This is a genomic window from Limnohabitans sp. TS-CS-82, assembly GCF_002943475.1.
Genome location: NZ_PTQX01000015.1, coordinates 112,785 through 170,455, shown reverse-complemented (window position 1 = coordinate 170,455; position 57,671 = coordinate 112,785). Strand labels below are relative to the sequence as shown.

Annotated in this window: 34 protein-coding genes (2 of these 34 cut by a window edge); 5 read left to right on the top strand and 29 right to left on the bottom strand. The window is 56.1% G+C overall.

The features are described from left to right. Positions 1-25,374, bottom strand: the 5' portion of a protein-coding gene (locus C5F52_RS24025) for an LEPR-XLL domain-containing protein (RefSeq protein WP_104800879.1). The gene continues 15,237 nt to the left of window position 1, outside the view; the window shows 25,374 of its 40,611 coding nt (coding positions 1-25,374); it begins with the start codon at positions 25,372-25,374; the stop codon falls past the left edge of the window. Between the two features lie 422 nt (positions 25,375-25,796). Between C5F52_RS24025 and C5F52_RS24020 the strand changes: the two genes are divergently transcribed. Together C5F52_RS24020 and lysS are read left to right on the top strand one after the other, a co-directional pair. Continuing rightward, a complete protein-coding gene (locus tag C5F52_RS24020; protein WP_104800878.1) occupies positions 25,797-26,789 on the top strand; it encodes a hypothetical protein in 993 nt (330 codons plus the stop codon). A gap of 148 nt (positions 26,790-26,937) precedes the next feature. Then, entirely contained in the window at positions 26,938-28,500 is a 1,563-nt protein-coding gene (gene lysS, locus C5F52_RS24015) for a lysine--tRNA ligase (RefSeq protein WP_104800877.1), read from the top strand. An 81-nt stretch (positions 28,501-28,581) separates the two neighbouring features. On the opposite strand, the gene C5F52_RS24010 is transcribed toward lysS, so the two are convergent. The 22 genes from C5F52_RS24010 to C5F52_RS23900 form a co-directional block, all read right to left on the bottom strand. Next, positions 28,582-29,319 (bottom strand): hypothetical protein, encoded by a 738-nt coding sequence (locus C5F52_RS24010; protein WP_104800876.1) that lies wholly within the window; start codon positions 29,317-29,319, stop codon positions 28,582-28,584. Positions 29,320-29,438: 119 nt separating this feature from the next. Continuing rightward, complete coding sequence (locus C5F52_RS24005) at positions 29,439-29,843, bottom strand: hypothetical protein (RefSeq protein ID WP_104800875.1); 405 nt, start codon at positions 29,841-29,843, stop codon at positions 29,439-29,441. A gap of 3 nt (positions 29,844-29,846) precedes the next feature. Beyond that, the gene (locus C5F52_RS24000) at positions 29,847-30,812 is read right to left on the bottom strand and encodes a Bug family tripartite tricarboxylate transporter substrate binding protein (protein ID WP_104800874.1); all 966 of its coding nucleotides are present in this window, start codon (positions 30,810-30,812) and stop codon (positions 29,847-29,849) included. Positions 30,813-30,852: 40 nt separating this feature from the next. Continuing rightward, positions 30,853-31,092, bottom strand: a complete 240-nt coding sequence (locus C5F52_RS23995) for a hypothetical protein (protein WP_104800873.1) — start codon at positions 31,090-31,092, stop codon at positions 30,853-30,855. A gap of 259 nt (positions 31,093-31,351) precedes the next feature. Next, on the bottom strand, positions 31,352-32,449 hold the full coding sequence (nagZ, locus tag C5F52_RS23985) for a beta-N-acetylhexosaminidase (RefSeq protein ID WP_104800871.1): 1,098 nt from the start codon (positions 32,447-32,449) through the stop codon (positions 31,352-31,354). A gap of 5 nt (positions 32,450-32,454) precedes the next feature. Continuing rightward, positions 32,455-32,847, bottom strand: a complete 393-nt coding sequence (acpS, locus tag C5F52_RS23980; protein WP_104800870.1) for a holo-ACP synthase — start codon at positions 32,845-32,847, stop codon at positions 32,455-32,457. A gap of 10 nt (positions 32,848-32,857) precedes the next feature. Continuing rightward, entirely contained in the window at positions 32,858-33,610 is a 753-nt protein-coding gene (locus C5F52_RS23975) for a pyridoxine 5'-phosphate synthase (protein ID WP_104800869.1), read from the bottom strand. 8 nt (positions 33,611-33,618) lie between these two features. Continuing rightward, positions 33,619-34,374 (bottom strand): DNA repair protein RecO, encoded by a 756-nt coding sequence (recO, locus tag C5F52_RS23970; protein WP_104800868.1) that lies wholly within the window; start codon positions 34,372-34,374, stop codon positions 33,619-33,621. Between the two features lie 28 nt (positions 34,375-34,402). Continuing rightward, positions 34,403-35,413, bottom strand: a complete 1,011-nt coding sequence (gene era / locus C5F52_RS23965) for a GTPase Era (RefSeq protein WP_104800867.1) — start codon at positions 35,411-35,413, stop codon at positions 34,403-34,405. Continuing rightward, a complete protein-coding gene (rnc, locus tag C5F52_RS23960) occupies positions 35,410-36,132 on the bottom strand; it encodes a ribonuclease III (protein WP_104800866.1) in 723 nt (240 codons plus the stop codon). Before rnc ends, era begins: the two co-directional genes overlap by 4 nt. After that, positions 36,129-37,124 carry a signal peptidase I gene (gene lepB, locus C5F52_RS23955; protein ID WP_104800865.1) on the bottom strand — a complete coding sequence of 332 codons (996 nt, stop codon included), beginning with the start codon at positions 37,122-37,124 and terminating at the stop codon, positions 36,129-36,131. Before lepB ends, rnc begins: the two co-directional genes overlap by 4 nt. After that, the gene (gene lepA, locus C5F52_RS23950; RefSeq protein ID WP_104800864.1) at positions 37,124-38,932 is read right to left on the bottom strand and encodes a translation elongation factor 4; all 1,809 of its coding nucleotides are present in this window, start codon (positions 38,930-38,932) and stop codon (positions 37,124-37,126) included. Before lepA ends, lepB begins: the two co-directional genes overlap by 1 nt. A gap of 456 nt (positions 38,933-39,388) precedes the next feature. Further along, positions 39,389-40,894, bottom strand: coding sequence for a DegQ family serine endoprotease (locus C5F52_RS23945; protein WP_369954070.1), 1,506 nt, complete (start codon positions 40,892-40,894; stop codon positions 39,389-39,391). A 10-nt stretch (positions 40,895-40,904) separates the two neighbouring features. Then, positions 40,905-41,345 (bottom strand): hypothetical protein, encoded by a 441-nt coding sequence (locus C5F52_RS23940; protein ID WP_104800863.1) that lies wholly within the window; start codon positions 41,343-41,345, stop codon positions 40,905-40,907. A gap of 10 nt (positions 41,346-41,355) precedes the next feature. Continuing rightward, positions 41,356-42,600, bottom strand: coding sequence for a beta-ketoacyl-ACP synthase II (gene fabF / locus C5F52_RS23935; RefSeq protein ID WP_104800862.1), 1,245 nt, complete (start codon positions 42,598-42,600; stop codon positions 41,356-41,358). 17 nt (positions 42,601-42,617) lie between these two features. Continuing rightward, the gene (gene acpP, locus C5F52_RS23930) at positions 42,618-42,857 is read right to left on the bottom strand and encodes an acyl carrier protein (RefSeq protein WP_100131465.1); all 240 of its coding nucleotides are present in this window, start codon (positions 42,855-42,857) and stop codon (positions 42,618-42,620) included. A gap of 92 nt (positions 42,858-42,949) precedes the next feature. Further along, entirely contained in the window at positions 42,950-43,693 is a 744-nt protein-coding gene (gene fabG / locus C5F52_RS23925) for a 3-oxoacyl-ACP reductase FabG (RefSeq protein WP_104800861.1), read from the bottom strand. 22 nt (positions 43,694-43,715) lie between these two features. Then, entirely contained in the window at positions 43,716-44,666 is a 951-nt protein-coding gene (gene fabD, locus C5F52_RS23920) for an ACP S-malonyltransferase (RefSeq protein WP_104800860.1), read from the bottom strand. Positions 44,667-44,707: 41 nt separating this feature from the next. Beyond that, entirely contained in the window at positions 44,708-45,709 is a 1,002-nt protein-coding gene (locus C5F52_RS23915) for a beta-ketoacyl-ACP synthase III (protein WP_104800859.1), read from the bottom strand. A gap of 12 nt (positions 45,710-45,721) precedes the next feature. Continuing rightward, positions 45,722-46,756 carry a phosphate acyltransferase PlsX gene (gene plsX, locus C5F52_RS23910; RefSeq protein ID WP_104800858.1) on the bottom strand — a complete coding sequence of 345 codons (1,035 nt, stop codon included), beginning with the start codon at positions 46,754-46,756 and terminating at the stop codon, positions 45,722-45,724. A gap of 70 nt (positions 46,757-46,826) precedes the next feature. Then, positions 46,827-47,009, bottom strand: coding sequence for a 50S ribosomal protein L32 (rpmF, locus tag C5F52_RS23905; RefSeq protein ID WP_100131470.1), 183 nt, complete (start codon positions 47,007-47,009; stop codon positions 46,827-46,829). 99 nt (positions 47,010-47,108) lie between these two features. Then, complete coding sequence (locus C5F52_RS23900) at positions 47,109-47,648, bottom strand: DUF177 domain-containing protein (protein ID WP_104800857.1); 540 nt, start codon at positions 47,646-47,648, stop codon at positions 47,109-47,111. A gap of 27 nt (positions 47,649-47,675) precedes the next feature. Between C5F52_RS23900 and C5F52_RS23895 the strand changes: the two genes are divergently transcribed. Together C5F52_RS23895 and C5F52_RS23890 are read left to right on the top strand one after the other, a co-directional pair. Then, positions 47,676-48,290, top strand: coding sequence for a Maf family nucleotide pyrophosphatase (locus tag C5F52_RS23895; RefSeq protein WP_104800856.1), 615 nt, complete (start codon positions 47,676-47,678; stop codon positions 48,288-48,290). Continuing rightward, positions 48,287-49,051, top strand: coding sequence for an SAM-dependent methyltransferase (locus C5F52_RS23890; protein ID WP_104800855.1), 765 nt, complete (start codon positions 48,287-48,289; stop codon positions 49,049-49,051). Before C5F52_RS23895 ends, C5F52_RS23890 begins: the two co-directional genes overlap by 4 nt. Before the next feature lie 13 nt (positions 49,052-49,064). On the opposite strand, the gene C5F52_RS23885 is transcribed toward C5F52_RS23890, so the two are convergent. The 4 genes from C5F52_RS23885 to C5F52_RS23870 are packed head-to-tail and all read right to left on the bottom strand — an operon-like array spanning position 49,065 to position 52,116. Continuing rightward, positions 49,065-50,033, bottom strand: coding sequence for a S49 family peptidase (locus tag C5F52_RS23885; RefSeq protein WP_104800854.1), 969 nt, complete (start codon positions 50,031-50,033; stop codon positions 49,065-49,067). Positions 50,034-50,063: 30 nt separating this feature from the next. Beyond that, on the bottom strand, positions 50,064-50,447 hold the full coding sequence (locus C5F52_RS23880) for a Rieske 2Fe-2S domain-containing protein (RefSeq protein ID WP_104800853.1): 384 nt from the start codon (positions 50,445-50,447) through the stop codon (positions 50,064-50,066). Beyond that, positions 50,440-51,099, bottom strand: a complete 660-nt coding sequence (locus C5F52_RS23875; protein WP_104800852.1) for an HAD family hydrolase — start codon at positions 51,097-51,099, stop codon at positions 50,440-50,442. Before C5F52_RS23875 ends, C5F52_RS23880 begins: the two co-directional genes overlap by 8 nt. Positions 51,100-51,102: 3 nt before the next feature. Then, positions 51,103-52,116, bottom strand: a complete 1,014-nt coding sequence (locus tag C5F52_RS23870; RefSeq protein WP_236657994.1) for an RluA family pseudouridine synthase — start codon at positions 52,114-52,116, stop codon at positions 51,103-51,105. 561 nt (positions 52,117-52,677) lie between these two features. On the opposite strand from C5F52_RS23870, the gene C5F52_RS23865 reads away from it, so the two are divergent. Further along, positions 52,678-55,719 (top strand): Rne/Rng family ribonuclease, encoded by a 3,042-nt coding sequence (locus C5F52_RS23865; protein WP_104800850.1) that lies wholly within the window; start codon positions 52,678-52,680, stop codon positions 55,717-55,719. 184 nt (positions 55,720-55,903) lie between these two features. Here the strand turns inward: C5F52_RS23865 and C5F52_RS23860 are convergent, their stop codons facing one another. Continuing rightward, on the bottom strand, positions 55,904-57,205 hold the full coding sequence (locus C5F52_RS23860; protein WP_104800849.1) for a heme biosynthesis protein HemY: 1,302 nt from the start codon (positions 57,203-57,205) through the stop codon (positions 55,904-55,906). A 1-nt stretch (position 57,206) separates the two neighbouring features. After that, positions 57,207-57,671 carry the 3' end of a uroporphyrinogen-III C-methyltransferase gene (locus C5F52_RS23855; protein WP_104800848.1) on the bottom strand. It continues 669 nt past the right edge of the window, so the window shows 465 of its 1,134 coding nt (coding positions 670-1,134); its start codon lies off the right edge, out of view; its stop codon occupies positions 57,207-57,209.

Below are 57,671 nucleotides of genomic sequence, written 5' to 3'. Positions count from 1 at the left end.
CACCAGCTTGTCAGCCACGATGTCTGCTGCTGCGTCGGTATAGGTCTCAATCACCTGACCTGTGATCGCGCGCAAGGTGATATCGCCGTACGAGGTGAGCGAGGTATAAGCAACCGATGCGCCTAAAGAGTCGTAAATGGCCGGCTTATCTGCATCACTTGTGGCGTAAACACCTGCGGAGATGGAACGCACAAACACAGAGCCTTGGGCCTGGATCAAGATGTCATTGGCATCGCTGTTCGACATGGAGCGGACATCGACCAAGTCAACGTTGGCACCTGCCAACACCGTCAGCGAGCCGTTGGCAATCTTCACGTTGTTGAGCTTGATGTTTTGAGCACCTTGCTTCACAAAGACATCGCCCACGCCGTTGGTCTGAACATTCAAGGTGTTGACCAAGGTTGCGACGGGCAAGGCATCGGTTCCCAAAGGCCCCTTGACTGCAATCGTCAACTCATCGGCTTTGATGGCGGTGATGGCATCAGCAAAAGTGATGGTGCCTTGCACATCGAACGTCAAGTCACCACGAATGACACCTGTAGCCGCACCTGTGTTCACAGCGCCAATGCGCAAATCTGAGGTGTTGGTCGCACCCGTTCCTGTGCGCGATTGCGTGCGCAGGGTGATGTCGTTGCGGTCGCTGTTGCCCAAGGCCAGCACTTTGTCTGCATTCAAATTACCTGCGTTGATGACCTTGATCGCGCCATCCAACACTTGCACGTCTGACAGCAACAAGTTACCAGCGTTGTTGACCAAAATGTCGCCCACATCGGTCAAGCTCATGACGGCTTCACTGATTTGAGTGTTCAAGACGATGCCCAAAGCCGCAGTGGCTTGAACCTTCTTGGCGGTCAGCAAACCGCTTGGCAGCAATTCTTGTGTGACGCCGTCAGTGCGCAGTGTTTGCACCTGCTCGATGCGACCCATGGCGGCAGTCAAAACAATGCTTTGGTCCAGCAAATTCGACACCAAATGCGTGGCTGAGAACGAGGCGTTGTTCAACACAATGTTGCCGCCAGCCGAGCCAGCAGTGAAGGTCAAGCCCGCACGCGTGGCAGTCACTTGTGTATCGGCATCGGCCAAGATGTCACCATCGTTCGACACGCCCTGACCAGACTTGAGACTGATGCTGCCCGAGGTAATTTTGGCAGACAGATCAAGCGCACGATCCGCACTGACCAGCACGTTTGTGCTGTCATCGGTTTGCACGACGCCACCCAAAGTGATGTCGCGCCCAGACGTGATCGAAATCACAGGGTTGGCAACGGTGCCGACTTGTGTCGACAGGATTTGACCCGAGTCATCCACGTCCAACAAACGGCCTGCGTGCAAGGAGACCGTCTTGCCACTCACCGTCGAGGTGATGGGCACAGCCTGGGCGTTTACCGTTGTTGTAGCAATACCTTTGATGCGCAACACATCTTGGGCATCGATCGACACATTGTTGGTCGCATCAAGTTTGCCACTCAGGTTGACCTTGCCACCTGACGTGATGTTGATCTCGCTGGCTGCGACAGAGCTACCCGAGCTACCAAAAGCACGCGCTGCGGCGGTGTCTGTGAACACCTCAGTTTTGAGGACCGTTTCTGTTTGTGTGATGGCGCGGGTTTCCCAGACGGTGACGTCTTTGAAATTGAGCACCATGACATCTTGATAGGTGGTCTGTTCAACGGGCAACTTCTGGAAGATGTCGCGATCTTGCGACACCATCTTGAAGCTTTGCTTGATCCGTTGGTCATAAATCGGATGCCAGTTCGAGTTCCAGTTGTAGGAGTAATCGTTGTAGGTTTCTGCAACGTACTTCTCAAGCTCCTTACGACCATCCACTTGGTAGATGTTGAACTCACTACCGCCCTTTTTGCCGGTGTTGTCTGTGTAATCAATGGAGCCCAACAGCTGGTCGAAGCCTTGCCCAGAAGATGGCAAGAAAGTTCCACCATTATTGACACTGCCGTCTACCACATTGGCCACGTTGTAGTAACCGCTGTCTCTCATGAGTACGGCGACCCTCGTTCCAGACATGTCTTGCTTGACAGCCCGCTGGTCGTCACCCGTGTACGTGTTGTAGAACAAAACGTAGTTGTACTCGCCACCATTACCTTGGTGGTCCTGCTGCCAACGGGCCAACTGGGTCCAACCACTCCAATAGCGGAAGTCAAAACCAAACATGTTGGCACGCGAACTGGTTGAAACTTGGCTGAAGGACGAGGTGTCCAACGTCAAGGCATCGACAAACGTATTAGGAGCGTTGATTCGGTCGGTGTAACGACCAAGCTGCCAAGCCTCCATCGCAGCAGCAATGGCGCTGCTGGACAAATTGCCCTGACCTTGGTTGGCATCTTGGTTGTAAGCAATGATGTTGCCAGACGATGTGTACTCCCACATCGGATCGCGCGCCAAGGTGGTGGCCACGGCTGGGTCACGACCTTGGATGTCATAGGTCTTGATGCCTGAACCTGTGTCGTAAGTCGCCAACCACTGAGCGCGACCATCCTCCAAGGCGGCGTGGGGTTCCAAGTAGCCGCCAAGATAGCCGTCAAGAGGGAAGTAGTAACGCGAAGTTTGTTGGGTGTAGTCAATCTGACCATACTCTTTGAACTGGCCCACATACTCACCCGCACTGTTGGTGGCGGGTCGAACCGTCACCCACGTGCCGTCGCTTTGCGCATCGTTGGTCGCGGTCGACAAATCAGTGGTCGTGGCTTTGGTGGTGTCGCCCGTGAGGTACTGGGTCTGACCTTGGCTCTCAACGCGCAAGATGTCGACGTTCGCGCCCTTGGGCATGCGAATGTAACGGTCTTTCCAACCGGCCACGTCGATGTAGTACACCACTTGCGCGGCATTGGCCCAGTCGGGCGTCCACGCTTGGTCAGCAGCAGCCGTGCCATTGACCGTTTTCTTGATGACCGCGTTGGCGTAGTCGAATTGGAAGATGGCCTTGTAACCCGTGAAGTTCATCACGGCTTGACGTTGGGCATCCGACAGTTGCGAGAAGTCGCGGTACGTGGTCAAGTTTTTGTAGTCGGTACCGGGTGCCGTTGCTGTTTGAGTAGGCAAAGCTTCGCTTGCCGCATTGGCCCAGTTGACGCCAGCGTTGGTGTAGTCAATACCTTCGACCAAGTATTCGACGAAACGACGGTTCACGGGCGCATTCGGGTTGTAATAACCGATTTGCGTCAGCGTCACGTCCATGGTCGTGTACTCGCTACCAACCTTGAATTCTTTGTATTCCGTAATTTCTGTGATGGGCGTTTTCACCCACGTGATTTCAGGCACCTGCACCTGACCCACGGCCACTTGCTGGTAACCCGTCACGGTTTGAATGGTCTCCGCCACCGTACGGTAGGACTGGACAGACACCGTACGCGACCCTGCCACGTTGGCTGCGGCATCCAAGGTGACGTCGCCGCCCGCAAAAACTTGCACCGTGCCTGTCGCCGTCGACAACACCGCATCGCCTTTGATGGTGATGTTGCCGCCAATCAATTGATTTTGAGTGATGGCCTGCTCGAGACGCGTGCGCGTCCAAGACATGTCAACACCAGCATTGAGTTGAACATTGCCGTCCGAAGAAATCAAACCGCCATCGATCAAGATCGACTGGCTGGCATTGAACAAGATCAAACCATTGGCTGCACCCAAATTCGTGATACCGGCTTGCACAATGCCGTTCACGGTCATGTTTGGTGCAACCAAGTGAACAAGTTTGTCCGCCTTAATAAGCGCATCGTTCGATGCTGGCGAAGCGACCGTGCTGCCTGATACAAACAACTGGGTGCGAGCACGCACATAGACGTCTGAGTCCAAACCTGTGGCGTACACATAGCTGCCTGCGAGCACGCTGATGTTGCCGCCCAGCAATTCGACATGGTCACGCACGTCAATGTTGCGATAAACACTAACATCCTGAGCTGTTGATTCAATGCGCAACAAACCAACCTTGGCACCACCAAAGTCTTGCTGGCCAACAACGCCCTTCACAACCACACTGTCGGTGGACGTGACGGTAATCGTGCCGCCAGCAGCGGTATCCAGCGTGCCGCCTGAAACGTACTGAGTGCCATCCATCACCAAGGTGTCCACCAACACAGCCACCTTGCTGATGTGAGTACCAGCCGTGATGGTCAGCTTGTCGTTGGCCGACATCAGACCATCAATCCAAACCTGACTGCGTGACGTGATGACCACATCGCCGCCGACATCAGGGGCGGACACATTGCCACGCAACCAGATGCTGCCGTCGCTGTTCAGCGTGACATTGCCATCAGGCGCGCTATCGCTAATCAAGTCATCCGTCCAAACAGAGGTGGCGCTGCCAAACTTGCCTGTTGGGTCAGACACGATGGCACTGGCGCGCGACATGTCGATGCCAACACCACGGGAATCACTGGCCGCTTGAACACTCAAACGCCCCGTTGCGCGCAGAGAGCCGCCTACAGCGGTATTGCCCAAAACCATACCAGCCGCGGCTTTGATGTCCAAGCTCGCCAACTTGCCGGTCCAACTGAAAGTAGCCGCTGTTGGGTCGAATGTGGCACCGGCCATCACCGAGCCCAAAATTTGCACGTTAGCGCCAGAGATCAAGGCAGTGGCGTTGTCAGCCATGGTGGCCAACTGACTGTCCGCGCCCATCAAGATATTGCCCTTGGCAAGCATCTTCAAATCAGCATTGGCCTCCACAACGGCCCCGCCCACTTTGCCGTAGACCGAGCCAATGCCCAGATTACCGCCGGCACTGAACAACAAATGTTGGCCCACAGCATCACTCAAGATGCGGGTGTCGTAGGCGAACAAGTTACTGCCGGCATCCACACGCAAAGAACCTTTAAGCGAGAAGTTGCCAGCCAAGGTCACATCTTGTGTAGCACGAATCGTGACTTCGTCGTCGTAAGCTGCAGCGGTTGCCAGGCTGCTCTTCAGCACGCCATTGACCACCACGTTCTTACCATTCAAGGTCATCAACGCACCCGTTTCAAGCCAACCGCTTTGACGGCCAATCGTCAAGGTGCCTTCTTGAGACGTGATGTCCAAGCGTCCCAAATTCGGGTTGCCTTTGCCGATGGTGCTGTCAATCACCACATCGTTCAGGCCCGTCAACACAATGCGGCCACCCGGGTCGAGGGTCAACAATTGGCTGGTGCCAACCGTGCGCAAGCTCACTTCGCCTGCGCGGACGGTGGCCTCAGTGCCAGCCGTGATCAAAATATCGCGTTGCGCCGTCAAACTGCCGCGGATTACCAAAGTCTGTTTGGCCTTCACCACGATGTCCGCATAACGACCGCGGGCGATCAAATCACCTTCCAATACCGCGTCACCCGCTGGGGTCAACAGCATGCCGCCGCTGAGTGTTTCCATCAAACTCGTCGAGGACAACAACACGCTTTGTGCGCCGGATGCACGCACCAAGGTGTTCAGGTTGATCGCGTCATAGGCTTTGACGTAGCCCATCAAAGTGATGGAACCACTTTCTTTCGAAGCATCACCAATCGTGACCGACGAACCGCGTGCGCTGGCTTCCAACGCAGCAACACGGGCAGACACCGTGGCACCCGTGGTGCGCACAGAAGAAGCAGAGGCGATCTGGTTGAAACCCAAGCGCTCGGCGTTGCCGCCATTGATTGCGTAGATGTCAAACAGATAACCCGCGCTGGTGAGTTGCAAGCGACCGTCAACCAAGCGAACCTTGACCACAGTATCGGCAATACCCAACGCGCTCAATGCAGCTTGCACGTCAGCCACCAAGCCCAACAAATCTGTGTTGGTTTGGGTCGCGCTGGTGGTCAGATTCACAACACCTTGCGCCAAGATGTTGTCAGTGGCCAACGCACCTGTGTGCACATGGATGCCGAAGGAAACATTGCCTGTCAAAGCGCCACTGGCCAATTCGGAAAAACCATCGGCCACAATTTCTTGTGTCCAAGCGGGCGTTGAAACCGTCAAATCGCCATCAGCGCTCAAGCGCACCGCACTGTTTTCGCGGAAGGTCGTGAGGCGAACATTGCCACCCAAGACCACGCCGTCATCCAACTCAGGATTCAGCAGGGTTGCAGGGTTGGTGCCTTGACCGCCACGCACATCAATCAGCTTGCCGGCCACCAAGCCTTTGCCCAAGGTCACTTGACCTCGCGCATCGACCGTGATGGTGGAGTCACCATCAAAATAACGTGGGATGCTGCCCAGGTAAGCGCCCGTGGCGTCGTAGTAATCGACGATTTCGCCACCAGCCACGATACGGCCATCCAACTGAGCACTGCCTGAGGCCGTGATGTCGATGCGGCCATCCGCGTTGTAGGTTGTCAATTTGCCAGTGCCAGGCAAACGCACACCCAAGCCATTGCTGTTGATGCCAGCAACGATGGTGATGTTGTCATGTGCTTGGAAAGTTCCACCCAATTCAGCCGTACTGCCATCGCGTGCGGTCGCGATGCCGCCCAAGTAGACGGCACCCGCCGATGAACGCAAGTTGATGTTGGATGTTTTGTCCACCCAATCCACACTCTCAGAGACCAAGCGTCCGTTTGAATAGACCTGCTGCACTTCGCCACCGGCAGTGACGTGGCCCATGATGCTGATGTCACCCACCGCTTGCACCGAGACAGAGCCACCCAGGCTGTTGCTGCTGGTTTTGGCCAACGCAGTCAAACCACCGGCAGTGGTCACGATCACGCCATAGCCTGCATCGTCGGCACTTGGGGCCAACGTGGTGGTCAAGCTGACAGAGCCTGCCGCGGTGAGTGCGGTATCCACCAAGATTTGCTCACCCGCTTTGACGCTGATTTGTGCATCGTCACCGGTCCACTGGATGCCGCTTTGAGCACTATTGGTTCCGCCTGCCACCACACGCCCGTGGATCTCCACATCGTGTCCACCTTGCAGCAAGATTTGGCTGCTAGCAGTGGTGGAGTACAAACTAGAAGCTGCATGCACATACAAGCTAGTGCCATCGGCATTGGCACCATTGCGCAGAATATTGCCAGCCGTATTGACGCCACCAATCAGGCTGATGTTGCCCGGCACGGTGGCTTCACCTTCCCAATACGTCCAAGTATCAGACTGGATAGAGAGGCTTGAGCCTTCACCCATTAAATTGAAGGTGCCCCGCACGATGGCTGCATTCTTGACGGACACGTCCAGCGCCATGTTGGCTTCGAAGGTGTTGACCGTACCGGTCATCAAGAAACCATAACCACGTTGGCCAACCAAGGGGTGAACTTCACGGATTTGCAGCGCTTCTGCTGTGCCGTCGTTGTTGGCGTCCATCGCATACACAATGAAACGGCGTGAGCTGTCTGCGTTGTCGGTGACCAACCAACGGTTCGTCTTCACGGCGTCTGCACTGCCCCATGACATGTCGCTATTGAGGTAGTCGCCGCCTTGGCCTTCAACGAAGGTTGCACGCAAATCAGCGACCGAGCTGCCATTGGCGGCACGGAAGTAGATGGGGTTGTTGTACTGAACAAAACCAGTTTGGCTCAGCACGCGTGCTTGTTGTTCTGCCGTCAATTGGCCGAAGCTGGTGCCGGCGGTGGGCACAGTCACATCATTCCAACGGATACCCGCGTTGCTGTAATCTTTGCCAAGACCTTCAACAAAATTCAATTTGTACTGGTTTTCGATGGTCTGGTCTGCATTGAAGTAGACCGTGCCGCTCCAGCGTGCGTAGCCAACTTTGGCCAAAACCACATTTTGTTGCTCGAATGTCAATGCATCAAATGGCACGCCGTCGACAGGCGCGCTTAGGCTGCCCCATGTCAGATTTTGGGTGCTGTAGTCGGTGGCAACCACATCTTTGAGCGAGGTCAAAATTTGCTGGCCAGGCGCTGCGCTTGCATTGACAAAGACTTCTTTGTGCAAGGCGGCATAACCCAAGGACTTGAGTACCAAGGCTTGTTGACCCGCAGTGAGTTTTTCGAAACTTGTTCCAGCTTGTGGTGCAGCCACACCGCCCCAGTCAATGCTCTCGAGTGAAAAGTCTGCAGAGCCAACAGCCGTCACCACTTGGTTCACAGGCAATGCAGTTGGGTTAATCCATGCACCGTTGCGGTAAACCGTGAAGCCCAGCGATGACGCCACCACTTGCTGTTGATCGGCTGTCAGTTGCTCAAACGTGGCGTTGGCAGAAGGCGTGGCCACACTGCCCCAAGCCACGCTGTTGTTTTGGTAATCAGTGATGACACCTTGCTGGAAGGTTTGGACAACTTGCTTGCCTGCTGCAGCATTGAAGTTGATGAAATTCTTAACGACCGGACGCTCCACCATGATGTATTTGGTGGGGTTGTTCGGGAAAGCTGGATCAGACGCACGGGCAGCCGTGCTTGTCACGCTGTCGATGTAATGGGTAACAACGAGTTTTTGCTCAGTCGTTAAGTCAAACCAAGAAGCATCCACGTCAGGACGCGCAATGGGGTTCACGGGCACATCACCGCCGCCGTCCCACAAATCGCCAGGCATCGCGTAGTAGTCAAAGACATAGCCAAGGTGCGCGGCCACCACCAGTTTTTGAGCGCCGGTCAAGCCATCAAAACTGGTCGATGCTGACGGCGCTGAAACACCCGCTGCCGCCCAATCGATTCGCGAATTGTTGTAATCGGCCGAGACACCTTGTGCCAAAGTTTGAACCACCTGCATGTGGCCAGAACCATCGTTCTTGACCAATGTCAAGCCGTTGTACTGGGTGTAACCAGTCGCAGCGACAGCCCCGCCCTCTTGCAAGGTCTGACGGAATTCGCCCGTTTGAGGGTTGTAGAAACCGCTGGCGTACGTGGCGTAACCCAGCTGAGTGGCGACCAGCGATTTTTGACTGTCTGTCAAAGTCGCAAAAGGTGTGAAGTTGGCCAACGATGACACCGTCAATGAGCCACTCATGTCCAAAGCCGTCGACTGCACCAAAGCGGTCAGATCGCTGCTCAAGGCGCCTTGTGCCAAGCCCGTCAATCCCGTGGCAATCTTGGCGGCATCGGTGATCGCGGCGGCTTGACCCGTCGCAACAACTTGGACGGCTTGACCATCGATGTTGTCAAAGTAGCTCGCACCCGCTCCGACCGTTTCACCTGCAGAAATTGTCAAGGCACCGGCCACCGTGAGGTCACCACTGAGCGTCAATTCGCCCATCGAGGTGAAGGAAGCTGAAGCACCTGTGCCTGTCACGATAGGCGTGCGACCATCCGCAGCGAACTTGGCACCCGAGGTCACGGCGCTGCCAGGGTTCAAGTGCATGAAGTCATCGGACGTCAAGGTGATGGACGATTGCGCACCAGGTGCTGCCACTGTGGCACCACTGAGCATCGTCATGCTGCCACCCGAATTCATGACGATCGACGAACCCGCGCCATCCACAAACACACCAGCCGCACTAACCACAGAGCCCGACACGTCGACAGTGACGTGGCTACCCGCTTGGGTGGTGCGAATGACGGATCCCATATCGGCGGTGAAGCTGTTGGCTTCAGCGCCATAAGACACATAGCCACCAACACCTGTGGTGCCTGTGACACGCAAATTGACCGCAGACTCACCCATCACCACACCGCTGATCACGGCCTGCTCTGACACCGTGATGTCCAGCGATGGGCCATTCAAGCCAGAGTTGGAGCCCAACTGTGAGTAATAGTTTTGGCGACGGACTTCCAGCAAACGGCTGTTGGTGTAAAGCGCAGCGCTAGATTGCACGTCACCGGCGACCACGATTTCATCGGCAGCCAACTTGACCACATCGGTGAATTTGGCATTGAAGTCAAACACGCCGACGGTGGCGTTGTTGACATCACCGATGATCATTTTTGACCCAGTGGTTTTAGCGCCAATGTCAATCTCACTGAAGCCATCTTTGAGGGCTGCCAGATCACGCATACCCACGGCCATGAAGCCTGTTGTTCCAGCGGTAGATTGGTCACGTCCATACAAGGATTGACCTGCGCCACCCAACTGATACCCCTGGTCTGAGGTGCGCGCCATCATGCTCAACACGCCAGTGCCTGATACGCGGTCTTCGCCAGAAGCGAAGTCGACATCGTCGGCCACGATCGAAATATTTTGACCCGAAGTGAATGTCGAAATCGATCCCGACTCCAAAGACAACAAAGACTCGGCATCTTGCAACAACACGGACACAAGGCCATCGCGTGTTGTCAGACCACCAGAAGTCCAACGATCCTGAATGACGCGCAGACTGTCGCGCTCAATCACGTTGATGTTTGAAGCTTGTGCGTGGGTGCCGCGCGACTCCAAGCTGATGGAGTCAACGTCTGTATTGAATGTGCCAACAAAACGATCGGCGCTGATGCTCAGCATGCCTTCTTGCGCCTTGAATTGCGCTTGACTCACGTCAACCGTGCCTGCAGCGTACAACGACAAACCGGTGGCACCCCAGTTCACATCGGTCGTAGATGTCAAACGGGTCAGGGCGGCGTTGTCGGTCATCTCGATGACGTCAAGACCGTCGTTGAAGGTAATGATGAGCTCGCCAGTAGAGACACCATAACGCAACTTGTGGTCGCCCAGCTCCAAAGGCACTTCGGAATTCAGAGGCAAGACACGCAAGGTGTCGAAGCCCGTGCCACCTTCCACTGAAATCTGTCCAGCTTTGGGGGTCAGCAAGATCAAGTCGCCACCAGGGCCTGTGTCAATCTTGGTTTTACCACCGCGCACGATGATGGTATCGCGACCTGGGCCTGAGGAAATGACGTCATTGCCAGCACCCATGTCAATGTATTCGTCCGCACGACCACCTGAGAACCGGTCATTGCCGCTGGACAACTCGTTGTCAGGAATGTCACCGTAGTAGCTGATACCGTTGACATCACCGCCAACGAAGTCATCATTGCCCAAGTTACCAACCACACGACTGCCTGCGGCACCGCCGAGAATCAAGAAGCTGTCATTGCCGGCACCGCCGTCGATGTCCAACACCGCATTCACACCTTCTGAGATGTAGAACGAGTCATTGTCACCACCGCCGCGCGCATAAATTTTCTTCACGCTGTTGCGAGAGTAGTAATTCACCACACCGAGTGAGCGCACGAGGTATTTGTCGGTCGCGGCGTCGTATTCCACCGAGGTGCCCTCGTTGGTGATGTCGTCGTACGTTTTGTCGCCGTAGCGACCTGAAACGTCACCGGTATTGAGCACCAAAGTACCGTCGTCTTGCAAATAACTGATGCGCGGAGGATCTGCCCACGACCACAAATAGCTGCCCGAAATGGACAGGCCCATCACTGTGACCCGTGCCGCCATGTAAGCACTCGATGGCGTGATATCAATCTCGCCACGGAAGCCCGCCAAGGTGAAGTCGATGTTGATCGCACCGATATGCAGCGAGAAGTCCAGCGAGCCCCAGATTGCGGCCTTGAAGCGCGTAGGGTGATTGCTCAACAACATGCTAGCACCTGCATTCAGATGCAGCGGACCCATGTAAATGTCAATTTCGATTTTTCCGTGGAACTCAAAGAAACCACGCGAGTCGATGTAACCACCGATCTCGACTTCCATCACGCCAAAGAAGTCGAGCTTGCCTTCTAACGACAAGGTGAACACATCGCCGATCACGCTCATGTGCCCCGCAAACTCAATCTTGAACAGGTACAGATCGGCCTGCCCCATGATGTTCAAGTCGAAATACGTTTGGGCCGCAATGGTGTGGCCATTCAAGGTGGTGTAAGGCAAGTTGCTGGTGTTGATCTGCAACACAGCACTGCCCTTGATCTTGATGATGGCAATGTTCAGCTCAATCTTGAAGCCGAGATACAGCGCAAAGAAGGGGCTATCGTTGGCATCTATACCGAATGCTGCGGCACCCGTGACTGCCACTTCACCAAAGGCGCCTAACTCCAGAGAGACATCCATCGCGGCTTGAATGCCGTGACTGTCAATCAGCAAGTCGATCGCGCCCTTCATGGCCAACGGGCCAATGCTAATTTCTGTACGGCCCGAAATACGCAGCATCTGCGGCGTCAGATTGACCATCACGGGATCACCAGTGACGGGATCGTAAATATTGCCCTTGGCATCGCGGCCACGGGCTTGTTGAATTTGGTTGGTGGTGTTGATTTGCAGCAGGAAGCGGCCCTTGACCTTGAAGGCATCACCGCCGTCGATCAAGACCGATTCGGCACCACCACCACCGATCTCCAAGCTTCCGTAAAGCCCTGAGCTGGAGCCGTCAACAACGAGGCCCAAGGTGCCCGTTGCAGAAAGCGTGGCGATTGGTTTCAAGGCCAATTCTGCAGACACCCCCAACTCGAGACGGAATACGCCATTCGAGAACGACGCGATCAACGCGAAATCGCCTTTCATGGTCAAGGCACCACTGAACAAGTCCAGATCGCCTTTGCCTGTCAACGCGACGTAAGGGCCAACCCAATTGGGTTTGCCAGGAGGGAAGCCTTCGATCACAAACTCACTGAAGCCCACCGTCTTCACAAACTCTGGGGGCACCTCATAGACAACGCGTGTGCCAAAAGAATTCAGAGACAAATCAAATTGGACATTCAACTTGGCCACGGGGCCGAGGTCGATGCTTTGGTCAATCTTCAAGCGAGCCGCAATACCCTTGGAGTTGATGACCAACAAGCCCGTCGCGTGCGAGCTGATGTTGAAAGCATCTGGGCCAATTTGAATGCCCACATCGGCAAAGACCACCAAGCCGTCAGACTCGCTAAAGCGGAAGTCCAGCACACCGTGGGCTTTGACCAAACCAAACAAGCTCAAATTAGCTTGGCCGTAAACCCGTAAATAAATGCCCGAGTAATCCAGCACGATGGGGTGCTGAGGATCACCAGTTTCAATGGCGTAACCATTACGAACCACGTCGTCCGACGTGTCGTACTTGGTCGTGCCGGGATCGGTCCATGTGCTCTTCGAGAAGTCGATGGTCGTCATCGAGAACGTGGCACCCGCGTTGCTGCTGTCGTAAGACACGGCGTTGGTAGCCTCATCACGGGTGAAGCCAGTCGCGATGGTCATTCGCATGCCCATGTTGATGTCTAGGCGCAAGCCCGTGGCTTCAAGCACCACCGAATCGGGCACACCCACCAAGCCCACTTTGTCGATCGTGGCTTGACCTGCGATGTAGACACCCAACTTCATGCCAGCCATGCTGATCACGGTTTCTGCGGCCACCAACAAACCGAGGTTCAGGTTGACGATGGCCATACCCACGGCGTTGGGGTTGGTTTCATTGCCATGAATGCGCCCATCCCCGTTCTTGTCGTAGAAGTAACCACGCGGCTTGCCGCCTTCGAAGCTTGGAATACCGATGAAGGCATTGCCGTTGCTGATACCGATGGCGAGGGTCGTGACCGTGGTTTGCTCGCCATTGGAGAGCGTGACCACTTCGCCGCTGCGTTTGGTGAACGCCATCGATGCGGACATTTGCAAGAAGCCAGCCAAGTTGATTTCAGCATAGCCCACTTTGGCTTGGATGATCTCGCTGTTGAAGTCCAAGAACACCATGTTGTTGCCGCCCGCAGGCAAAGCGAAACCAGCCCTATCCATGTAGCGGTTTTGGTTGCGGTCCTCGCTGAGCTTCAAAATGCCATCGCCATCTAGGTCTTCGCCTGGATCGAGACGCAAGTTCGCATTCATGTCTTCACCCATGTCCAACACGCCGTTGCCGTTGGTATCTTCGGTGAAGTCTTTGAAAGACTGGCTGTTCTTGAAGTCGATATACGGTGGGCCTAAGACTTGAAGCACCGCATCCACATAACCCATGCCCATCATGAAGGTGTTGATGTTGACTTCGATGTCTTGCATCTCAGCCTTGATCAAAGACGGATCAATACCCACCAAGGCAGCCGTTGCGATGTTCGCTTTGGCAGACACAAACTGAGGGGAAGACGCCTCCAGAGCGGGGATGCCCGCAAAGATAGAGGGCTTCATCATGGCCAAACCAAAGTCGACGTTGTCGATCGCCAAGCCCACGGCGCCTGAATTGACGTAGTCCAACATGCCGTCTTGATTCAAGTCTGGACCGTAGCGGTAAGGGCCACCCACACCAGCAAAACCACTCAGATTAGCACCGCCCAAGGTCATGGCCGTGACGTTGATGTTGAGGTTGTCAAAATCCATGCCCAAACCAGCCACTGCACCCAAGTCCTCCAGCAGCGGCTTCAAGCCATTCATCTCCACCTTGACGTTGAACACATCGCCTTTGCGGAAAGCCAAAGAACCACGTAGGAACAAGAAGTCAGCCACTGCGATATCTGCAAGGCCAATATCCAGCCCCATCAACTCATGCCCGTCAAAATTCAAGGTGATCGGGTTGTCACCTGCGCCCACCGGCAAACCCACGGTGACTTTGCCAGTGACTGGGTCTGTCTTGCGCATCTTCGAGTAAACCGGCATGGCTCTGAACAAACCACCCAAAACTTCACCACCGGTGTTCACTTCGAGTTTGATGTCTGTGCCAACAATCTTCAAAAAGTCACCAAAGCCATAGGTGCCCATCTCGTCTGCAGAAGCATAGAGGGACATGACTTGTTGAGCATCGAAAATGTCTGGCAACTGCGGCGTGAATAAGCCAATGGCCAAGTCCAAGTTTTGCAAACCAAAACCGACCAAACCAGACTGATTGGTTAAAGGCTGGCTAAAGTCAGGACTGCCTGCACCCACAAAGATATTGACGTTGCTTGCACCAAAAGACACGCCTTTGAACTTGACGTTGTGCATGACCGAGTAATCGTCTGAAATATCGAGCAGATACTTCATCACTTTGTCGGCAGGCAAGTTTGGAATCACCGCATTAGCGGCAGCGTTGACCGCCTTATCGACCAGCAGGCCCACCAACGGGTCTAGACCTGTAGCAGCATCTGCCGTGAAGTTCACGCCCAAGCTCAACTTGAAGTCACCTTGGATGTAGACAAAACCACCCAAGTTGATATTCATGTTGGGGATTTCAATATCCCCCGTCACGCCATCGGCACCGATCGACAAATTCATGTTCTGAATCGTCTTCATCGCATCCTTGAGCCATTCTGGCGTCGAAGGTGAGACCTCTGGCAGCAAGTTTTTCAGGCCTGTCAGATCAATGCGCGGAATCATCTCACCTGTCTCAGGCAAGGTGAAGCTGAAATCAAAGGTTGTACTGACGTTGAACAAATTGAACACGCCGAGGTTGGCCGTCATGCCAACCCGCAAGAAGTTTGAACTGAAGTTCAAATTCATGGCAGAGGGGTTGCTGCCAATCGGAATATCCAAGCCCGTGTGATCGCCGTTGTTGATGGAAGAGAAATCGGCGTACACGAATGGCAGGAGCGTGCGTTTCGTGGACGTTTCACCTCCCATCATTGACTCCTCTTGCATGAATGCACCATTGAACTGGAACACCACGTTTTGAGCGTTGAGGGTCAAGTAGGGGTCTGTTCCGACCAAACCAGCGTAATTCGCCGTGGCGGTCAATCCGAAGAATTGGACGTTTTTCGCTGTGATGCCACCACCAAGCGAAGGTGACATCATGACCAAGGCGAAGTCCAAGTCAGCAACAGCAAAACCAATCGCATTGGTATTGGGTGTTTCATCGGTCACCACACCGTTGTGGTTAGTGTCGGTCAGGTAGGGCCCATGGATACCTGCGAAAGCACTGACATTCAATCCCGCAATGACCATGGCATCGCCGCTTGCAGCGATTCGTGCACCTGGCAATTTGTAATCAACGGAATCGATCGTCCGTTTTTGGAAGGTAAAGCCGCCTTCTACATACAAGATATCTGCAATTTTGGCTTTGCCGTAACCCACGGAAGCTGTCAGCAACTTATTCGTGTAATTCAACAACATGGGCGACGTTGGATCGCCCGTTGGCACGGCCAAGCCCGCCACTTTGCCGCCACGCGTGAAATCAGCGACGAACAGGTCGTTGCTACTGGTGTTCAACTCCACCAGCACATCGTTCAACTCGAACTGGAATGCATCCCCAAAGCCAACCAAGCCAATTTTGTTGGCTGTTGCGCGCATGGCCGTGAACTCAGTGTCAATGACGAGGTTGCTCAGCAAAGCGTCAAGACTGAGGTCAAAGTTAGCCTTGGCCTTGTAAATACCCAATCCAAAACTGAAATCGTCGATCACAAGGCCCATCGCACCTGCGTTGACCGCATCGGCTGTTGTGATCCGGCCATCGCCGTTGGTGTCGATGCGGTAAGGCCCGCCCACGCCCACAAAGGCTTGAACGTGGCTCGCACCAATGGTCATCGAGTCAGCTTTGATATTGTCAAGAAGGATGTTGCCAACCGTCTTGGCAGCAAACTCAACTTCGCCACCCTTCTGGAAAGAGAAGGAGCCCGAGATGTAGACGAATTCAGAGATGCGCAAGGTCGCGTTGTTGATCGAAGCGAACAGCGCTGCTTGACGCATGTCAAGCAACATCGGTTCACCACCCGTTTGCAGCTGATAGCCATTTGTGCCCTCAAAGCTGGCGACAAAGTCAATGGCAGCCCTGTTGTTGGTGGCTTCGTTGACCGTGATGTCAATACCTGAAGCAGACAACTGGAAGTCGTTGGGGTCGAAGCCGTAAATGGCCACCGTATCCACATGGAGCTTCATGGCGCTGTATTCAACGCCCGCCGAGGAGGTGGCGTTCATCAGGCCAAAGCTGATGCCTTCAGCGCCAACGCCGTACAAGCTGCTGGCTTGCTGTGCAAAGGTTTTCGAGCCATCGATGCCATCAGAAGCAAAACCGACAAACACATCGATGTTGTCACCGCCGATGGTGAACCCTTTCAGGCCTCGCACCGTGGAACCCGTACTGTCGATCATGTCGCCAAAGCTGCCCTTTTGGAAGCCAATAGAGCCGCGCACATAGACGAATTTAGAAATCTTCAACAACGCCTCGTTGACGAAGACGCCCAAACGATCACCCTTGAAGTCCAAATTAATCGGGGTACCGCCCGTAGCGACAGACAGGTTTTTGTCACCAGTGAAGTCCAATTCTTTGCCCAGCACCGAAGAACTGTTGGACTCAATGGTGAGCCCAGAGAAGGACAACTGGAAGTCGTTCGGGTCAAAGCCGTACAAGGCCACCACATCGGCACTGGCCTTGAGGGAGCTGTAGCTGACACCGCTGTTATCTTGAAGGCTCAAATAGCCAAAGCTCAGGTTATCAACCCCAAAGCCATAAAGGTGGTCAGATTGCTGAGCCAATGTTTTGGTGCGGTCAATGCCCCCATCAGCGTAGCCCACAAAGGCAGTGATGTTGGAGCCGCCAATGGAGAAACCTTTGGCACCACGAACTGTGCGGCCCGTACTGTCTTTGAGGGTGTCGCCGTAATCCACATTCTCAAAACCAATGGCACCGCTGAAATACACAAAGTCAGAAATCGCCAGGGTTGCACGTTCTGCGTAGACACCCAGTTTTTGGTTGTTGAAATCAATGACGATATGACCTGCAGAGCCCAAAGCCAAACCACCATTGAAGGACTTGGCATAGTCGATCACGCCACCGTCGTCATTCGCGTTCGAGTAACTGAAACTCAGACCATCGGCAGACAGTTGGAAAATACTTTGGTCGATGCCGTACAACGATGCGTTGTCCATGCGGGCTTTGACGGCTGTGTAAGAGTTGCCACCCACACTGGTCATCAAAACGCCAAAGTCCACGCCCTGAACACCGAAGCCGTAGAGGTGATCGGCTTGTTGGGTCAACGTCTTACTGGTATCAAAACCACCGTTGGCATAGCCCACAAAGGCGGTGATGTTGGTGCCAGTGATCGCCATCATCGAGTCGGCTTCGACTGAAGTCTCGCTGCCATTGGCATTTTTGATGATCAATGGCGAGGACGGTGTGTACTTCTCGAAGCCAATACGACCATCAAACAAAGCGAAGTCGAGCAGCTTGAGCGTGACGTCGCCTTCGGCGCGCAACAACTCTCCGGCAGAGCCGTCGAGCTTGAGGGTTACATGGCTACCAGTGCCAGTGAGGACATCAAGGTTTTGCGCTTTGAAGTCGACCACTTGATCGCCATCCTGGCCCGCTTGGTTAAGGTCAACCTGAAGGTTGCGCACCGTGGGCAAGAAGTCAAGGAAGCCCACAAAACCAACCGTCGTGGCCTTGGCTGTTAGCGCGGTCCATGTACGCGATGGATCGCTCTTAGAAGACAACATGGCCAGACCGAAATCAATGTCATCGAGCTTCAAGCCAATGGCGTCAGAGGTGCCGCCTTTGACACCCACAAACACATTCAGGTGGGAACCACCAATGGTCAATGCATCTACATCAACAACTTCTGCCGTTTTGCCAGGCTTAGCTGCAAGTTTGACCGTCGTATCTTTTGATTCAACTGCTAAGTCACCTTCGACTTGAACGAAACCAAACAAGTCGATGGTCAAATGACCTGTCGCTCGGATGTACTCACCCATCGCGCCATCAATACTGAGCGCCATGGTGCTGGTGCTGCCAGTTGGAACGCTGAGTGCAGTTTTGCGTGCACTATTTAGATTGGCAGGATCGGTTAAACCGTAGTCGATAACCGTGGTCGCATCGCCATCAGCTTGGTTCACACCGACCGAAATGCCAGTTGCTTTGACGGTGACATCACTGCCTAAACCAACGAATCCAACAAATGCCGCATCGGCTTGCAACGTAGTCCACTTGCGTGCTGTCGCTGTGCTGTTTGCGGCCAACTGCTCGGTCATCAAGGCCAAACCGAAGTTCACGCCCGTCATCTCCAAGCCCAGCTTGTTGGCCGTGCCGCCGTTGACACCTGCAAACGCTGTCAAGTTGCTGCCGCCAACGCTGAGCAAGTCCACGTTCAACGACTCAGCCGTTGTTTGGTTGGCCAACTTGGCCAGCTTGACTGCTGCGGTTGAGCTCTCAATCGCCAAGTCGCCTTCGACTTGGAAGAATCCGTACACGTCCAGCACCAAGTGGCCGCTGGCTCGCTTCATCTCACCCTTGGTGCCGTCCAGCGTCAACGCCATCGTGCTGCTTGTGCCCGTTGGGATGCTCATCACCGTGTTGCGGGCGCTTGCGCTGTCTGCTGGGTCGCTCAGGCCGTAGTCCACCACCGTGGTGGCTGTGCCGCCTGCTTGGTTGATGGCCACTGCCACGCCAGTCGCTGAGACTTTGACATCACTGCCCAAGCCCACAAAGCTCACGGTGCTTGCATCAGCTTGCAGTGTTGTCCACTTGCGTGCTGTCGCTGTGCTGTTTGCGGCCAACTGCTCGGTCATCAAGGCCAAACCGAAGTTCACGCCCGTCATCTCCAAGCCCAGCTTGTTGGCCGTGCCGCCGTTGACACCTGCAAACGCTGTCAAGTTGCTGCCGCCAACGCTGAGCAAGTCCACGTTCAACGACTCAGCCGTTGTTTGGTTGGCCAACTTGGCCAGCTTGACTGCTGCGGTTGAGCTCTCAATCGCCAAGTCGCCTTCGACTTGGAAGAATCCGTACACGTCCAGCACCAAGTGGCCGCTGGCTCGCTTCATCTCACCCTTGGTGCCGTCCAGCGTCAACGCCATCGTGCTGCTTGTGCCCGTTGGGATGCTCATCACCGTGTTGCGGGCGCTTGCGCTGTCTGCTGGGTCGCTCAGGCCGTAGTCCACGACATGAGTCGCTTCGCCGTTCGCTTGATTAATTGCTACAGAAACTTGAGATGCAGAAAGCTTTACGTCGCTATCCAAACCAACAACAGAAACACTCCCTGCAGTGGCTTGTAACGTCGTCCAGCCTCGCATGACGGTACCGACAGGCTCTGAACCCGTGCGATGCTCAGACAACAAGGCCAAGCCCAGTTCAACATTAGTCAGGCTCAAACCAGTTGCAGCCGCATTCAATTGTTCTTGGGCGTTAAAACCGCCGTTCGTACCGGCAAATGCACTCAACTGCTTACCGCCGATTAACAAAGCTTCAACTTGAACAACAGTGCCGTTGTCTAGCTTGACGTTTTGTGTCTGCTCAACGATTGCAAAATCGCCAACAGCTGATACAAAACCTTGAACATTGATATTCAGATGGCCAGTCGCTTGCAACAAAGTACCGCGGCTGCCGTCCATGTTCAGCGCCAAGTTGGTGCTGATGCCCGTGGCCACCGACAACGACGTCTTGCCCGCGCTGAAGTCCACCACCGCATCGCCTGCAGCCTCGGCTCGGTTCAAGTTGAACGCCAAGTTCGTGCCGCTCAGCGTCACATCCGTCACGCCGCTCAACGACACCGAACCCGCTGTCGCTTGCAAACTCGTCCAACGACGCGACGGCGTTGTGGTCGAACCCATCAGGGCCAAACCAAACTCCACACCCGTCAAATTCAGTGCAGGTCCTGTTGACCCGCCCAACACCGCTGTCAGACCCGTCGCGCCCAAGGTCATGACGTTCACGTCCAGACCTGTTGTGGCTTCGTTGACGCCTGCTGTACTGGCTGTATCCGCTGCCAACTTCACGTTGACTGCCGTCGTGCTGTGGTGGAACGCAAAGTCTCCGCTCAAGCGCAAGAAGTCGCCTGCCACTACCGTTGCACCTGTCAGCGCTACTTCTTTGAGGCCTGCTGACAGCGTGCCAAATGTGTAGCTATCACCCGCCACCGAGATTTGACGTGCTGCCACCGCTTGGTCTGTCGAGTTCCAGCTGACCTTGGTGGTCGTCGCCGACACTTGCACCACGCTGCCCACCGACACGCTCACCGCGCCGCTGGCTTCCAAAATCGTTCCTGCGTGCGAAGACGCGTTGCTCACCACCAAGGCCAAACTTGCGTTGGTCACGCCGGCCTTGAAGTCGCCTGCCGTCATCCACGCACTGGCGCCCGTTGCCAGCACCTTGATCTCGCCGGAGACATCGTGCTCAAACGAGAAATCACCACTGATGGAGAAGGTATCTGCCAATGTCGCTTGCAAGCCCACCACTTTGACCACGGGTGTGCTCACCGCCGTCATCTCTGGCATGACGTGTGAGAAGGTATCGAAGCTCAGTGTTTTAGTGACTTGTGTGGCGCCCGTTGTGTTGACACGCACCGTTGCTGATGTCGCACTGGCCGACGCAAAGCCGCCACCACTGAGTGAGAAACCGCCAGTCGCATCGAGCCAATAGGTGCCGTTGGCGAGAACTTCTAATCCAAAGCTTGCGTTGGTCACGCTGGCTGTCACGCCACCGCCAGACAACGCTGCTGTGATGCCTGTGCCCGCCACTTCCAAGATGCCCGAGGCTCTTGTGAAACCTAATGTGCCAGAGACTTGTACGGCACCTGCAATGTTGACTTCAACCGCACCGCTGGCTTGCAACAAGGTGCCGCGGCTGCCGTCCATGTTCAGCGCCAAGTTGGTGCTGATGCCCGTGGCCACCGACAACGACGTCTTGCCCGCGCTGAAGTCCACCACCGCATCGCCTGCAGCCTCGGCTCGGTTCAAGTTGAACGCCAAGTTCGTGCCGCTCAGCGTCACATCCGTCACGCCGCTCAACGACACCGAACCCGCTGTCGCTTGCAAACTCGTCCAACGACGCGACGGCGTTGTGGTCGAACCCATCAGGGCCAAACCAAACTCCACACCCGTCAAATTCAGTGCAGGTCCTGTTGACCCGCCCAACACCGCTGTCAGACCCGTCGCGCCCAAGGTCATGACGTTCACGTCCAGACCTGTTGTGGCTTCGTTGACGCCTGCTGTACTGGCTGTATCCGCTGCCAACTTCACGTTGACTGCCGTCGTGCTGTGGTGGAACGCAAAGTCTCCGCTCAAGCGCAAGAAGTCGCCTGCCACTACCGTTGCACCTGTCAGCGCTACTTCTTTGAGGCCTGCTGACAGCGTGCCAAATGTGTAGCTATCACCCGCCACCGAGATTTGACGTGCTGCCACCGCTTGGTCTGTCGAGTTCCAGCTGACCTTGGTGGTCGTCGCCGACACTTGCACCACGCTGCCCACCGACACGCTCACCGCGCCGCTGGCTTCCAAAATCGTTCCTGCGTGCGAAGACGCGTTGCTCACCACCAAGGCCAAACTTGCGTTGGTCACGCCGGCCTTGAAGTCGCCTGCCGTCATCCACGCACTGGCGCCCGTTGCCAGCACCTTGATCTCGCCGGAGACATCGTGCTCAAACGAGAAATCACCACTGATGGAGAAGGTATCTGCCAATGTCGCTTGCAAGCCCACCACTTTGACCACGGGTGTGCTCACCGCCGTCATCTCTGGCATGACGTGTGAGAAGGTATCGAAGCTCAGTGTTTTAGTGACTTGTGTGGCGCCCGTTGTGTTGACACGCACCGTTGCTGATGTCGCACTGGCCGACGCAAAGCCGCCACCACTGAGTGAGAAACCGCCAGTCGCATCGAGCCAATAGGTGCCGTTGGCGAGAACTTCTAATCCAAAGCTTGCGTTGGTCACGCTGGCTGTCACGCCACCGCCAGACAACGCTGCTGTGATGCCTGTGCCCGCCACTTCCAAGATGCCCGAGGCTCTTGTGAAACCTAATGTGCCAGAGACTTGTACGGCACCTGCAATGTTGACTTCAACCGCACCGCTGGCTTGCAACAAGGTGCCGCGGCTGCCGTCCATGTTCAGCGCCAAGTTGGTGCTGATGCCTGTGGCCACCGACAACGAGGTCTTGCTCGCGCTGTAGTCCACCACCGCATCGCCTGCAGCCTCGGCTCGGTTCAAGTTGAACGCCAAGTTGGTGCCGCTCAACGTCACATCCGTCACGCCGCTCAAAGACACCGAACCCGCTGTCGCTTGCAAACTCGTCCAACGACGCGACGGCGTTGTGGTCGAACCCATCAGAGCCAGACCAAACCCAACATTATTCAAACTGAGGGCAACGCCATTCGCATTGGCAGCCAAGTCAGCCCCCAACACAGCAGACAAGTTAGCACCGCCCAATGTCAAGACGTTCACTTGTAAGCCAGTGCTAGCCTCATCATCCGCAGTGCCTACCGTATCTGCTGCCAACTTGACGGTGAGCGCTGAACTGCTGCGGTGGAACGCAAAGTCGCCGCTCAAGCGCAAGAAATCGCCTGCAACAACACTGGCGCCTGTGAGCGCGACTTCTTGCAAGCCCACGTCCATAGCACCAAACTGGTAGCTATTACCCGCCACACTCAAAGCCTGGTTGGCCGCTATGGCTTGACCCGTAGAGTTCCAACGCACCTTCGTACTGGCAGCGTTGACCTGCAACACAGAGCTAAGCGTCAAACTCGCGGCACCAGACGCCTCTAAAACAACACCATTGCCTGCTTTTACAAGCATGGCAACTGAGGCACTCGAAACGCCGGCTTTAAATTCACCAGCTGTCATCCATGCACTGGCACCTGTGGCGAGCAGCTTCATGTCGCCTGATGACGCGTCGCGTTCAAAAGCAAAGTTTCCGCTGATCGAGAATGTATCGGCCAATGTCACCTGGAGTCCGGTGACTCTCACCACTGGGGTGGTCGATGCGCTCAACTCAGGCATGACGTGAGAGAAGCCGGCAAAGGTCAACGTTTTGGTGGCCTGAATCGCAGTTGTCGTGTTGACGCGAACCATGGCGGACGTTGCACTCGCTGACGCAAAACCGCCACCGGTCAGAGAGAAACCGCCAGTGGCATCAAGCCAATAAGTTCCGTTAGCCAGAATCTCCAGCCCAAAGTCAGCACCCGTCACACTGGCACTGACACCACCGGCATCCAAAACCGCCGTCACTGCACTACCAACCACGTCCAGAACGCCAGTGTTACGCGAGAAACCAACCGTACCGGACACCGTCAGTGCCGAAGCAATACTGAGACTGACCGAGCCCGAAACAATGGCTTGCTCACCAAGTGAGGCGTTGTCATCAAAAACAAAGCTCTTGCCATCTGCAGAGATGGTTTGAGCGGCAGAGGACAAATCAAGCACCGAACTGGTTGAAGCCAACTTGTCAAATAACTTGAAATCTAAACTGGTGGCCGTCAAAGAAACGCCCGAGACATCAGTCAGTGCGATCCCGCCAATGGAACCCTCGACCCACAACCAGCCCTTATCAGCGGCGTTGCCGTCCAAAAACAAGACACCCACATCAGCATCAGCAAACGTAATGGCAGGCTGACCCGAATCAGAAGAACTAAACCGACCAGACCCATTGGCTAAAGCGAGCTTATAAACATCAACCGCTTGCCCCCCAATCAACTGATTCGTCGATCGGCTGAGCGTCATGCTGCCGGCAAAAGAGACGCCAGAACCCAAGTTCAATGAACCGGTAAAACTAACGCTGGTGTTGTTGCTGAAATAGGCAGCATTCAGAACTTGACCGATCAAATCGTCAGGCAAATTCAAATCCGAGACAGGGCCAGACACCGCATTGAGCACCCAAGTCAGCGACGGATCCAAGACGTGCGCTTTAAGCGTCAACGAACCTGCTGTAGACGACGTGCCAGTTTGAATGATTTCAAAAAATACACCATCTGCAACTTGGATCAAACCTTTAGCAGAACTAAAGCCACCAGTGACGGTACCGTAATTCATGACGGTAAACGTTTGGTTATTTGTCGGCCTGTAGCCGTTGTATAGAGAAACAGCAAGCTGGCCATTCAGCGCAGCCAAGCCAGAAACGCTGATCACATCGTAATAGTCAGCACCTGTATGCGTCGCATCCGCAGCAGTGGCACCACCAATCTCAATGTTTGTTATCCCAGTTGATGTGTAAGAAGCCGCATTCACATAACCTGGCGAGTAACCTGGACTGAACACACCATCATTAACAATCGCACCTTGCATGGTGCCGCTGCCTTTGAGCAAAGCCCCTGGCGCAATCGTCAAACCTTGCGTCGTACCAGTAAGCGCTTGCGGCAACTTCGCCAAGTCAAAAACACCACCAGTTTGTAAAACCTGAAAGTTTGGCGCCACATCGAAAGCAGGCTCGGCAGGCGAGACCAAAGAATCCCACGCACCCAAGTTGATGCTTGCAGCCGAATTAGCTGATGGAAGATCACTGGACTCTGGATTGATCTCAAACGAGTAACTTGACGAACCTGCAATCAAAGCACCCGATGACGTACTGGTCGCACCACCAGAGAGGGAAGAGAAATCAAGCGCCACCCCACCGTCAAAACCCAGAACATCCACCCCTAGCGAAGCATTGACCGCCGGCAACTCGACCGACACAGAAGCCGCATTGAGCGCCTCTGCAGTGCTAACAGCCTGCAATGACGTATCAACATTCGACGACTTGAGACTTAACTCGGCAGTGGCACCACCACCAAGCAGCGTTTGCAACAACAAAGGAGGCGAAAGCGCGTAGTCACTAGGCTGAGACTGGCCAGTATCCGACTGCAACGCATCCATCTGCGCTTGCTGCTCTTCATAGGTCGTGGGCAACACCTGTGACAACAACAAAATGGGGTCCGCCGAAAGCAAAACCCGAGGCTCCAAAGCCTCAACGCGGAATGCATCACGCACGCGAGCGGATATGGGCCGCTTGTTCAGCTTCCCATATTTTTTATTACCGCTACGCAAAAACATCTAATAACTTCTCAAATACGAACCAATAAGTTAACATTTATTAACTTTTTGTAGCAATTTGAATTAATATTTAGAATATTAAGCATGCATTCATGTTGCACTCTCATAGTTGATAAGCATATCAGATGATCGGCCTTAAACGGTACGCTTGACGACAATTCAGGACTAGTTTTAGTAACTAGTTAAATATAGTTACATAAAACTATTTATTTAATATTAAACCTAAAAATGCGTACAAATAATTACCCACAAGACTCGAGAAGTGGTGGCTTTGACAAGACATACAAGGGAACGCAGCATTTAGACATAAAGCATCCAATTCACTAAAGATTCCCAAAATGAGCTGATTGGTGAATCAATAGAGAAATGAATTAAACTGAGCTATTAAATATCAGCTTTACATCTAACTTAACCTGTATCCGATGAAAAATCCCAGACAAAAAACCTTGTTAGCGATGTGCCTCTCTCTATTTCTCTTTGTTGCAAACGCCCAAGATTTGCAGATTCATTACAAGAGAAATAATGATGCGAATGTGAAATCTCTAGAACTTGACGGAGTCATTGCAAACCTAGATCGTGATGGCATCAAATACCAGTGCGATGCAAATACACTGGCCTTTTCAAGAGGCTACGTATTCTTAAAACGTACTAACTCGTGGACGAAAGAACTTCATTCAACCTACGAACTCAAAAATAACTATGCCAATTGGTCAATAAAAAGCCCCGTAGGCGCTTACTTCAGAAGTGTTTATTTTGATTTTGATTTCCATGCAAACACACTTTACTCAAAAGCAATCATTGTCAATGAATACGACCGTGACATCACTCCAGATTTTTATCAACTTTGGGATTTGATGGGCAAGCAAAAACCAAATACGCTTGACGGCAACACAAATTTATCCAAATGCGTTCTTTTGCAAGATGAGAACAAACAGACTGGTTTAGAAAGCACCAACTTAGAACACTTAGGATTAAGTAAAGTAACGTTCGAAGGTCAAACATTTTCTTCATTGAAAGAAATCTCGGGTTTTCTTAATGAAAACAGTTATTCAAAATTAGCAATTGATATGACTGTGTGGCAGAGAAACGACGAACTGATCGCACTCCCCACTTCGTGGAACTCGGACAGTCAAGTCACCCCACTTACAACGATATCGACCCAGCCGATTGCACCACTATTTAGAAAATACAAAAGCATCGCCAAGTTAGTTCAGCATTTAGAGAAATCTGGATGGCACGAAAATAAACTGGGGATTTTTATGTCAAAAATAAATAGCGCATCTGAAATTAAAAAATCTCACAATACGATGCCTCTCATTTACATTGATATTCAAGAGAATAGAGCCGTCCGAAAAATAATTCGCACACCTGAGTCATCGACAGTTCAGATTCAGAAAGCCACACATAGTCAGTAATTCACGCCATGGCTTTGTAAACGACAAAGTCAAACCTTTTGGTCGGTTCAACTTCAGCATACGAGGAAAAGTTGCACTGGCCTTGCAATTAAAATAATCTGCTCGCTGTTTTCTGACAGCATCTTCTCTTACTTACCTAACTCTCTCGATGTCCAACAACACCCCCGCCACGCCCGAAGCCGCTCCCGTCGACGAAAACCAACTGATCGCTGAGCGCCGCGAGAAGCTCAAGGTCATGCGCGAGCGCCAGGCTGCGGGCCAAGGCGTTGCCTTCCCCAACGATTTCAAACCCGCGCACCACGCCGCCACCCTGCACGAGCTGCATGGCGACAAGACCGCCGAGGTGTTGACCGAAGAAGGTCAGTTCGCCAAAGTGGCGGGCCGCATGATGCTCAAGCGCGTGATGGGCAAGGCCAGCTTTGCCACGCTGCAAGACAGCACTGGCCGCATTCAGATTTACGTGACACGCGATGACGTGAGCGAAGATCTGTATGCCGATTTCAAACACTGGGATTTGGGCGACATCGTGGCGTGCGAAGGCAAGTTGTTCAAAACCCGCACAGGCGAGTTGTCGATTCACGCCACCAGCATCCGCATGCTGACCAAGAGCCTGCGCCCCATGCCCGACAAGTTCCACGGCGTGGCTGACCAAGAGATCAAATACCGCCAACGCTACGTCGATTTGATGACCGACGAAACCGCACGCAAGCGCTTTGTGGCGCGCAGCAAAGCGGTCAGCGGCATTCGCGACTTCATGGTGCAACACAACTTCCTCGAAGTTGAAACGCCCATGCTGCACCCCATCCCCGGCGGCGCAAACGCCAAGCCTTTCACCACGCACCACAACGCGCTGGACCAAGAAATGTTCTTGCGCATCGCGCCTGAGTTGTACTTGAAGCGCTTGATCGTGGGTGGCTTTGAGCGCGTGTTTGAGATCAACCGCAACTTCCGCAACGAAGGTATCTCGGTGCGTCACAACCCCGAGTTCACCATGATGGAGTTCTACGCCGCGTATTGGAACTACCAAGACCTGATGCACTTCACCGAAGAGCTGGTGCGCGACGCCGCCATGAAGGCCGCTGGCACATTGCTGCTGACCTACGGCGGCAAAGCGGTTGACCTGAGCCAGCCGTTTGAGCGCCTCACGATTCGTGAAGCAATCATCAAGCACACTGAGGCTGGCGAAGCATCTGAAACCGGCGCGGGGCTCCGGGTGGACAACATCACATGGTTGATCAACGCCTTGCAAAAACTCGGTTTCAAAGAAGAGAAAGACAAACTCAGCACACGCAGCTTGGCCAGCTTGCAAGTGATGTACTTTGAAGAGACGGTGGAAGACAAGCTGTGGCAGCCCACCTTCATCTGCGAGCACCCTGTAGAAATTTCACCCTTGGCCCGCGCCAGCGACAGCAAGCCCGATGTGACCGAGCGCTTTGAGCTCTACATCACAGGCCGCGAATTCGGCAACGGCTTCAGCGAGTTGAACGACGCTGAGACCCAAGCCGCACGCTTCCACGCCCAAGTGGCTGCCAAAGACAGCGGCGACGACGAAGCCATGTTCTACGACCACGACTTTGTGCGCGCCCTCGAATACGGCATGCCCCCAACAGGCGGCTGCGGCATTGGCATTGACCGCTTGATGATGTTGCTGACCGACAGCCCCAGCATCCGCGACGTTATTTTGTTCCCTGCTTTGCGCCGCGAAGCCTAAGTATCACGCTTCATCACGCTTCATCACGCTTGAGCGTCATGCTCAGATGACCAAAAAATGGGGCCTTGAAGGCCCCATTTTTTATGGCTGGTTGTTAGGCAGCAGGTAATCGTTCGAATGGGCGCTGAGCGGCGCAGCAACCTGCAAGGTGAAAGGCATGGCTTGCGGCGCGTTGTACGCAGCAGCCAAGATCGCGGCTGGGGCATCACCATTCAATGCCGCGGTTTGCAAGGTGTTGGCCACGCTGCGCGCCAAGGTGTGCAACGCGTTGTTGGCCTGCGCCACGTAGTCTTGCGAGAAATTAAGCGCTTGTGCGTCCCCCATCAAGCGGGTGCTGACGGTTTGCTGGGCTTGTGTCCATGTGGCGCCAGAGGCCTTCATTTCATACACCGCCAAAGTCGTCAAGGGCGTGATCAAAGCAGGCGCTTGTGCGGCCGTGCGCATTTGGTAAGCGGTGTACACCGTGTGAGAAGGGCCGTCTTGGTCGATGGCGCCAACCGGAACATTCGCCAAAATTGACAAACCTGACAGAGCCACTGAAGCGTTGTGGTTCAAGGTGTAGGCACCATTGACACCCGACACCGTGCTGGGCTCGTTGGCGTCGCATGTGCCGTTGTCGTTCAGGTCCAAGCACACGGTGGCGCCTTGGATGTAGCCGTCCATCACCTGGCCACTCAACTGTGTTTGGCTTTCAATGCCGCTCAGGTGTTCACCGCCACCGCCGCCGCCACAGGCCGTCAAAGCCAGTGACAACGCCAAAGACAACAGAAGTTGCCATTTAGATTTAAATTCGACGATTTGAGTGTTTTGCTGTTCCATTCCTCAAATTTAACGGAACTGACAAAACTGATATTAACCAACACTCAAATTTTCAGATATTTTTGGCGATTTTGTTGAATTTCTGTAACTTTTCAGCATTTATGCAGGTTTCAAGCGCATCACGGCCCGTTCAAACCATGAAATGCGGCCCAAGAAAACAACAAAATCACCAAAACAAGCACCACCACGATCAACACGCGTTGTTTCGCACGCAACGCACCCACCATCACCACCAAGGCTGCGTTTTGCTCAGCCAAGTCGGTCAAGGTTTGGGCCATTTGTGCTTGGTGGGTGTGCAGTTGATCGATTTGGTTCTGTGCGGCGAGCAGACGATTTTTCAACTCACCCAAGCTGGGCACATCAGACGCAGGCGCGTTGGGCGTTGCCATGCTTGACGCGGCGGCATCGCTGCCACCTCGCTTGCGGTCGATCAGTTCACGGGCTTTTTCCAACACCGTGGGGGCGTGCGAGATCACATCGCCCCACGGGATCACTTTCAACGCAGCTAACCAAGGGATGGCCATGGCTTATTGCGGCTGAAAACCGCTGGCTTTGATCATCTTGGTCCACACCTGCGTGTAGGCGCGCTCGCGCTGTGCGAGTTGCTGGGCGTTCATGTAGCCCACGGTCAGGCCCATTTTGGTGAGGTGCTCATGCACATCGGGCATAGCCAACACTTTGGAGAGCGCTTGACCGACATGGTCGATGGTGGCTTTGGGTGTGCCTGCGGGCGCGAAGATGCCGTAATAAGGCGTGTCTTCCAAGCCACCCAGACCCAGCTCGGTGAATGTGGGCACATCGGGCAACGCCGCTTGGCGCTTGGCACCCAACACAGCAACCACGCGCACTTTGCCTGCTTTGTGGTTTTCAATGAAATCGGGCACCGAACCCACGCCTGCGGCAATTTGGTTGCCCAGCATGTCAGCCATCATCGGGGCGCTGCCGCGATAGGGGGCAGCGACCAAGTCGAGCTTGAACTTCTCACCCACCACTTTGACCAAAAACTCAGGCGTGGAAGCAGGCGCGGGAATGCCCACTGCCCCCTTGCCTGCGCCCTGGGTTTTGACCCAAGTCACGTACTCGGTGAACGACTTGACAGGCGTGCCGCCCGACACCGCCAACGCGTTGACGAAGGTGGCAAAGCCAGCCACGGGCACAAAGTCTGTGGCCGAGTCGTAGCCGGGATTCTTGACCACCAAGGGCAGAATAGAAATGGTGTGGTCGTGCGAGAGAAACAGCACCGTGCCGTCTGCGGGCGAAGCCTTCAAGGCTTGCGCGGCCAGTTGGCCACCCGCGCCGGGCTTGTTGTCGACCACGACGGGGACGCCCAATTCGTCTTTGAGTTTTTCAGCCAAGGTGCGAGCCACCGCATCGGTCCCGCCGCCGGGTGGAAAACCCACCAACAACTTGATGGGCTTGACGCTTTGCGCTGCGGCCAAGCCACAACTCAGGGCCAAGGCCAAAACGGCTAAATGACGGCGTGAAGGAAACATGGCGGAACTCCTTAAAAACAGAAAAAGATAAAACAGGAAATCAGGCTTGATCGGGGTTGTCTGTGGGGACAACGCCATCGGGGTTTTGGGTGTGGTCGGGCTCCAAGTCCATGCTGGGGTTTTGGGTGTGGTCGGGCTCCAAGTCCATGCTGGGGTTTTGACCGAATTCACCGTCGGGTGAGGTTTTGCGCGCCTCGCGTTCTTGCAGCTTTTCTTCTTTCTTCTTTTTCTTAGCCAGCTCGCGTTGACGTTTCTCGTAGTTGTAATTAGGGGTGGCCATATTTATTTTTTCTCAACAGGTGGTTTGCATTCAAAACAAAAAAAAGCCAATGCGCCTGCAAAACGGCGTTGGCTGCCCAAACGGCGGGGCTTGTGAAGTCCACATTTCATGCAAGACATGGTTTCACCGACTTTGCCCATGCCAATGAAGGGAGAGCCATTTTCACGGCTGGTGAAGCGCAACCCACTGTCGCTGACTTCGTTTTTTCCATTTTTCGTCGCCATCTGAACTTTCATGAAGTGGCGAACTTGAGCGCGGTTTAAGGCAACAAGTCCAAAGCCCGCACATAGGCGGGGTGGGTCATCAGCGCGTCCCAAGCTAGCGGCGAATTTTGAGGCAACAAGGCGCTGCGACGTTGTTCGCTCGCGTCACTGGCATGCCATTTATTTTTAAGCAATCCTTCGGTCAAGCCGTCAAGCATGGCGTCTACGCCGTGGCCATCGCCTAGGCTTTGGTTGCACAGCAAGACCAAGTCGCAGCCCGCGTTCAAGGCGGCCATGCCAGCCTCGGCAAAGCTGACGTCACGGCCTTCGATGCGGCGTGCACCTTGCATCGACAAGTCGTCGCTGAAGATGGCGCCATTGAAATGCAGCTGAGTGCGCAAAATGTCTTGCAACCAACGCGGCGAGAAGCCTGCGGGCAAGGCATCGACCTTGGGGTAAATGACGTGCGCAGGCATGACGCTGGTGAGCGTGGTGCTGAGCCAGGTGTAGGGCAAGGCGCAGTCGTTCAGAATGGCTTTGAGGCTGCGTTTGTCCACGGGGATGTCGACATGCGAATCGGCTTTGACAAAGCCGTGGCCTGGGAAGTGCTTGCCGCAATTGGCCATGCCCGCCAACAGCAAGCCGTGCATGACGCTTTTCGACAAGGCGGTGACCACCCGCGGATCGCGGTGAAAAGCACGGTCGCCAATGACGCCGCTTTCGCCATGGTCAAGGTCGAGCACAGGGGTGAAGCTGAAGTCCACCCCGCACGCGCGCAACTCGCTGGCGAGCACAAAGCCGCTGGCGGTGGCGGCGTCCATCGCAGCCAAGGCGTCGCTGCCGGTTTTAAAGTCGCCGGAGACGCCTTTTTGGTCTTTCATCCACAGCTCGCCCAAGGCGCGCATGGGCGGAATGTGGGTGAAGCCATCGCTGCGAAAGCGCTGCACACGCCCGCCTTCGTGGTCCACACAAATGAGCAAGTCTTGGCGCACGGCCTTGATGTCGGCACACAACTGGGTAAGTTGCTGACGGCTGGTCCAGTTGCGACCAAACAAAATCACGCCACCGGTGAGCGGGTGCGCCAAGCGATGGCGGTCGGCGTCGGTGAGCTGGGTGCCAGCAATGTCCAAGATCAGGGGGGCGTGGTGAGACATCAAACTTATTTCTTTTCAACAATCACGTAACTCGTGGCGTAGTCGGACTCGTCGCTCACGCTCACATGCGCGCTGAGGCCACGGGCGTCGCACCAGTCTTTGAGCACGCCATGCAGCACGATGACGGGCTGGCCGCTGGGCAGCTTGTCAACCTCGCACAAGCGCCACGTCATGGGCATGCGCATGCCCATCCCAATGGCTTTGCTGAAGGCTTCTTTGGCGGAAAAACGGGTGGCCACATAACGCACACCACGCTCAGGCCAGCGTTCGCTGCGGGCGCGGTAGGTGGTCATCTCGTTGTCGCTCAGCACTTTTTGCGCAAACCGTTCGCCGTGCTTGTCCAAAGACGCACGGATGCGGCGAATGTCGCAAATGTCGGTGCCAATGCCGTAGATCATGTGCGCGATCTCAAGCCTGGGGCATGCAGGCCAAGTAGGCCGACACGGTTTCGGTGTAGCCCAGCTCCAACGCATCGGCAATCAGGGCGTGACCGATGGACACTTCTTGCACGCCGGGCACGGTGGTCAAGAAGGTTTCTAAGTTGTCGCGATTCAAATCGTGGCCCGCGTTGATGCCCAAACCCACGTCCAACGCGGCTTGCGCAGTGGCTTTGAAAGCGGCCAACACTTCGGCTTGTTTCGGTGTGCCGTAGGCTGAAGCATAGGTTTCGGTGTACAGCTCCACGCGGTCGGCGCCCACAGCTTTGACAGCCGCCATCGCCTCAGGCACGGGGTCCATGAACAGGCTCACGCGCACGCCCAAGGCTTTGGCCTCGTCGATGAGCGGCTTCAAGCGCTCGGCGTCTTGCGGGAAGGTCCAGCCGTGGTCGCTGGTGAATTGGCCTTCGCTGTCGGGCACAAAGGTCACTTGATGGGGGCGCACTTGCCGCACAAAGTCCATCAAGTTGTGAAATGGGTTGCCTTCAATGTTGAACTCGCGGTCTGGCCATGCTTGGAGCAACGCCGCCAGATCGGTCACGTCTTCGCTGCGAATGTGGCGTGCGTCAGGCCGTGGGTGCACGGTGATGCCCGCTGCGCCCGCCGCCAAACACAAGGTGGCCGCACGCGTGACGCTGGGAATGCCCAAATGGCGCGTGTTGCGCACCAAGGCCACTTTGTTGAGGTTGACCGACAAGGCGGTCTTTGTGTGAGCGTTAGACATGGGGTAAATCAAAGAGATTGCAAGTCAATCATCATCTGCCGTGTGCGCAGCGTGGTGACCCCGCAATGGTAGTGCAGCAAGCCGCGCAGCTGACCTTGCAAGGCGTTGCGTTGGTCGCTCGGTAACTCGGCACACAAGCGCAGGGTGGCGGTGAAGGGCGAGTCGGCCTGAAGGCTGTCGTGCAGCTGCAACCACACGCTACCGCCTAAGCCGGTGCGGTCTTGGGCATTGTGGGCGCGCAGGCCGCCTTCGGGCACCAGCACATACAAAGCGTCGGGCTGCAAAGGCGTCAGCGTGAGGGTTTGGGCGTTGAGCTCGGGCAAAAACCCGATGTCACGCAGCAGCAGCAACTCGAACGCACGCAGCGCGGGGTTGATGGTGCCCTCGTGGCCGGAAGCCAGCACCTGCACCACTTGGCGGTACAGGTCAAACACTGTGGCGTGTGGGTCGTCACGCGCCAGCAAGCGCAGCAGCAACTCGTTCAAGTAATAGCCAGACAACAAGCCCTCGCCCATGGGCATGATGTGCCCACCCACCCACTCGGCATTCTTGAGCGTGCGCACCTCGGCATCGCCCGTGTAGGTGATGGACAGCGGCTGCAACGGCAGCAACACCGGCCTGAAGTTGGAGCTGGGTTTTTTCGCGCCCTTGGCCACCAAGGTCACCCGACCGTAGTGGCGGGTGAAGGTTTCCAAGATCAGACTGGATTCGCTCCAGTCGTAGTGGTGCACCACGAACGCAGGTTCGTCCTGAATGCGGGTCACACCCCGCGAGGTAAAGCTACGACTCGGGTTACTCGTAGCCAAAGCTACGCACCCGTGCGGCGTCGTCGGCCCAGCCGGAGCGCACTTTGACCCACAACTCTAAGAACACCTTGGCGTCGTAGAGTTTTTCGAGTTCGGTGCGGGCTTCCATGCCCATGCGCTTCAAGCGCTCGCCTTTGTCGCCAATGACCATGGCTTTGTGGCCATCGCGTTCGACCACGATGGTGGCAGCAATGCGCACCATGCGTTTGACGCCTTTGGACTTGCCCTTTTCTTCTTCGAACTTGTCGATCACCACGGTCGAGGTGTAAGGCAACTCGTCACCGGTCAAGCGGAACAGTTTTTCGCGCACCATTTCAGCGGCCATGAACTTTTCGCTGCGATCGGTCAACTCGTCGGCGGCGTACATCCAGCCTTGCTCGGGCAGGTATTTTTCGCAAATGCCCAAGAGGCGCTGCACGTCTTTGTCGTTCTTGGCCGACATGGGCACGATCTCGGCAAAGGGGTGACGGTCTTGCATGGATTGCAACCACAGCATGATGTCGTCACGGTTTTTCATCGAGTCGAGCTTGTTGGCGATCAAGATGGTGGGAATGCCCTTGGCCAACAACGACAGCACTTTTTCATCGGCCGAGGTGAAGCTGCCCGCTTCCACCACCAACAACACCAAATCCACATCGCCCACGGCGCCTTGCACAGCTTTGTTGAGCGACTTGTTCAGGGCGTTGCCATGAATCGTTTGAAAACCGGGGGTGTCCACAAACACGAACTGCGCCGAGCCTTGCGTGTGCATGCCCGTGATGCGATGGCGCGTGGTTTGTGCCTTGCGCGAGGTGATGCTGATTTTTTGCCCCACCAAAGCGTTGAGCAAGGTGGACTTGCCCACGTTGGGCTTGCCCACGATGGCGATCAAGCCACAGCGCTGGTCCGCAGGGGGCACGGCCACGCCGCTGGCCACCACGCGGGCGCCTTTGCTGGCGGCCAACATGGCATCGATGTCTTGCAGACTTTGTTCGGGGTTGGAAGGTGTGGCCGTCATTTGAGCTCTTTGATAACTTGAAGCATGGCTGCTGCGGCGGCCTGCTCTCCTGCGCGGCGTGAGCCGCCAATGCCACGCTCGCAGCGGGCTAATTCGGGGATTTCGCACTCGACATCAAAGGTCTGGCGATGCGCCGCACCCAAGGTGCCAACGACGCGGTAAATAGGCAGCTTGAACTTACGCGCTTGCAGCCATTCTTGCAACTCGGTTTTGGGGTCTTTGCCCACCGCTTGCATCTCAGGGTTGATTTCGACCGCCGAAAAGATGCGTTGCACCAAGGCGTCAGCGGCTTGGTAGCCCGCATCAAGGTAGACCGCGCCCAGCACCGCTTCCAGTGCGTCGGCCAAGATGGAGGGGCGCTTTTGACCGCCGGAGTTCATCTCGCCCTCGCCCAAACGCAAGATGCCCGACAAACCCAGCTCCACGGCCAAGTGGTGCAGCGTGTCTTGCTTGACCAAGTTGGCACGCACGCGCGACAGGTCGCCCTCGGGCAAGGTGTTCAAGCGCTGGTAAAGCAAGTTGGCAATGGCCAAATTGAGCACGGAGTCGCCCAAAAATTCCAAGCGTTCGTTGTGGTCTGAACTGAAACTGCGGTGCGTGAGCGCCTGCGTGAGCAACGCAGGTTTTTGAAACGTGTATGCCAAGCGCGCTTGGAGCGTCTCAATGATCTGTTGTTGAGACGGGCTGGGACGGGTTGCTGTGCGTGCGCGTGAGGTCATTGAAAGGCGCCAATGCGCTTGAGACTGCCAAAGTTCATCCAGACAAAGAAGGCTTTGCCCACGATGTTTTTCTCTGGCACAAAGCCCCAGTAGCGCGAGTCGAGTGAGTTGTCGCGGTTGTCACCCATCATGAAGTAATGGCCCGCTGGCACTTTGCAGGTCACGCCTTCGATGGTGTAGTGGCAGTTTTCTTTGAACGCAAAGTCATCAGCGCCAGGCACGAAGGCCGGACGGTCGATGTCGTTCAAAAAGCGGTGCGTGCGCACGCCTGTCATTTCAGATGGCTGGCTGCCCAAAGGCAAGTTTTCTTCGAACTGCTTGATGTAGCGCAGGCTGTCTTCTTCAAAGAAGTCCGGCAAGGCCTTTTGAGCCACAGGTTGTCCGTTGATGGTGAGTTGCTTGTTCAAGTACGCCACTGTGTCGCCTGGCACACCCACCACACGCTTGATGTAGTCGAGGCTGGGCTTGGGTGGGTAGCGAAACACCATCACATCACCGCGCTGCACAGGGTTGCCGTCGGTGACCTTCAGGTTGAGCACGGGCAAACGCACACCGTAATGGAACTTGTTGACCAAAATCAGGTCGCCCACCCAAAGCGTGGGAATCATCGAGCCTGAGGGAATTTTGAAGGGCTCAAACAAAAATGAGCGCAACACAAACACCACGGCGATGACTGGGAACAGGCCAGCCGTCCAGTCCAACCACCACGGCTGCATGATGAGGCGCTCTTTGGCCTCGGTCACGTTGACGTCGGTTTGGGCGATGCCGAGTTGGGTCAACTCTTGACGGCGTTTTTCGGCTTCCGCTTCCAAGCGCGCGGCAGCCGCTTCACGTTGGGGCAAAAAGTAAAAGCGCTCTGCCAACCAGTAAATGCCGGTGACGAACGTGGCCATGAACATGAGCAGCGCGAAGTTGCCTTCGATCATGCCCACGTACCAAAAACCGGCATAGCCCACAAAGGCGGCCAGCACGAATGCGGTCAAAGTAGCCATCAATCCTCCACCTGCAAAATGGCCAAGAAGGCTTCTTGGGGCACTTCCACCGAGCCGATTTGCTTCATGCGTTTTTTACCTGCTTTTTGTTTCTCAAGCAGCTTGCGTTTGCGGCTGATGTCACCGCCGTAGCACTTGGCCAACACGTTTTTGCGCAAGGCTTTGATGCTTTCACGCGCGATGATGGTGGAGCCAATGGCGGCTTGAATCGCCACGTCAAACATTTGGCGGCTGATGATCTCGCGCATCTTGGCGACCACCGCGCGGCCTCGGTATTGGGCTTGGGTGCGGTGCACGATGATGGACAAGGCATCGACCTTCTCGCCGTTGAGCAAGATGTCGACTTTCACCACGTCGGAGGGGCGGAACTCTTTGAACTCATAGTCCATCGAGGCATAACCGCGAGAAACCGATTTGAGTTTGTCAAAGAAGTCCAGCACGATCTCGCCCAGCGGCATGTCGTAGGTGAGCATGACTTGGCGGCCGTGGTAAGCCATGTTGAGTTGCACGCCGCGCTTTTGGTTGGCCAGTGTCATCACGGGGCCCACATAGTCTTGGGGCATGTACAGATGGACGGTGACGATGGGCTCGCGGATTTCGTGAAGCTTGCCTTGTTCGGGCATCTTGGCGGGATTCTCCACCATGACCACTTCGCCGTCAGGCATCTTGACTTCGTAGACCACGCTGGGCGCGGTAGTGATCAGGTCTTGATCGAATTCACGCTCCAAACGCTCTTGCACGATTTCCATGTGCAACAGGCCCAAGAAGCCGCAACGGAAACCAAAGCCCAGCGCTTGCGACACTTCGGGTTCGTAGTGCAGCGAAGCGTCGTTGAGCTTGAGCTTTTCGAGCGCGTCGCGCAAACCGTCGTATTGGTTGGCTTCGGTGGGGTACAGACCCGCAAACACCTGAGGCTGAATTTCTTTAAAACCGGGCAAGGCTTGCTCAGCAGGCCCTAAGTTGTTGGGCAGCTTCTTTTCCAAAGTGATGGTGTCGCCCACTTTGGCAGCTTGCAATTCTTTGATGCCCGCAATGATGTAGCCCACTTGACCGGCTTCGAGCGAGTTGCGCGGCTCGTTGCCAGGGGTGAACACGCCCAAGTTGTCGGCGTTGTAGACGGCTTCTGTGGCCATCATTTTGAAGCGCTCGCCTTTGCCCAAACGGCCATCGACCACGCGCACCAACATCACCACGCCCACGTAGCTGTCAAACCAGCTGTCGATGATCATGGCGCGCAGCGGCGCGTTGGGGTTGCCTTTGGGCGGTGGCACTTTGGCCACCACGGCTTCTAAGATCTCGTCAATGCCCAAGCCGGTTTTGGCGGAACAAGGAATAGCGTCGGTGGCATCAATGCCAATCACGTCTTCGATTTCGGCTTTGGCGTTGTCTGGATCGGCGTTGGGCAAATCCATTTTGTTGAGCACGGGCACCACTTCAACACCGAGGTCGAGTGCGGTGTAACAGTTGGCCACCGTTTGCGCTTCCACACCTTGACTGGCATCGACCACCAGCAAGGCGCCTTCGCAAGCCGACAACGAGCGCGACACTTCGTAAGAGAAGTCAACGTGGCCGGGTGTGTCGATCAAATTCAGGTTGTAAATCTGTCCGTCTTTGGCTTTGTATTGCAGCGCGGCGGTCTGCGCCTTGATGGTTATCCCACGCTCTTTTTCGATGTCCATCGAGTCAAGAACTTGCGCTTCCATGTCGCGTTCTTCAAGTCCTCCACAGCGCTGGATCAAACGATCTGCCAGCGTAGATTTGCCATGATCGATGTGGGCAATGATCGAGAAGTTTCTGATGTTATTCATCAACGGGGACACTTAAGTGATTGAATTCAAAGGGACGAACGCCAAGAAAAAAGGGCGCGTCATGTACTGACGCGCCCAGAACCAACAAGCAATGGCAACTGCATAAGTTGGGACTTCATTGTAGGCAAAAACCCCGAAACGCACAGCAGCTTGATCGCCACCGAGGCCTCGTTGCGCGTTTGCAACATGAATTTATCCACAACTTATTAACATTTTGACAAAGGGGTTTTGGGACAACTTGTGGGTGATCTGTGGAGCACCTGTGGAGTTTGTTACCCAATCCCATATCGTGGAGTTTGACGCATGCTTTTATATCGCAAAAGCACATTCAGCCTCTCGATTCTATACAAAAAGCGCTTGAACCTCTTTTTGGCACCCCGATGCACCGACTGGGGAACAGGGCTAAAAATATTTAAAAATATTTTTAGCCCCTAAACCCGACTGCGGTTTGTGGATTTAGCGATTGGGGCGGATCACCGTGTACTGGGCCCACTCACCACGACGAATCAGCACACTGACCGTTTTGCTGCGATCGAGCTTGGCCACCATGGCGTCAAAGGCCTGTGCCGTGGGCGTTTCGACATTGGCCAAGGCCAAAATCACGTCACCTTCTTGAATACCCGCGCGTGCCGCTGGCTCAGCCACCGCATCCACACGGACACCGCCACGCAATTTGAGTTCTTTCTTCTGAGCATCGGTCAAATCGCTGACGGTCAAACCCAGCACTTTGGTGGCATTCGCCGTTTGAGGCTTCTCAACGGGCGCTGAGGCTTTCTTTTCAGGCTTGTCGGCCTCAAATTCGCCCACGGTGATCGCCAGATCGCGCAAGCTGCCACGGCGCCAAATTTGCAAATTGGCGCGTGTGCCAGGTTTGGTGTTGCCAACGAGACGAGGCAAGTCGGCCGATTTGTCCAGCGTTTTGCCATCGAACTTCAAGATGATGTCACCCGGCTCCAAGCCCGCCTTCTCTGCGGGTGAGCCCTGCTCCACGCCACGCACCAAAGCCCCTTGCGGCTTGCTCAACCCCAAAGACTCGGCCACCTCTTTGCTGACTTGGTCAATCTGCACCCCCAAGCGTCCGCGCTGCACACGCCCTGTGGCACGCAGTTGCTCGCTCACGCGCACCGCTTCGTCGATTGGGATCGAGAAGGAAATCCCCATGAAGCCGCCGGAACGTGAATAGATTTGGCTGTTGATGCCCACCACCTCACCGCGCATATTGATCAAAGGCCCCCCGGAGTTGCCGGGGTTGATGGCGACATCGGTTTGGATGAAGGGCAAATAGTCGCCTGTGTCACGCTGCTTGGCACTGACGATGCCTGCGGTAACTGAGTTTTCCAAACCAAAGGGAGAGCCAATGGCCATGACCCATTCGCCCACTTTCAAGCGGTTGACATCACCAATCTTCACGGCAGGCAAGCCTGTGGCCTCGATCTTGACCACGGCCACATCACTGCGCTTGTCTGAACCCACAATGCGGGCTTTGAACTCGCGTTTGTCGGGCAAAGTGACGAGCACTTGATCGGCGCCATCCACCACATGGGCGTTGGTCATCACAAAACCATCGCTCGACAAGATAAAGCCAGAGCCCACACCGCGTGGCTGCTCTTGCTCCGGCTGTTGCGGGCGATTGGGGCGTTGCTGACGCGGCGCGTTGGGCGAGGGCATGGGGACGCCAAAGAAGCGGCGAAACAGCTCTTGCATCTCTTCGTCAGGACCGTTGCCTTGGGTCTCGCGTACCGCGGCTTTCTCTAGGGTGCGGATGTTGACCACTGAAGGACCAACTTGCTCGACCAACTCCGTGAAGTCTGGCAAGCCACGCACGCTTTGCGCGTTGGCTGGAGGTGTGAATGTCAAACTCACACCGCCCAACAAACTCACGCACATCGCAGCAACAAGCGCCGAGCATGCGAGGGTGAAACGAGGAAAAACCAAACGGGTGAATGAACGTGGTGTGGTCATGGGTTCTCTTTCAACGCAAAGGAATGCGGGCATACACCGCGCAACGTAAATTTTGCCAACGACTCGCTGCACGCTCTCGGCCAAGCCAGAGATAACAGCGACGGGCCATCAGTGTGTCAGATAAGGGCTGCCACTTTAAAAGCAAGGTGTTTTGCACATCAAGCGCCACGGCAATGTGGCCAATTTCATCGTCCAAGCGATCACCGCGGCTGTGCCAGCACCACACCTGACCATCCCAACTCAGGGTGCCCGCTGGCGTTTGCCAACTGCGCCAGCCGAGCACGATGCCGACTAAGGTGGCTAGAGCACTCACACACATGGGCCAACTCACAGGCTGAAGCATGAACCAAACGAGCATCACGGAGGTTGTGATGCCGCTCAAGGCGACAAAAGTGACACGTTGAAAAGCACAACGCCCCACCGGATATGAAACCGATGGGGCGTTGTGCATGGCGAAAACCTTAGATGCGTTTAAAAACTAACGCGCCGTTGGTGCCGCCAAATCCGAAGTTGTTTTTCAGCGCAACGTCGATCTTCATGTCACGCGCCACATTGGCGCAGTAGTCCAAGTCGCACTCGGGGTCTTGGTTGAAGATGTTGATGGTGGGTGGGCTCTTTTGGTGGTGGATGGCCAACACCGTGAACACGCTTTCAATACCGCCAGCGCCGCCCAACAAGTGGCCGGTCATCGACTTGGTGGAGTTCACCACGGTCTTCTTGGCGTGATCGCCCAAAGCCGCTTTGATGGCATTGGTTTCGTTGATGTCACCCAGCGGCGTAGAGGTGCCATGCGCGTTCAAGTAATCGACTTGATCGGCGTTGACACCTGCGTTGCGCAGCGCACTGAGCATGGCGCGGCGTGGACCGTCCATGTTGGGTGCCGTCATGTGGCCAGCGTCGGCGCTCAAGCCGTAGCCACCCAACTCTGCATAAATCTTGGCACCGCGTGCTTTGGCATGTTCGTACTCTTCGAGCACCAACACACCCGCACCTTCGCCCAAAACGAAACCATCGCGGTCGCGGTCCCAAGGACGCGAGGCGGTCGCGGGATCGTCGTTGCGTGTCGACAGTGCGCGCATGGAGGCAAAGCCACCCACGCCCAAAGGCGACATACAGCACTCGGAGCCGCCTGCAATCATCACGTCGGCATCGCCGTACTCAATGTGACGACCCGCTTCACCGATGCTGTGTAAGCCCGTGGTACAGGCTGTGACCACGGCCAGGTTCGGGCCTTTGAAGCCAAAACGCATGGACACGTGACCAGAAATCATGTTGATGATGGACGCTGGCACGAAGAACGGCGAAATGCGACGTGGGCCTTTGGCCAACAGTTCGCTGTGCATGTCTTCGATCAGCGGCAAGCCGCCAATGCCAGAGCCAATCACGACGCCAATGCGCGTCGCTTCTTCTTCGCTCAGGGCATCGCCAGTGGCTAACCCTGAGTCTTGAACGGCTTGCATGGCTGCCGCCACACCGTAGTGGATGAACTTGTCCATCGACCTCGCCTCTTTGGGCGAAATGTATTGGTCCAAATCTAAATCTTTCACTTCACCTGCGAAATGGCAGTTGATATTGGACGCATCAAAACGAGTGATGGTGCCAATGCCGGATTTACCGGCCAAAAGATTGGCCCAGGCGTCAGCGACCGTGTTACCCACGGGGCTGATACAACCTAGACCGGTCACTACAACGCGACGACGGCTCATGCGGAAGTTCCTAGTAATTAGGCTTTTTTGTGGGTCAACGCGTAATCGATCGCGTTTTGCACGGTGTTGATTTTCTCGGCATCTTCATCAGGAATTTCAATCCCGAATTCGTCTTCCAAGGCCATCACCAGTTCCACGGTGTCCAGGGAGTCGGCACCCAAATCAGCCACGAAGGCTTTTTCATTGGTGACTTGTGACTCTTCCACGCCAAGTTGTTCGGCAATGATTTTTTTGACACGTGTTTCGATATCGCTCATGGGTTCCCTCAGAGGGTTGTGAATAAGTCCGCAATTTTAACCGGACGGACCGACCGTATTAATTCTGTTTGATTTTGACGGCTTCAGAGCTCTTAAGCCATGAACATGCCGCCATTGACATGCAATTCTTGGCCAGTCACATAACTGGCGTTCACGCCGGCCAAATAAGCCACGGCATGTGCGATGTCAGAAGGCTTGCCCAGGTGCCCCAAGGGGATTTGACTGAGCAACGCTTTTTGCTGTTCTTCAGGCAATGACGCCGTCATGTCGGTCTCGATGAAACCGGGGGCAATGCAATTAACCGTGATGTTGCGACTGCCCAACTCGCGCGCCAAAGCGCGGGTCATACCGGCCACGCCGGCTTTGGCCGCAGCGTAATTGGCTTGACCGGGGTTACCAGATGCACCCACCACGCTGGTGATGCTGATGATGCGGCCGTAGCGCTGCTTCATCATGGGGCGAATCACGGCGCGCGACAGACGGAAAACGGCTTTGAGGTTGGTGTCGAGCACGGCATCCCAGTCGTCGTCCTTCATGCGCATGGCCAAGGTGTCGCGGGTGATGCCAGCGTTGTTGACCAACACATGCAAGGCGCCGTGTTCTTTGGTGATGCTGTCGATGAGCGCGTCGACGGCAGCAGCGTCGTTCACGTTCAAGTTGGCGCCACGGCAACCGGCATGGGCTGACAGCGCTTGGCTGATTTTGGCGGCACCGTCATCTGACGTCGCCGTGCCAATGACCAAGTAACCTTGGCTGGCCAGTTCTTGCGCAATCGAAGCACCAATGCCGCGTGAGGCACCGGTCACCAAAGCGATGTGTTGTGTGTGTTGGGTCATACGAAAAATAGGTTCAGAGGGTTCAAGCGAGCGCGGCTTTGACATCGGCCAACGAGGCGGGGTCAAACAAAGGCAAGCCGGTCAATTCGGCATCGATGCGCTTGGTCATGCCCGCCAGCACTTTACCTGGGCCGCACTCGACCAAGGTGGTCACGCCACGCGCCTTGATGGCCGCCACGCACTCAACCCAACGAACAGGGCCAAAGGCTTGACGGTACAAGGCATCGCGCATGCGATCCGCATCGGTTTCAATGCTGACATCGATGTTGTTGACCAACGGAATTTGTGCGGGTGCAAAAGTCGTGGCCGCCAATTTTTCTTTCAATCGATCGGCGGCAGGCTTCATCAAGCTGGAGTGAAACGGGGCAGAGACAGGCAAAGGCAACGCGCGCTTGGCGCCGTTGGCTTTGAGCACTTCACACGCTTTCTCCACCGCGGCTTTGCTGCCAGCGATCACGGTTTGACCGGGGTCGTTGAAGTTCACCGCCTCCACCACTTCGGCAGAGCCGACACCGAAAGTGGCTTGCGCTTCAGCACAACCCGCGATCACTTGGTTTGCAGGCATACCCAAAATAGCGGCCATGGCGCCCGTACCCACAGGCACCGCGTCTTGCATGGCTTGCGCACGAAAGCGCACCAACGGCGCAGCTTGCGCCAGCGTCAGCACGCCCGAGGCGACCAACGCAGAATACTCACCCAAAGAATGGCCCGCCACGACGCTGGGCACAGCACCACCTTCGGCCAGCCACGCGCGGTAAGCGGCCACCGCAGACACCAACATCACAGGCTGGGTGTTGGTGGTCAGGCCCAAGGCTTCTTTGGGGCCCTCGTGAATGAGCTTGGCCAGGTCTTCGCCCATGGCGTCAGAGGCCTCGGCCAAAGTTTGCGCCACCACAGGGTTGTCGCCCCAAGCGTCGAGCATGCCGACGGATTGAGAGCCTTGACCTGGAAATACAAAAGCAAATGAAGTCATAACGTGTCTTAAAAGTGTGTCACATCAAGTCTGATGCAGACTTACAACTTGAGCAGCACCGCGCCCCAAGTGAAACCACCACCCACGCCCTCAAGCATGAGTGTCTGCCCTGCTTTGACCTGACCGCTGCGCACGGCCTTGTCCAAAGCCAAAGGAATGGACGCCGCAGAGGTGTTGCCGTGGTCGTGCACGGTCAGCACCACTTTCTCCATGGGTAATTTCAGCTTTTTGGCGGTGCTTTGGATGATGCGGATGTTGGCTTGATGCGGAATCAACCAATCGATATCCGTGTCTTTCAGGCCAGCTTTGTCAAGCACGGTACGTGCCGCGCCTTCTAACAAGCCCACAGCGAGTTTGAACACCGCTTGGCCGTCCATCTTGAGCACAGGGTCGCCCAAAATGTTGCCATTGCGCACATGACCCGGCACACACAAGATGCCCACATGCTTGCCGTCGGCGTGGATGTCTGTGGCCAAAATGCCAGGGGTCTCTGACGCTTCGAGCACCACGGCACCCGCACCGTCACCAAACAACACGCACGTCGTGCGGTCTTGGAAATCCAGCAAGCGGGAGAAAATTTCAGAGCCCACCACCAACGCACGTTTGGCAGAGCCCGCACGGATCATGGCGTCGGCCACGGTCAGCGCATAAATAAAGCCGCTGCACACAGCTTGCACATCAAAGGCAGGCGCGCCAGCGATACCCGCCGCCGCCTCGTCCAACTGCGCCAACTTGTGCTGCAAGATGCATGCGGTTGAGGGGAACACCATGTCCGGCGTGGACGTGGCGACGATGATCAAATCAATGTCTTGGGGGCGTCGGCCTGCGGCATCGAGTGCTTGCTTAGCGGCTTCAAACGCCAAATCACTGCTCATGATCTCAGACGCAGCAAAGTGACGTGCACGAATGCCTGTGCGTTCAACGATCCATTCGTCTGAACTTTCAACACCTTGTGTTGCCAGCTCTGCGACCAAATCGGCGTTGGTCAACCGGCGAGGGGGGAGGAAACTTCCGGTGCCAGTGATTCGGGAAAAACGAGTCATCAATCAGTAGGCTCAGGTGGCTACTTGATTCGTTTGTCCTAACAGCAGCAAAGGTGCTGCATGGGCAATTCGAGAGCGCACACGTTCGAGCAAGTTATGGTGGGCTGCATCATACGCGCGGTTCAAAGCGGTCTCAAAGGCTACTTCATCCGCAGAACCGTGGCTCTTGAACACGATGCCATTGAGGCCCAACAACGCCGCGCCGTTGTAACGGCGGTGGTCCACCTTGTCTTTGAAGTCAGACAAAACGGGATAAGACAAAAAGGCTGCTATTTTCGTGAAGATGCTGCGTGTAAACGAATTTTTGAGCGTTTCACTGATCTTGTGAGCCAAGCCTTCACTGGCTTTCAGGGCCACATTACCGACAAAGCCATCACAGACGATCAAATCAACGGTGCCTTGGTAAATGTCATTGCCTTCGACATTGCCATAAAAATTCAAGTCGCCAGCGTTCGCAGCAGTTCGCAACAGTTCGGAGGTTTTTTTGATGACTTCGTTGCCTTTGATGGCCTCTTCACCAATATTGAGTAAGCCAACAGAAGGGCTTTCAATGTCATCCAACACCGACACCAAGGCCGAACCCAACACCGCAAACTGCAACAAATGCTCGGGGCTACAGTCAACGTTGGCCCCTAGGTCGAGCATGGTGGTACCGCCACCTTTGAAGTTAGGCATGCGCCCTGCGATGGCTGGGCGGTCAATGCCGTCCATGGTCTTGAGTACGTAACGTGCAATCGCCATCAAGGCGCCCGTGTTACCGGCGGACACCGCAGCTTGTGCAGCACCGTCTTTGACTTGCTCAATCGCCACCCGCATGGACGAGTTTTTCTTGCGACGCAGCGCCACTTCGATTGGGTCATCCATCGCCACGACCTCCGTGGCCGCCACCACCCGCGCACGCGGATGTACGAATGAAGACAAAGCCTCAGGCAAACCCACCAACAACAGTTGTGCGTCCGCGTGAGTCTCTAAAAAGCGGCGGCATGCCGCCAATGTGACGCGCGGACCATGGTCGCCGCCCATGCAATCGACAGATACAGTGATCATTTGGGCTCTCGCAAAAAAACAAAAGCCCGAGGCACCCTAAAGGGCCACGGGCCAGTGAGAAGCAGAGAAATTAAGCTTCTGATTTGGTTTTCAACACTTTACGGCCACGGTAGAAGCCTGTAGGGCTGATGTGGTGACGCAAGTGGATTTCGCCGGTGGTTGGCTCAACAGCTGTACCGGGAGCGGTCAAAGCTGTGTGCGAGTTGTGCATACCGCGCTTGGAAGGAGATTTTTTGTTTTGCTGAACAGCCATGATCGGCTCCTGGAACTAAATGTGGTTGATCATTGGGCCACAAACCAACCGGGGTCAGCGTGACACGAAGCCTTAAATTATAGCCCAACTCCTCGGTTTTTAGGACTTGCGCGTTTTCAGCGCCGCGAGAACCGCAAATGGATTGGGTTTTTCTTGCGAAAGAATGGCCTCTTCCTCCTTGGAAATGGGGGTCTGCTCACTCAGACATGCTTGATGCATAGGCACCAGCGGCAAAGACATGAGCAACTCATCCTCAATGAGTTCCATCAAATCAAAGGCATCGGTCATGACCAACACATCCTCTTCGGACTCTTCGTCCTCGGCGATGGCGGTCTCTTCATCGGCCACGAAACGGAAATCTTGGGCAATCTCAAGCGCCACAGACACAGGACTCAAGCAGCGCTGACACGTCAACGGTACGTGGGTATGCGCTTCCACATGCAGCCACACCTCATCTTGACCGCCAGACTGCGGCTCCATCGCGCCCTGCGCCGCCCACGTCACGTTGCCCGTCAACTCGCCCGCGCAGTCTTCGGCCAAACGCGCGAACTGCGCCAAAGGCGTGTCACCTTCTAGGCGAACTTGAGCTTTCGCAAAAGCGGCAACATCTAAATGAGAGGGGTTCATGTCGTTTTTCATGCTTGGCAGTGTAAGAGAATCCATGCCATGTCTGACCTTCACACCTCAACGCCCGCTTTGATTTTGGGCTCCACCTCCCGCTACCGCCACGAACTGCTGAGCCGCTTGCGCGTGCCCTTTGACGTGGTCGCCCCCGATGTGGACGAAACACCTCTCTCACAAGAAACCCCCTTGGCTTTGGCAAGTCGCTTGGCCCTTGCCAAAGCCCATGCCGTGGCGCAACACCACCCCGAAGCGGTGGTGATCGGCTCAGACCAAGTGGCCGACTTGAAAGGCGAGCCTTTAGGCAAACCCGGCACCCACGCGCGCGCCGTGCAGCAACTGCAGCGCATGCGCGGCCAAACGGTCATCTTTCAAACTGCCGTGGCGGTGGTCTGCTTGCGCACGCAGTTTGAACAACTCGATGTTGCACAAGTCAAGGTGCGCTTTCGCGACCTGAGCGACGCCGAAATCGAAGCGTATTTAAGAGCCGAAGAACCCTACGACTGCGCTGGCAGCGCCAAAAGCGAAGGCCTCGGCATCGCCCTGCTCGACGCCATTGACAACGACGATCCGACTGCCTTGATTGGCCTCCCCCTCATCCGCACCGCCCGCATGCTGCGCGCGGCAGGCATTGACTTATTGAGAGCCATCCAACCATGAGCACGACCAAAGGCACCCTCTATTTGGTCCCCACCCCACTGGACTTTGGCTGCGACACCCAAGCCCCCATCACCGATGTGCTGCCGCAAGAAACCTTGCGCATCGCCGCAGGCATCACACATTGGGTGACTGAGAACGCCAAAAGCACACGCGCCTTTTTGAAACGCGTAGACGCCCATGTGCCGTTGGCCAAAACCATCCAAGAAAACACCATCACTGAATTGCCCCGCGAAGTGCACAAAAAAGGCGACCATACCGGTGACTTTGATGCCAAACCCTTGCTCAAAGCCGCATTGACGGGCGCCGATGTGGGCTTGGTCAGCGAAGCCGGCATGCCCGCCGTGGCAGACCCTGGCTCTTCGGTGGTACGCGCCGCGCATGCGCTGGGCTTGCGCGTGGTGCCCTTGGTAGGCCCCGTTTCACTGTTGCTGGCCTTGGCAGCGAGCGGCTTGAATGGGCAAAATTTTGCGTTTGTCGGCTACTTGCCGCAAGACGGCGCAGCCCGCACGCAACGTCTGCGTGAGTTGGAAAACTTGGCCCAAAAAACAGGCCAAACCCAACTCTTCATCGAAACGCCTTACCGCAACCAAGCCCTCTGGGAAGCCTTGGTCAACGGCCTACAAGGCAACACGCGTTTGGCTCGCGCCAGCGGCTTGACCTTACCCAGCATGCAAGTGCACAGCCAAACCGTGCAAGCTTGGCGCAGCGCTGGGAAATCGCAAATTTCAGGTGAGCCGACCGTGTTTTTGATCGGCAAATGAGCGCGACTTGTGCTCAGCGAACGGCCGGTTGACGCTGCAAAGCGTGCACCGCGCCTTCGCCCATCGCCGCGCCAAAGCGCTTGGCCAGACGCTCGGCCACGTTGTCGTGACGGGTGTAGTCGATGATGTCTTCGGCCTTCACCACCTCGCGCGCCACGAAGTCTAAGTTGCCCAAACCGTCAGCCAAACCCAGTTCGATGGCCTGCTGGCCGCTCCAGAACAGGCCGCTGAACATCTCGGGCGTTTCTTTCAAACGTTGACCGCGACCTTCACGCACCACCTGAATGAACTGCTGGTGAATTTGGTCCAACAACGTTTGGGCGTGTGCGCGTTGGTTTTTGGTTTGAGGGCTGAAAGGGTCTAAAAATCCTTTGTTCTCGCCCGCCGTCATCAAGCGACGTTCGACACCCAACTTGTCCATCAAACCCGTGAAGCCAAAGCCATCCATCAACACGCCAATGCTGCCAACGATGCTGGCCTTGTCCACGTAAATTTGATCCGCGGCCACAGCAATGTAATAAGCGGCGGACGCGCACGACTCTTCCACCACCGCATAGACCGGCTTCTTGTGCTTTTCTTTCAAGCGGCGAATTTCATCATTGATGATGCCGGCTTGCACGGGGCTACCGCCAGGTGAATTGATGAGCAACACCACCGCTTGGGCGCCGTCATCTTCAAAAGCGGCACGCAAGGCGGTGACGATCCACTCGGCACTGGCATCGGCGCCATCGGCGATTTCGCCTTTGATCGCCACCACGGCTGTGTGAGGTTGGCTGGGGTTGCTGCCCCCAACACCTGCACGTTGCGCCCCCGTCCACACCAACACAATGGCCAACAGCAGCCATGCCATGCGGAAAAAGATGCGCCAGCGTCGGCTCGCGCGTTGCTCTGCCAGCGTGGCGAAGGCCAAACGCTCTAAGGTGTCGCGCTCCCACACGGTTTTGTGGCTAGGGGTTTCAGGGGGCATTGAAGACTCAGACATGACAGACTCTTAAGAATAAAAAGCAAAAAATCAATCCAGAAACTCAAACGGTTTCAAGTTGTAAGCAGTATGCCAGTGCACCACGCCATCGGCCTCAGAGAGGTCAATTTTGACCAAGCCGCCGCGACACGGACCACCCGCACACGCGCCCGTATCAGGCGCATAAGCGGCGCCGTGGGTGGCACACAGCAACCAACGACCACTGGCGTCAAAAAACTGATCGGGCTGGAAATCCATCTCCATTGCCACATGGGTGCAGCGGTTGAGGTAAGCCTGCGGCTGGCCTTCAAAACGAATGGCAAATGCGCGGCACGTTTGACCGGCATACACCACATCAAACGGCACAGCGCGGCCAGCCTCGGCCAGATCGGCACTGTTGCACAGAGGAATGAGGGATGCCGCTTGATCAGGCATGGGCCAACAACCAATCGTGCAACTCCCTCACGTTGTGCGCCACAAAGCGGGGATTCAGAGGCTCAAACTGGCCGTGGTCGTGCGCGCCGTAGCTCACGCCCACACTGGCACAGCCGGCGTTCACCGCCATTTGCAAATCGTGGGTGGTGTCGCCAATCATCAAGGTGCGTTCAGGGTCCACGCCAAACTCGCGCATCAGCTCATGCAACATGCGCGGATGCGGCTTGCCTACCGTTTCGTCGGCCGTGCGTGAGCCATCGAACACGCCTTTGAGCTCGGAGGTGTGCAGTGCATCGTCCAAACCACGGCGACTTTTGCCCGTGGCCACCGTCAACCAATGGTGACGTTCGCGCAAGGCGGTCAACATGGGCAGCACGCCGTCAAACAGACTGATGTCGTTGGCATGCTTCATGTAGTGAAAGCGGTAACGCTCGCCCAACAGCGGGTACTTGTCTTGCGGCACATCGGGCGCCGCATGGGCCAAGGCTTGCATGAGCGCCATGCCAATCACATAGGAAGCGGCTTCTTGCGTGGGCTTGGCGCCCCCGACATCGACCACCGCTGACTGAATACAGCGGGTGATGATTTGCGTGGAGTCAAACAGCGTGCCGTCCCAATCGAAGGCAATCAAATCAAACTGGCGTGGGCGCATGGCTTAAACGTCGAGATGGGGTTGGATGATGGGCGGCTGCACCGAGTCCACAAAATTTTGCAACTCGGGCGGTAACGGCGCTTGCAAACTGACCAAACGCCCGCTTTGCGGGTGTTGAAACTTCAGCTGCCAAGCATGCAAAAACATGCGCTTGAGGCCCATTTTTTGCAATTGCTTATTTTTCTCGAACTCACCGTATTTGTCGTCACCCGCAATCGGATGACCTTGGCTGGCCAAATGCACGCGAATTTGATGGGTGCGACCTGTTTTGATGGTCACCTCCAGCAAAGTGAACGGTCCGACCGTGCGCGCCACGCGCACCAAGGTGATGGAACGCATGCCGTTGGGGTCGTCTTTGCCCACCACTTTGACGCGACGTTCGCCCTCGCCCACGCCCGTGTCGACCGTGTATTTCATCAACGGAAGGTCAATCACCTTCTTGTTGGACGGCCACAGCCCCAGCACCAAAGCCATGTAGGTTTTGCCGGTTTCACGGTCGCGGAACTGGTCTTGCAAATGCTTCAGCGCGCTGCGTTTTTTGGCGACCAACAAGACACCCGAGGTTTCGCGGTCTAAGCGGTGCACCAGCTCCAAGTTGGTGGACGCAGGTCGGGCGCGGCGCAGTTGCTCGATCACGCCAAAACTCACGCCGCTGCCACCGTGCACCGCTACGCCTGCGGGCTTGTCGATGGCCATCATGGCCTCGTCTTCCATCAGCACGGGGAATTCACGGGCGGGAGCCGGTGCATCGGCCTTGGCCTGCACCTGAGCCGAGATGCGCACGGGCGGCAAGCGCACCAAGTCGCCCGTCTCCACACGCTGCTCAGCCGACGCACGCCCCTTATTCACCCGCACTTCGCCGGAACGGATGATGCGGTAGACGTGGGTCTTGGGCACGCCTTTGAGGTGGCGCATGAGGAAGTTGTCCAAGCGCTGACCGGCCGAGTCTTCGTCGACGGTCAGGGTTTTTACCGAGGGGGTAGGGGTTGGGGCCGTAGCCCCTATAATGTGATTCACCAGCGTTTTGCTCTAAGTCCTTGATTTAACACAGATTAGATCATGGACTGACAAACGCGGTAAGGTCGATGCCCCTTTTGTGCCCGAGACGCAGACACAGTACCCAAGAGACTGAGTGGCACTCGCCCCAAAAGATGAGCCGATGCTCAGAAAACACCGAAATGGAATACCCCAAGTTGTGGCGGCTCTTTTTAAAAAGCCTTCACAACGGATCACTGCGAGAAGCAAAAACGATGGTTGTGGCAATGTGGATGTTGATAGAACTCTGTACAGAGTGGCTTTTGCCACGAACTGTGTGCAGCGTTGCGCGTCGCATCTTTGCCCGCTGGACCAGCCCTGTCTCCCCTGCACCGGCTCATCAAGCCACGCACTCGACAACAGGACAACCGCGACTTCTTGCCCTTATCCACGCGCCCAACCACCGTCCCCTTCGCTAATCTCACACTTGATTAGCGCAGCGGCGACGGTCTCAGCGGCAATTCCCTTCGTTTTCTGACGTTCGTTCCGGCATCGTTGGCCCGTCATGGGCCTGTGAAGATTTAGAACGTGAAGGACTGCATCATGAAACGGATGCTCATCAATGCCACCCAGTCGGAAGAACGCCGCCTGGCCATCGTCGACGGTCAAAAACTGCTCGACTACGAAATCGAAATTGAAGGCCGCGAACAGCGCAAAGGCAACATTTACAAAGCCGTTGTGACCCGTGTCGAGCCCTCGCTCGAAGCTTGCTTTGTGGACTACGGCGAAGACCGCCACGGCTTCTTGCCCTTCAAAGAAATCTCCAAACAGTACTTCGCCCAAGGCGTGTCGGTGAGCCAAGCGCGCATCCAAGACGTCATCAAAGAAGGCCAAGAACTGTTGGTCCAAGTGGAAAAAGAAGAACGTGGCAACAAGGGCGCAGCCCTCACCACCTTCGTCAGCTTGGCCGGTCGCTACGTGGTGCTCATGCCCAACAACCCACGCGGTGGCGGCGTCAGCCGTCGCATCGAGGGTGACGACCGCGCAGAGCTCAAAGAAGCCATGGACCAGTTGGAATACCCCAACGGCATGTCCATCATCGCGCGCACCGCAGGCATTGGCCGCAGCGCCCCTGAGTTGCAGTGGGACTTGAACTACTTGCTCAAGTTGTGGACCGCCATCGATGGCGCCAAAGGTGCCAAAGGCGCGTTCTTGATTTACCAAGAATCGAGCTTGGTCATCCGCGCCATCCGCGACTACTTCAACCACGACATCGGCGACATCCTGATCGACACCGATGACATTTACGACCAAGCGCAGCAGTTCATGGCCCACGTCATGCCCGAGCATGCCGCCCGCGTGAAACGCTACACGGACGAAACGCCGCTGTTCAGCCGCTTCCAAATCGAACACCAAATCGAGTCGGCCTACGCCCGCACCGTCAACCTGCCCTCCGGCGGCGCGATTGTGATTGACCACACCGAAGCCTTGGTCTCGGTGGACGTCAACTCGGCCCGCGCCATCAAAGGCGGCGACATCGAAGAAACAGCGACCCGTACCAACCTCGAAGCCGCCGACGAAGTGGCCCGCCAAATGCGCTTGCGCGACTTGGGCGGCCTGATCGTCATCGACTTCATTGACATGGACGAAAGCCGCAACCGCCGTGACGTGGAAAACCGCTTGCGCGATGCGCTGCGTCAAGACCGCGCCCGCGTGCAGTTCGGCACCATCAGCAAATTCGGCTTGATGGAAATGAGCCGCCAGCGCTTGCGCCCTGCGCTGAGCGAAGGTGCTTCGATTCCTTGCCCACGCTGCGGTGGCTCTGGCCACGTGCGCGACACCGAGAGCTCGGCGCTGCAAATCTTGCGCATCATCCAAGAAGAGGCCATGAAGGACAACACGGCCGCTGTGTACGCCCAAGTGCCGGTGGAAGTGGCCTCGTTCTTGTTGAACGAAAAGCGCACCGAGATTGCCAAGATCGAAATTCAACAACGCTTGAACGTGCTGCTGGTGCCCAACAAGTCGCTCGAAACCCCCAACTACAAGTTGGAGCGTTTGAAGCACGACGACCCGCGTTTGGACCGCATTGAGCCCAGCTACAAGATGGTCGAAGTGGTGGAAGACCCAACCGCCGTGACCCGTCGCTCGCAAGAACCCACCAACAAGCAAACGCCCATCATCAAAGGCGTCTTGCCTGATGCGCCCGCACCGGTGCACTTGCCCAAGCCTGTGGCCGCGCCCAAGGCAGCTGCACCTGCAGCCGCTAAAGCAGCCGCACCCGTTGCCGCTGCAGCACCAGCCAGCAAAGGCTTGTTCGGTTGGATCAAAGGTTTGTTTGGTAGCGGCAACGCTGAAACGGCCAAGCCTGCTGTGGAAGAGAAAAAGCCCAGCGAGCGCAAAGAAGAACGTCGCGACGGTCGCGGTGCCTCGGCACGCGGTGGCCGTGGTGGTCGCGGTGGCCGTAACGGCGAACGCACCGAGCGTGGTGGCGAACGTGCAGAACGTGGCACCGAGCAACGCGGCGAAGGCCGTCCAGAACGCGGCGGTGATCGTCCTGAGCGCGCAGAGCGTCCAGAGCGCGGCGAACGCAACCTCGAAAACCGCAACGAACGCGGTGAAGGCGGTCGCAACGAACCTCGCGGTGAAGGTCGTGGCCCACGCCAAGACCGCAACCGTGGCGGCAACCGTCAAACCGGTGACGCACAAAACGGTCGCGCCCCTGAAGGCCAAGCAGCTTTAGACAACGCCAGCCCCGAAGCGCAAGCCGAAGCCCGCAGCAAAGCCCGCAACGAACGCATGGCGCGTGAAGAGCGCGGCGAGCAACGTGCTGACACACGCGGGGAACAACGCAGCGAAGAAGCCCGCACGGACGAGAACGGTGAAACCCGCAATGACGCACCGCGTGGTGAAGGTCGCTCTGAAGGCCGTCGCGAACGCGCACCCCGTGGCGAAGGCCGCGGTGAAGGTCGCCGTGAACGCGCTCCTCGCCAAGACGACGCAGGCCAAACAGAAGCCTTGCCACTCGACGTGAACGCAGCGGCCCAAGACGGCCAAGCCCCGCAAACCGACGACAACGGTGGCGAGCGTCGTGAACGCCGTTCACGTGACCGCTACGGCCGTGACCGCCGCGAACGCGGTGGCGAGCGTGCCGAACGTGGCCCACGTGAAGAAGGTGACGCACCCGCAGCCGACAACGGCGGCGAAACCAGCCACGAAGCCCCCGTCCAGCATGCGCAAGACGAGCGTCGCGAGCCCGAAGTTCGCCACGAGCAAGAGCCTCGCGAACGTGCACCCCGCGAAGCACGTACCTCACGTGAAGAGCGCGCACCTCGTGAAGACCGTGCGCCTCGCCGTGAAGCACAAGAAGCTGCACCAGCGCCTGCAACAGCTGTGGCGCAAACTGCGCCAGCGGCTGCCAACAGCATGCCTAAAGTGCAAGCGTTTGCTTTGTCTTTGCCTGAGTTACACGCCATTGCCCAAGGCAGTGGTTTGGAATGGGTAAATTCAGATGCAGATCGCGTCGCAGCCGTTCAAGCCGCCATTGCGGCAGAGCCCAAGCCCGTGCATGTGCCCCGCGAACGCCCACCTGTCGTGGTCGTGGACGAAGGCCCTCTGGTACTGGTTGAGACCCGCAAGGACCTGTAAACCACCCCACCCCGCAAGGGGTGATGGAAGCACCAAACAAAACGGCCTAGATCACTCTAGGCCGTTTTTGTTTGGGGTCCCCATCCTGACTTTCATGCTTATGTCAGGGCATGTTTTTTATGTGCAGCTGCACATCCATGCATCAAGGCATCAAGGCATTGAGCGTTTTCAGCCAGCATCACTTTCAAACCAAGGTCACTTCAGCGGCGCGTTTCCAGCACATCTGGGCACGCGTCGTTTCTTCTTTGTGCTCGGCCAAAAGAGCCAAGGTGCGCCAAGCCTGACGCTGCATTTCAGGCACAGACAACTGAGGCGCCGCCTGCTCCAGCATCTGCTGTGCCTTGCCCCACAGTGCGTGGTGCCAGCACACCATGCCGGCCAGATACGACAACTCCACCCAACGCGGGTAAGTCTGGCGTGCGCGCTCGATGCTGGCCAACCATTCGGCATCAACGGGCAACAAGACCAACGCACGCGCCAGCATGTGTGTCACGCGCAGACGCATGTCGGGCGTGCAACTGTCGGGCTGCTGCACCATGCGGTTCCACAGCGGGGTCAGCCAAGGCATCACCAAGTTGGCATCACCGCTCAAGCGCATCATGCGGTCTGCCGCGTGCAACACCACCTCGGGTAAGTCGCGTTCTTGACGCTCCAACCCGTCCCAAGCACGTTGCAGCTGCGCGCTGTCATGGGCGTTGTTGAGGCTGGCAATGGCCAACTCACGCAACAAACTGTGCGCAGCAGCGCCGGTGAACGCGCCGTGCTTAGACAGCAAACGTGCCGTGTCCAACGCCTCTTCAAATTTGTGCTCAATGCGCGAAGCCTTCAGGCGCATGCGCAATGCCAACGTGCGGCGTGCTGTGCCTTGACGCAAACCATCCAACCAACGCAGCGCAGCAGGTGCATCGCGGTCGCTCAGCGACCAACGGGCGGCACTGAGTTGCGCAGCCTCCACCACTTCCAACACCGCTTCGCTGGTGCTGCCTTGGGCTTCGTCCAGCACCGCTTGCAAATGGGTTTCACGGGCTTCGCGGTCGCGCAAGGCTTGCGCACTTTCGGCGGCCATCAAATGCGATAACACGCGCAACTGCTGCACATGGCGAGGTGCAACATCGTCGGCCGTACGCGTCTGCGCCAGCAACACCTCCAAGCGCAGCACTTGCTCAGCGGACTTGGCCGAACGCACATATCGCCCGCTCATCAACTGCGTCAACCCGTCAAGCAGCATGGCGTGCATGGCACGTTCTTTTTGTTGCAAACGCCAGCGTCGTGCTTGGTGCGGCAATTCAAACAAAGCCGACAAGGCCCGCAACGCAAAGTGCAGCACTGTGAACAGCACCACCAGCAACAGCAACACCAAATTCATCGACAAATCGACGCGGTACGGCGACCAAAACACGGTCACCGTGCTGTTGTTCCCCCCCGCCAACAACGCCGAGGCCACGGCCACCGCGAACAGCGCAATCAACCACAAAGCGGCTCGCATCTCAACGCCCCGCTGCAGCTGTGGTGAGTGCGGCTAGGGTGTCGTCCACCCGCGGCAACTCCGTTTGCTTGGACTGCGCCTGCACCTCACGCGCCAGCGCCAAAGTGGCAGCGCCGCTGCGACTGCTGGTGTCAAAGTACTGCACCAAATCGTCGGTGGCTTGCGCCAAGTCGGAACGCACCACCTCAAAGTGACGGGCCAGCAAAGCCAAGCGCGCATTGAGCAAACGCAGCTTCAGGTTTTCGCGCACAAAAAAGCTCTGATCAGGGGCCAAGAGGCTGGCTTCGGGGCGGTCGATGCGGCTCACGCGCACCAAGCTGCGCGCGTCGTCCCAGACATCGGCCAGCACTTGCTCCCACCAACTCATGCTGATGGCCCGTGCCCAAGTGGTCTGCGCCACAGGCTGTGGCGCTTTGGGTTTGGGCGCTGCCGCACCGACGGCGTTGAGCAAGGGCAAGGTGTCCAC

What these genes read in the sequence shown, in the direction of transcription:
- C5F52_RS23900 (WP_104800857.1), bottom strand. Translation starts at nt 47,648, where the DNA reads ATGAAAAACGACATGAACCCCTCTCATTTAGATGTTGCCGCTTTTGCG.
- fabD (WP_104800860.1), bottom strand. Translation starts at nt 44,666, where the DNA reads ATGACTTCATTTGCTTTTGTATTTCCAGGTCAAGGCTCTCAATCCGTC.
- C5F52_RS23890 (WP_104800855.1), top strand. Translation starts at nt 48,287, where the DNA reads ATGAGCACGACCAAAGGCACCCTCTATTTGGTCCCCACCCCACTGGAC.
- lepA (WP_104800864.1), bottom strand. Translation starts at nt 38,932, where the DNA reads ATGAATAACATCAGAAACTTCTCGATCATTGCCCACATCGATCATGGC.
- C5F52_RS23875 (WP_104800852.1), bottom strand. Translation starts at nt 51,099, where the DNA reads ATGCGCCCACGCCAGTTTGATTTGATTGCCTTCGATTGGGACGGCACG.
- C5F52_RS23940 (WP_104800863.1), bottom strand. Translation starts at nt 41,345, where the DNA reads ATGCACAACGCCCCATCGGTTTCATATCCGGTGGGGCGTTGTGCTTTT.
- acpP (WP_100131465.1), bottom strand. Translation starts at nt 42,857, where the DNA reads ATGAGCGATATCGAAACACGTGTCAAAAAAATCATTGCCGAACAACTT.
- C5F52_RS23860 (WP_104800849.1), bottom strand. Translation starts at nt 57,205, where the DNA reads ATGCGAGCCGCTTTGTGGTTGATTGCGCTGTTCGCGGTGGCCGTGGCC.
- fabG (WP_104800861.1), bottom strand. Translation starts at nt 43,693, where the DNA reads ATGACCCAACACACACAACACATCGCTTTGGTGACCGGTGCCTCACGC.
- C5F52_RS24020 (WP_104800878.1), top strand. Translation starts at nt 25,797, where the DNA reads ATGAAAAATCCCAGACAAAAAACCTTGTTAGCGATGTGCCTCTCTCTA.
- rnc (WP_104800866.1), bottom strand. Translation starts at nt 36,132, where the DNA reads ATGACCTCACGCGCACGCACAGCAACCCGTCCCAGCCCGTCTCAACAA.
- lepB (WP_104800865.1), bottom strand. Translation starts at nt 37,124, where the DNA reads ATGGCTACTTTGACCGCATTCGTGCTGGCCGCCTTTGTGGGCTATGCC.
- lysS (WP_104800877.1), top strand. Translation starts at nt 26,938, where the DNA reads ATGTCCAACAACACCCCCGCCACGCCCGAAGCCGCTCCCGTCGACGAA.
- rpmF (WP_100131470.1), bottom strand. Translation starts at nt 47,009, where the DNA reads ATGGCTGTTCAGCAAAACAAAAAATCTCCTTCCAAGCGCGGTATGCAC.
- C5F52_RS23880 (WP_104800853.1), bottom strand. Translation starts at nt 50,447, where the DNA reads ATGCCTGATCAAGCGGCATCCCTCATTCCTCTGTGCAACAGTGCCGAT.
- plsX (WP_104800858.1), bottom strand. Translation starts at nt 46,756, where the DNA reads ATGATCACTGTATCTGTCGATTGCATGGGCGGCGACCATGGTCCGCGC.
- C5F52_RS23895 (WP_104800856.1), top strand. Translation starts at nt 47,676, where the DNA reads ATGTCTGACCTTCACACCTCAACGCCCGCTTTGATTTTGGGCTCCACC.
- C5F52_RS23915 (WP_104800859.1), bottom strand. Translation starts at nt 45,709, where the DNA reads ATGACTCGTTTTTCCCGAATCACTGGCACCGGAAGTTTCCTCCCCCCT.
- C5F52_RS23995 (WP_104800873.1), bottom strand. Translation starts at nt 31,092, where the DNA reads ATGGCCACCCCTAATTACAACTACGAGAAACGTCAACGCGAGCTGGCT.
- C5F52_RS24010 (WP_104800876.1), bottom strand. Translation starts at nt 29,319, where the DNA reads ATGGAACAGCAAAACACTCAAATCGTCGAATTTAAATCTAAATGGCAA.
- C5F52_RS24000 (WP_104800874.1), bottom strand. Translation starts at nt 30,812, where the DNA reads ATGTTTCCTTCACGCCGTCATTTAGCCGTTTTGGCCTTGGCCCTGAGT.
- C5F52_RS23885 (WP_104800854.1), bottom strand. Translation starts at nt 50,033, where the DNA reads ATGTCTGAGTCTTCAATGCCCCCTGAAACCCCTAGCCACAAAACCGTG.
- acpS (WP_104800870.1), bottom strand. Translation starts at nt 32,847, where the DNA reads ATGATCTACGGCATTGGCACCGACATTTGCGACATTCGCCGCATCCGT.
- C5F52_RS23975 (WP_104800869.1), bottom strand. Translation starts at nt 33,610, where the DNA reads ATGTCTAACGCTCACACAAAGACCGCCTTGTCGGTCAACCTCAACAAA.
- C5F52_RS23945 (WP_369954070.1), bottom strand. Translation starts at nt 40,894, where the DNA reads ATGACCACACCACGTTCATTCACCCGTTTGGTTTTTCCTCGTTTCACC.
- fabF (WP_104800862.1), bottom strand. Translation starts at nt 42,600, where the DNA reads ATGAGCCGTCGTCGCGTTGTAGTGACCGGTCTAGGTTGTATCAGCCCC.
- nagZ (WP_104800871.1), bottom strand. Translation starts at nt 32,449, where the DNA reads ATGTCTCACCACGCCCCCCTGATCTTGGACATTGCTGGCACCCAGCTC.
- C5F52_RS23865 (WP_104800850.1), top strand. Translation starts at nt 52,678, where the DNA reads ATGAAACGGATGCTCATCAATGCCACCCAGTCGGAAGAACGCCGCCTG.
- C5F52_RS24005 (WP_104800875.1), bottom strand. Translation starts at nt 29,843, where the DNA reads ATGGCCATCCCTTGGTTAGCTGCGTTGAAAGTGATCCCGTGGGGCGAT.
- era (WP_104800867.1), bottom strand. Translation starts at nt 35,413, where the DNA reads ATGACGGCCACACCTTCCAACCCCGAACAAAGTCTGCAAGACATCGAT.